Raw genomic sequence first — 54,212 nt, 5'->3', positions numbered from 1 at the left:
GCGGCCTGGGCTCTGGGCCCGCTACCGCATTGTCCGGCGGCGATAAAGAAATAGGTGTACCATGTCCCGTAGTTGCGAATTGACCGGCAAGGGCGTCCAGTCGGGCAACAATGTAAGCCACGCCAACAACAAGACCAAGCGTCGGTTCCTCCCGAACCTGTGCAACGTCACGCTGATTTCCGATGCTCTCGGCCAGCGCTACCGCCTGCGCGTTTCCGCAGCAGCTCTTCGCTCGGTTGAACACCGTGGCGGCCTCGACGCCTTCCTGCTGAAGTCGGACGAGAACGAGCTGAGCATGCGCGCTCGCCTGCTGCGTCGCCAGATCGTCAAGAAGGTTGCTGAAGCCGCCTAATCGGCGCCAGCGTCCTGTCTTTGACACGCGTTTAAAAGGCTTGCGGGTTAATCCGGCAAGCCTTTTTCTCGTGCGCATGTTTATACTCGTCGGCCGGATGCTTGATCCGGCTCTCATCCCTCTAGCTGGTGGCATCTCCCAGGATAAAAAAATGCTGATCAATCGCACGTTCTTCGTCTATGTCGCGCTCATGACCCTCGTGGTCGTGGCCTCGAACTTCCTCGTCCAGTACCCGCTGCCAGGCTCGATCGCCGGCATGCAGCTCGGCGACCTTCTCACCTGGGGCGCCTTCAGCTATCCCTTCGCGTTCCTGGTCACCGACCTTACCAACCGCCAGTTCGGCCCGCGCATTGCGCGCCGCGTGGTGGTCGTCGGCTTCATCGTCGCCATCCTGCTTTCCTTCATCGCCGCCACGCCTCGCATCGCGATTGCCTCGGGCTCGGCGTTCCTGTTTGGCCAGCTGCTGGATATCTCCGTGTTCAACAGGCTGCGCCGTCAGAGCTGGTGGCATGCACCGCTGGCCGGCTCGCTGATCGGCTCGGCGCTCGACACGGCGATGTTCTTCTCCTTCGCCTTTGCACCGTTCTTCGTGTTCTTCGGTCCGAACGACGGTTTTGCGCTGGAAACCGCACCGCTGCTCGGCGTGCTTTCGGCCGAGGCGCCGCGCTGGATCTCCTGGGCCATCGGCGACCTCAGCGTCAAGATCCTCTGCGGTCTCGTCATGCTGCTTCCCTATGGCGCACTGATGAACGTGATCAAGCCGATGCCGCCGGCAGAAGCGAAGCTGCCGGCCTGAGGCGATCTCCGGGTACACCCCGGTTGACGGACCAGACATGGTGGAAACCTGCGGGGAAGGATGGCGACACCCTTCCCCGCAGCCGGCCGCTAGAGCAATTCCAGCAAAAGCGTGCAACGGTTTCCCGTGCGGAATTGCGTGGTATCAAACAGGCAGATCAATTCACTGTTTCGATGAAACGGTGAAATGATCTAGCGGCCTTTCAGAAGCATCTGGGCGTTCTCGAAGGGCAGGCCCTCGTCGTCGCTCGGACGCCGCGACACTTCCTCAAACCCGAGGTTCTCGTAGAAGGCATAGGCCTGCGCGTTGGCGGTGTAGACCTCCAGCCGGAGCTGACCCTTAAGCGCAAGCGCGTGTGCTACCAAGAGGCGCCCGATGCCGGCGCCCTGATGTCGCGGCGACACGAACAACCCGCCGATGAAATCGTCGAGCAAGCTGACAAACCCGGCCGGCACGCCGTTGCGTGTCGCGACCCATGTCTCTGCCTGTGGCAGATAGACGGTTTCGATCAACACACGCTGCTCTCTGAGGCGATCTTCGCCAACGAACGCGTGCGCCGTTATCGAAGCTTCGAACCAGATTTGAGACAGTTCTTCCATATCCGCCGCCTGATAGGCGCGAATGATCACATCCATGTTTTTCATGATTTTCCGTTCAGATAGATATGCGTCAAGAGACAGCGCCGGTCGGGCGCCGTGAACAACCGCAATTGCGGACAGATTTTCAGCCTCTGCGCATAGGTCTCCTTGAACGAACGACCGGCCAATAGGCCCACGCGGGAAAGGTGTCAAGCACAGCGCGGTGCCAGCCGTACCGCATTCCGGGCGCGGCGGCCGGAGAGGCGCAAACCTTGACGTTTTCTCGTTTGAAACTTCGCAATCCCGGACGGAAAACCGCTGCGCACTTTTCTCGCGGCAGCTTTACTGCGTCAGAGCCGTCGTGAGCCGGAACTCGAGCATCAGGTTGCGCTCGAGGATCGAGTGATTGTCGTCCGAGACGACGATGACGCGGACTTCGCCGTCGGGCCGCACGACGACGTCGAGGCCCTCCATGTTGTCGATCTGGTGGCGCATGTCGGCTTCGAAGATCACCTCTCCATCGACCACAGCACCCGGCTTGATCGCATCCCCGGGGATACGGCGGATCTGCATGCCAAGGCCCGAGCCGAACGAGAAGCGCCGCTCCAGGAGCAACAGGTCGCCGTTCGGCAGGAACGCACCATCGGTCGCCGCATAGGGGTCCTTGCGCACGACGGAGAACGCCCCGCGCTTGGGCCCGTCGAGGATACCGGCCAGCAGATTGTCCGCCTTGTCGACGCTGCGCTCGGCAATGGCAATCATCGCGCCGGCGAGCGGGCTGTCCTTCGGCGAGACGGCAATCGTCTCGATACCGGCATTGCTGCGCAGCTCGCCGATCGGGAACGGCAGAGACAGGCTGCCGATCGGCGTCGATGCGGCAAAACCCGGATCCGGATAGATGTCGATGCGATGCGCCTGCTCGTAGCTGACGACCGCCTGCCCTTCTCGCAAGGCAAGCCCTTCCGAATCCACCTTCCATTTCGCCAGCCCGACGTCGCCGTTGCGGTCGGCCATCGGCGTGGCGGTGAGATCAGTAAGGCCCGAAAGCCGCCCCTCCGCGTCGCGGATCACGGCACCTTCGAGCCAATGGCCCGTATCCATCACGGCAACGAAAGAGCTGCCATCAGGACGAAAACGGATCGCCGAGACAGCGCCGAACAGCGGATTCGGCGACGTCACCTCGAGCCCGCCGACGAACTCCAAAGCGCCGAAGCGGGTGGTGCTCATTCCGACTTCGAAGTTGCTGATCTGGCGGCTGCGGATCGGCAGTGTCTCACTGTCGGAAGCGGACCATGCCGAGCTGGCGGAAGCCAGAAGGAAAAGGGCGAGGAGTCCGCGACGGAGCATCGAGAAGCATACCTTTAGGGAGCATTGGATAAGAGATGGTGTGCGGCAGCAAATAGCAGCACCACCCACAGCAGCTTGGTAGACTGTAAAACTATGTCCGTAAATTGACCTTGGGTCACGAACCGCCTTGCAGCCTCGGATGGAGATCGGAGGCGGCATGATTCCGCCCTCCGACACGCGCGTCAGCCTGCGCGGCGCAGCCGTGAGGAGCCGCGGCGCTGGCTTTCATCCTCGAAGAGCGCGGCCAGCTGCTCGGTCATGGCGCCGGCGAGTTCGTCCGCGTCGACAATAGTCACAGCGCGGCGATAGTAGCGCGTCACGTCGTGACCGATACCGATGGCCAGGAGTTCCACCGGCGAGCGCGTTTCTATCTGCTCGATCACCGCGCGCAGGTGGCGCTCCAGATAATTGCCGGGATTGACCGACAAGGTCGAGTCATCGACCGGCGCGCCGTCGGAGATCATCATCAGGATGCGGCGTTGCTCGCGCCGCGCCATCAGCCGCTCATGCGCCCAGATCAGCGCCTCGCCGTCTATGTTTTCCTTGAGCAGGCCCTCGCGCATCATCAGGCCGAGATTGCGGCGCGCTCGGCGCCACGGCGCATCGGCAGACTTGTAGACAATGTGGCGAAGGTCGTTGAGCCGGCCCGGCGCCTGCGGCTTGCCGCCGGCCAGCCACTTTTCACGCGACTGCCCACCCTTCCACGCCTTGGTGGTGAAACCGAGGATCTCGACCTTGACGCCGCAGCGTTCCAGCGTGCGCGCCAGGATGTCGGCGCAGGTGGCAGCCACGGTGATCGGACGGCCGCGCATCGAGCCAGAATTGTCGATCAAGAGCGTCACGACCGTATCGCGGAAATTGGTGTCCTTCTCGCGCTTGAAGGAGAGCGGCTGCATCGGATCGATGATGATGCGCTGAAGCCGCGCCGAGTCGAGATACCCCTCTTCCAGGTCGAACTCCCAGGAGCGGTTCTGCTGTGCCATCAACCGGCGCTGAAGACGGTTGGCCAAGCGCCCGACCGCGCCCTGCAGGTGGGCGAGCTGCTTGTCGAGGAAGGCGCGCAGCCGGTCGAGTTCGGCCTCGTCGCAAAGCTCTTCCGAAGCGATCGTCTCGTCGAACTCGCGGGTGAAGACCGTGTAGTCGACCTTCTCGTTGAAGTCGGCAAAGGGCTGGTTCGGGCGCTTGACTTCGCCGGGCGTCTCGCTGTCTTCGTCACCCTCGTCCTGCAGGTCGTCGTCGGAGATCTCCGCGCCGTCCATCTCGCCTTCTTCCATCTGCTCTTCGGCAGCCTGGTTCTCATCGGCGGGCGCGGCATCGTCGCCGGCTTCCTCGTCGCTGGCGTTCTCGTCCTGCTCCTGGCTGCGCGGCTGGTCCTCGTCGGTCTCGCTTTCCTGCTCGTCCGGCTCGTTGTCGTCGTCGCCGTATTTCTCGGCAACCTCCATCGAGGTCAGCATATCGCGCACGACGCGGGCAAAGGCCTGCTGGTCGTTGATCGCAGACGACAGGTTCTTGATGTCGCCGGACGCCTTGCCCTCGATGAACTCGCGCCAGAGGTCGAGCACCTTGCCGGCAGATGCAGGCGGCTTCTCGCCGGTCAGCTTCTCACGCACGAGAAGCGCCACGGCTTCGCCGAGCGGGGCGTCTGCCTGGCGCTCAATCGTGCCGAAGTTCGCCTTGGCGTATTTTTCCTCGAGCATGACGTTGAGGTTCTTGGCAACGCCGGCCATGCGCAGCGAACCGATCGCCTCGACGCGCGCCTGCTCCACCGCGTCGAAGATCGCGCGGGCGTCGGCCCCTTGCGGCGACATGGTCGCGTGGATGCGGGCGTCGTGACAGGCCTTGCGCAGCGCCATGCTGTCGCCGAGACCACGGGTGACGGAAAGCTCCTGCAGCGTCGGGCGCTTGGAAAGCTCCGGCAGGCGAATGCGCTCGCCGGTCATGCCCGGCCGCTCGTTGGCAAAGGCCACTTCCACTTCGGCATCGCCCGCGATCGATCGGATGCAGCCGGAAAGCGCCCGCTTGAACGGCTCCGCAGCATTCTCGCGCGTTGTCGGCTTTGCCTTCGAGTTCGAGCTCACGACAGTTCCTTCTTCAGCCAGATGCGGTGAAATCCCGGCGGGAAATCATCGAGTTTGCCATAAACGTCATAACCCAGCTTCTGATAGAAGCCGTCGCCCTGGAAGCTGAACGTGTCGACATAGATGTAGCGGGCGCCGCGACTTGCGGCGATCGCCTCGACACGCGCAACGAGCTCTCGCCCGCTGCCCGATCCTCTCAGCACTTCGTCCACCCAGAGCAGTTCGATGAAGCACCAGTTCCACGCGGTGTAGGCGACGATGCCGCCTACGATTTCGTCGCTGTCGTCACGCACCGAAACGGCGAAGCGCTTGTACTTGGCGCTTCCCGCCTTTTCGAGGTTGAAGGCCTTGAGGCCTCTGAAGACCGCATTGGCGGTCTTCGTGACGCTCTTCTCCTCAACGAAGCGAAGCGCCGGTGCGCCCTTCGCCTCCGCCATGGCTCAGGCGGTGGCTTCCAGCACGATGTTGGCAGCGCTTTCCTTCAGCTCGATGCCGAACGCGCGCTGATAATGCTCGGCGACCAGCGCCCGCTCCAGCTCATCGCACTTGTTGAGGAAGGTCACGCGGAAGGCAAAGGCGATGTCGCCGAAGATGTGCGCGTTCTCGGCCCAGGTGATCACCGTACGCGGGCTCATGACGGTCGAAAGATCGCCGTTGATGAAGGCTGCACGGGTGAGATCGGCGACGCGCACCATCTTGGAAACGGTCTCGCGGCCCTTGTCGGCGGTGAAGCCCTTGACCTTGGCGGCGACGATGTCGACTTCCTTGTCGTGCGGCAGGTAGTTCAGCGTGGTGACGATCGACCAGCGGTCCATCTGCGCCTGGTTGATCTGCTGCGTGCCGTGATAGAGGCCGGTGGTGTCGCCGAGGCCAACGGTGTTGGCGGTCGCAAACAGGCGGAAGGCCGGGTGCGGACGGATGACGCGGCTCTGGTCGAGCAGCGTCAGTCGGCCGGAGGATTCGAGAACACGCTGGATGACGAACATCACGTCCGGGCGGCCGGCATCATACTCGTCGAAGACGAGCGCGACATTGTGCTGGTAGGCCCAGGGCAGGATGCCGTCCTTGAACTCGGTGACCTGCATGCCGTCCTTGACGACAATCGCGTCCTTGCCGACGAGGTCGATACGGCTGACATGGCTGTCGAGGTTGACGCGCACGCACGGCCAGTTGAGACGGGCGGCGACCTGCTCGATATGGGTCGACTTGCCGGTGCCGTGATAGCCAGACACCATCACGCGTCGGTTGTGGGCGAAGCCTGCGAGAATGGCGAGCGTGGTTTCGCGGTCAAAGAGATAGTCCGGATCGAGGTCCGGTACGTAGGCGTCGCCCTTCGAGTAGGCAGGAACGCGCAAATCCGTATCAATACCGAAAACCTCCCGGACAGAGATCGTCGTGTCGGGGAGGTTGGAAATGTCGAGGTCAATCTTGCTCATCATGTCTCCAGAGCGGCCACCGGACGGCACCCGCGCATTCGCCTGCAAAAGTGCTTCTGTATTAATCCGCGTTGTTAGCAGAAGCCAGCCTGTTTTAACAATTGGTAGGCTTGAATAACCGCGCGAAAACGCTCTTCCGATCCTCTATCTCCGCCATTGGCATCGGGGTGATGCTTCTTGACGAGATCCTTGTAGGCCGCCTTGATGTCGGCAGTCGTCGCCGAAGCACTCAGACCGAGCGTTTCGAAGGCCTTTGCCTCAAGTGTCTTCAACTTGCGCTGGCGCGGCTCCGGACGGCCGGAACGGGCGCGCGCCTCGCTGACGAAGCCGAAAGGATCGCGCATACGGGCCTGCGCGCCTGCAGAGCCGGAGCGCGTCTGCGACTGGGTCGGGCCGTTCTTGGCATTTTTATTGACGCCAACGGTCCAGGTCGGCCGATGGCCGGTAATCGCTTCCTTCTGGTAGCGCGCGACCTCGCTGTCGGAGAGGCCCGAGAAGAAATTGTAGCCCTTGTTGTACTCCTTCACGTGCTCGAAGCAGAACATGAAGTACTGACCTTCGGCATTGCGACCGACGGGGGCCCGATGCACGCCCTTCTGGTCGCAGCCGTCCCACTGGCAGACGGGTGCCGCCGGCTCAGCCTGCGGCTCAACCTTGCGCCGGGTTCGAATGCGATCGAAGTATTTTGAATCGAGTCTCATGGCGCTCATTATGGGGGTTGGCCGAAGCCACAACAAGAATTGACAAAGCGGAATGTTGCTGGCTTTGTGCGGGCATTTTGCGCCGCCGAGCCCGCAACCGTCGGGTATTGCAGAACTGCAAGGGGGCGACAGGCAAACAGCAAATTGGGACGGAAGAATGTCGCTCACGGACACGATCGAAAAGAAGCTGATTGAGGCCTTCCACCCTGAAAGGCTCGCGGTGATCAACGAGAGCCACATGCATGCCGGCCACCAGCCGGGATTTGATGGCGGCGGTGAATCCCACATGCGGGTGCGCATCGTGTCGAGCGCTTTCACCGGCATGAGCCGTGTCGCCCGTCACCGCGCCATCAACGACCTCCTCAAACCCGAACTCGATGCCGGCCTGCATGCGCTCGCAGTCGAGGTCGCCGCCCCCGGCGAGCCGACCCGCTGGTAGGCAATCATCACTTCGGTCAGGTTGGCGGCGCGCCCTCTTCCGCCGGGCGAATGCGCAGCTTGGTGATCCGGTTCTTCACCCGCTTCATTACGATGAAGCGCTTGCCATGGAAGGTGAAGGCCTGGCGTTCCTCGGGAATGCTCTTGGATTCGTGGATCACGAGACCTGCAACCGTCGTCGCCTCCTCGTCCGGCAGCGACCAGTCGAGCGCGCGATTGAGGTCGCGGATCGGCACCGAACCGTCGACGACGATCGAACCGTCCGCCTCCTGGCGCACGCCCTGGATATCGAGGTCGTGTTCGTCAGCAATGTCACCGACGATCTCTTCCAGAATGTCTTCCAGCGTCACCAGGCCCTGAACCTGGCCATATTCGTCGACGACGATCGCCATATGCAGCTTGCGGCGCAGGAAGGCGTTCAGCTGGTCCTTGAGGTTGGTGGTATCGGGCACGAACCAGGGTTTTTGCGCGATCTTGACGATATCGAGGTTTTCCGGCTCGACATTCGGCTCGGCAAGCGCCCGAAGCAGGTCCTTCGAATGGACGACGCCAATGATGTTGTCGGTCGAGCCGCGCCAGACCGGCAGCCGGGTGAACGGGCTTTCGAGAATATCGCGAACGCAGCTTTCCGGCGGTTCGTCGGCATTGATCGCCCGCATGTTGGTGCGGTGGATCATGATGTCGGAGACTTCGAGCTCGCCGAGATCGAGCACGCCGCCCAGCCGGTCGCGGTCGGCCTTGATCACCGAACCCTCGCGGTGGAGGAAATCCACTGCGCCGCGCAGTTCTTCATGCGCCGAGAGCATCGACATGTCGGCGGCCAGATTGACCCCGAAGAGATTGAGCAGGCGCCGGACGATCCCGTTGACGAGGCTGGAGACCGGCCCAACGATCGCGACGAAGGGGCGGACAAGTGGCGCAACGGCAATGGCGAACCGGTCCGGCGACGCAATCGCCCAGCTCTTCGGCAGCACCTCCGAGAAAATCACCAGCAGCACGGTCATGGCAAGCGTTGCGATGGCGACACCGCTGTCGCCGAAGAGACCGATCAGCAGGCTCGTCGTCAGCGACGAGGCGAGAATGTTGACGAGATTGTTGCCGATCAAGAGCGTGCCGATCAATCGGTCACGGCGCTCGATCAGCCGGTTGACGATGCCGGCGCGCTCCTCGCCGTTGTTTTCCAGTGTGTGCATGCGGGAGCGCGAAGCTGCCGTCAGCGCGGTCTCGGAACCGGAGAAGAATGCCGACAGCAGGAGCAGGCAGAAGACCGAGAGGATCGACAGCCAGTATTCCGCCAGGAAGGCAATGAAGGCTTCGCCGGTCATTGCGGGTGCTTTTCCCTCAGGAAGCTCAGGACTTCGGACGCCGGAACGTCGTCGGCAACAAAGGATTGGCCGATGCCGCGCGTCAGGATGAAGGTAAGCTTGCCGCCCTTGACCTTCTTGTCCTGGGCGATCGCATCCATCAGCCGTTCGGCCGGCGGCAGCGTTCCCGGGATTTCCGACATGCGCGTCGGCAGGCCGACAGCCTTCAGATGCGTCTCGACGCGGGCAGCGTCGTCAGCGCTTGCAAGGTTCATGCGCGTCGAGAACTGATGCGCCAGCACCATCCCGATCGAAACGCCCTCGCCATGCACCAACCGGGCGCTGTCGTACTCGGTCGCCGCTTCCAGCGCATGGCCGAAAGTGTGGCCAAGATTGAGCAGCGCGCGCAAACCGTTCTCGCGTTCGTCGGCTGCCACGACATCGGCCTTGGCCTGGCAGCTGACGGCAATCGCCTCGATGCGAGCCGCACCGCCGGCAAAGACCGCCTGCCAGTTCTTTTCAAGCCATGCGAAGAAGTCCGGCTTGTCGATCAGCCCGTATTTCGCGACTTCGGCATAGCCGGCGCGGAACTCGCGCTCACTCAGCGTGTCGAGCACGTCGGTATCGGCCAGCACCAGATCGGGCTGGTGGAAGACGCCAATCAGGTTCTTGCCGTGCGGCGAATTGATGCCGGTCTTGCCACCGACGGAAGAATCGACCTGGGCCAGCAGCGAGGTCGGGATCTGGATGAAACGCGAGCCACGGCGCACAACGCCGGCAGCAAAGCCCGTGAGGTCGCCGATGACACCCCCGCCAAGCGCGATGACCGCGTCGTTGCGCTCGATCCGGGCGCCGAGCACGGTTTCGCAAACCGGGATCAGGTGTTCGAAGCTCTTGGTCTTTTCACCGGCCGGCAGCACGAGGGACACGGCATCGATATCGCGTTCCTTCAAGCTCGCCATCAGCGGTTCGAGGTAGCGCGGCGCCACGTTCTCGTCGGTGATGACAGCCATTTTCCGCCCCTTGAGGCGGGCTGCGATTTCCTGGCCGGCAGCGGCGATCAGCCCCGGACCAATCAGGATATCGTAGGAACGGTCGCCGAGGTCGACGCGGACCTTGCGTTCGGCGGCGGGCATCGCGTGGCTATTCATGGTGCTTCTTGTCCTGGTGTTCGATGACGGCGGCCAGAACTTCTTCGACCATCGTCTCTTTCCTTACATCGCGCGACAACACCGTCAGATCGGCTTCGGCATAGACCGGGTAGCGCGCATTCATCAGGTTTTCGAGCGTCTGCCTGGGGTTTTCCGTCTTGAGCAACGGCCGCGTGTCGCGCTTGTTGACGCGCTCCCAAAGCACGTCGAGCTCGGCATTGAGCCAGATCGTCAGGCCGCCCTTCTTGATCTGGCGGCGCGAGCGCTCGTTGATATAGGCCCCGCCGCCGGTCGAGACCACGCGCGGCCCGCTTCTGAGCAGGCGCTTCAGCACCCGCGTCTCGAGCGCCCGGAACTCTTCTTCGCCGTAGCGGGCAAAGAGGTCGCTGATCGTCATGCGCGAGACACGCTCGATCTCATGATCGGAATCGACGAAGGGAATGCCAAGTGCCTGGGCCGTCAATCGCCCGATCGCCGACTTGCCGGCGCCCATCAGCCCGATGAACACGAGATTGCGTTTACCGAGTACAAGCTTCGCCCGCTCGGCAAGCGTTGCGGAAACCGGTTCGATCACGTCGTTCATTGGACTTCTTATTCCCCATTCCCTTCCGGTATCGACAAATCGGGGATGAGCGTCAAGTCGTCGCGCACGTTGCCTCACGGTTCTTGAACTCGGCCGAAGTGGCGTTCATATAGGTCTGGCACCCGCCACGGCGCGGCGCCTTCGCATCGACTGCGTACGCGGCCCTGGCAGTTCGAACACCTGCATGGGTATCCCGACGTCCGCTTGCGATCACAGGGTACATGCACAGGAGACTGAAATGCCGACGCTCTTCCGGTTCCTGTTCTTTTGTCTCGTCATCACCGGGCTAGTGTACGGCACGATGGTCTCTCTCGTCACCTTCGTCGAACCGGTGGAACGCGACGTGACCGTGAAGATCCCGTCGGAGCGGGTGAACAAGGCACAATGAGCGATCTTTCCGCCGCCCATGTCGAGGCCTTCCTCGAAATGATGAGCGCCGAGCGGGGTGCGGCCGTCAACACGCTGCAATCCTACGAGCGCGACCTGGAGGATGCCGCCTCGCATCTGCGAACGCGCGGAACTGTGCTGACGGGAGCTACGCCCGACGACCTTCGCGCCTACCTCGCCCACCTCGCCGGCCAAGGCTTTAAGGCCTCGTCGCAGGCGCGGCGGCTGTCGGCGCTCCGGCAATTCTACAAGTTTCTCTACGCCGAAGGGCTCCGCACCGACGACCCGACCGGCATTCTCGATGCCCCGAAGAAGGGGCGCAGCCTGCCGAAGACGCTCAGCGTCGACGACGTTTCGCGATTGATCGGGCAGGCGGAGACCGAAGCGTCCATCTCCGGCCCGGATCGGCTCGCGAAACTGCGCATGCATGCGCTGATCGAACTGCTCTATGCGACCGGCATGCGCGTCAGCGAACTGGTGTCCCTGCCCGCAACCGTGCTGGCGCAGAACGGCCGCTTCCTCGTGATCCGCGGCAAGGGCAACAAGGACCGGCTCGTCCCGCTTTCGCAGGCCGCCATCCGGGCGATGCGGACTTACGGCGAGGCGCTTGCCGAGGAGATGGCCAAGGAGGAAGCGGGCAATCGCGAGAGCCCGTGGCTCTTTCCGTCCTCCGGCAAACAGGGCTTCCTGCCGCGGCAGGTCTTTGCCCGGGATCTGAAGTCACTCGCCGCGCGTGCCGGGATCCGGGTCGCGACAATCTCCCCGCACGTGCTCCGACATGCCTTCGCCAGCCACCTTCTTGCCAACGGCGCCGACCTTCGCGCCGTGCAGGAACTGCTCGGCCACTCGGACATTTCAACGACACAAATCTATACGCATGTGCTGGAAGAACGGCTGCACAACCTTGTGCAAAACCATCACCCTCTTGCCAAACAGGCGAAAAAACAGGATTAGGACCGCGGGGCACGCTGGTTTTGGCCCGCAGGCCCCTGTCGCAAAATGATCGGAAACGCATCTCATGCACAACTATCTCGATTTCGAAAAGCCCATCTCAGACCTCGAAGGCAAGATTCTTGAACTCAAGAAGCTCGCCGGCGAAGACGAGAGCGTGAACACTTCGGATGAGATCGAACGCCTGGAGACGCGCGTCCGCGACGCGATGGCCGAGATCTATTCCAAGCTGACGCCCTGGCAGAAGACCCAGGTCGCCCGTCACCCCTCGCGCCCGCACTTCCTGGATTATGCCGCCGAGCTCTTTACCGAGTTCACGCCGCTTGCGGGCGACCGCAACTTCGCCAACGACGACGCCATCCAGGCCGGCCTTGCGCGTTTCCGCGGCATGCCGGTGGCCGTTCTCGGCCAGGAAAAGGGCAACGACACGAAGTCGCGCATCAAGCACAATTTCGGCAGCCCTCGTCCTGAAGGTTACCGCAAGGCGATCCGCGTCATGGAAATGGCCGATCGCTTCGGCCTGCCGCTGATCACGCTCGTCGATACCGCAGGCGCTTATCCGGGTGTTAACGCCGAAGAGCGCGGCCAGGCGGAGGCGATTGCCCGCTCGACCGAGATGTGCCTCAACGTCCGCGTGCCGATCGTCACGGTCGTCATCGGCGAAGGCGGCTCGGGCGGCGCGATCGCGATCGCCACCGGCAACCGCGTCTACATGCTGGAACATGCGATCTACAGCGTGATTTCGCCGGAAGGTGCCGCCTCGATCCTCTGGCGCGATTCCACCCGCGCCAAGGAAGCGGCCAGCAACATGAAGATCACCTCTGAAGACCTGAAGGCGCTCGGCGTCATCGACGGCATCATTCAGGAACCGGTCGGCGGCGCTCACCGTGATCCGAATGCTGTCATCGGTCGCACCGGCACGGTCATCGCCGACGCGCTGAAGGAGCTTTCCGGGCGCAGCGGCGACCAATTGCGCACGGATCGCCGACAGAAATACCTGAATATCGGCCGCAATCTCTAAGTTCGCGCTGGGAAGCGGGCCGACGCCCGCTGCTCTTTCAGCCGGAGGCCTGCGATTGCGGCAGCGACTTTCGCAACCGCAAAGCGGACTATGGCCAAATCTTGGCCATATTCATGAGGTCATGAACAGCGCATCGGCAGGCGTCCCCTGCAGGGTTAAGAATTCGTGAAGTATAATCGCTTAGTGATTCTCTAAAGGGCCCTCCCCCACGGACGCGGCTCTGCTAGTCGAGTTTGGGTTTGAACGGGCCTCTGCTGATGCGTTTCAGAAACCTTGTAGCCTCCGCCGCCATCGTCACCGCGCTTGCCGGCTGCACCAACGAAGCGCTCGACGCCACGACGTCGGTCGATATCAAGTCCGTCAAGAACAAGACCGAGTATCAGGTCTCTGCTCCGATGGTCAAAAAGATGAGCGAGCTCGGGATGCAGAAGCAGGCCCCGATCGCGCTGCGTATCTTCAAGGAAGAGGGCACGCTCGAGGTCTGGAAGGCCAATACGGCCAACCGCTTCCAGCTTTTGAAGACCTACAAGATCTGCGCCTGGTCGGGCAAGCTCGGCCCCAAGGTGAAGGAAGGCGACCGTCAGGCCCCGGAAGGCTTCTACCCGCTCTTCCCGCGCCAGATGAACCCCAATTCCAATTACTATCTGGCCATCAACACCGGCTACCCAAACGCATATGACAAGGCGAACGGCCGCCAGGGCACGCACTTGATGATCCATGGCGCCTGCTCGTCGTCGGGCTGCTACTCGATGACCGACGAGCAGATGATCGAGATCTTCGCGCTCGCCCGCGACAGCTTCAAGGGCGGCCAGGAGAGCGTGCAGCTCCAGGCCTTCCCCTTCCGCATGACGGCGGAAAACATGGCGCGTCACCGCGACAACCCGAACATCGACTTTTGGAAGATGCTGAAGGTCGGCTACGACCAGTTCGAAGTCACCAAGCGTCCGCCTGAGGTCAATGTCTGCGAGAAGAAGTACGTCTTCAACCAGCAGGCCTCCGGGCCGTTCAACCCGGGCGGCCAGTGCCCGGCCATGTCGACGCCGCCGGCACTGCAGGTGGCGATGGCAAGCTTCGAAAAGAGCTATCAGACCGACTACGACAAGGCCATGAAGAAGTATGACGGCATGGTCTGGTACGAGCCGAGCGAAGCCGAGCGCAAGGCGATCGTCGCCAAGCAGCGCGTTGGCCGCGAACTCGCCTATGCGCCGACCGGCAACTCCCTTGACGCCGGCAAGATGATGAAGGCGAGCGATCTCGAAAAGAAGATCGCCGATCAGAAGGAAGCGGAAGAGACCAAACTGGCCGTCGAGATCCAGAAGAAGGAACTCGAAAAGGCGACCCAAGGCGGCAAGCACGTTCCGGTTCCGGCCGCCAACCCGATCCCGCAGCCGGTGATGCAGGCCGCCGTCGAAGAGCCCAAGAAGTCCTTCTGGAGCCTGTTTTCGAAAAGCGAACCTGAACTGCAGATGCCCGCTCCAGTTGTCATAACGCCGGACCAAGAAGCAAGTGGGCAGCAGGCCGTCGTAGCGCCGCAGGCTCAAGAGCCGGCAAAGGCGATGAAGCAGACGCGGGCTGCAGCGTCTGCGGCTGCAGGACAGCAGACGGCCGCCGTTGCGACGGCACCTGCACCTGACGCTGTGGCGGAAACACCCGTCCTCACCGAAGAGCCGCCGAAGAAGCGCCCCTTCTGGAAAATCTGGGGCAATTGATGCCGGACGAACACAAGATCGTCTACGACCTGAGGGGGCTTAAATGCCCCCTTCCGGTTTTGAAGACACGCAAGCGCATGGCGTCTCTTGCGCCAGGCGCGCTGCTCGAGATCGAGACGACCGATCCGCTGGCCGTGATCGACATCCCACACTTCTGCAACGAAGACGGCCACACGCTCGAAGCGTCCGCGGCCGCTGACGGCGGCCACCGGTTCTTGATCCGCAAGGGTGCCTGAGACGCCGCGGTATCTCAACGCGCGCTTTAAATTGTGATTAGAACCGCATGCCGGGGACGGCGAGCGGGTTATCGGACAGTGCCTGGGCGTCCGGCCGGTCGATGCGCGGCTTGCCGGTGAATGCATCGAAGAGGTCGCGGACAAACTCCTCCGTCAGCCCTTTGGTGATCAGCACCATGCGGGTGCGCCGGTCGTTGGGATCCGGCCAGGCAGCCAGTCTTTCCGGCGTGTGGAAGACATTCTGTACGCCGTGCAGCACCAGCGGTCGCTCCGGCCTGTCAGCAACCGCGACGATCGCCTTCATCCTGAGCAGCTTCTCGCCATGCGCCGAGCGCAGGAGGTCGATGAACATGTCGAGCGCCATCGGCTCGATCGGCCGGTCGTGCACGATGCTGAACGAGCGAATGTCGCCGCCATGCCGCGTCACGTCGTGATGATGGTGGTGGTGGTGCTCGTGCCCATGATGATGAACATGATCATGGTCGTGGTCGCCATGATCATGTTCATGGTGGTGGTCGTGATGCGCTTCGTCCTGCAGCCAGCGGCCGACGTCGGCGATCTTCGAGGACGGGTCATAAAGACCGCAATCAAACATCGTGGCGCGTCCCGCCTCGGCGCTGTCGCCGTCGATCAGCGGCGCACGCGGATTGAGCGCGCGGATCCGGGCCGTCAACGCATCGCGCTGCGAAGCGTCTGCAAGTGCCGTTTTGCTGATGACGATGCGGTCTGCGACGGCGACCTGCTTCAAGGCCTCTTCGTGATTGGCGATCGTCTGCAGGCCGTTGACCGCGTCCACGACGGTGACCACGCCATCCAGGCGAAAATTCTGTGCGATCACAGGATTGCCGATCACCGACTGCAGCACCGGCGCCGGATCGGCAAGCCCTGTCGTCTCGATGACGACGCGCTTCAGCGGCTTGATCTTGCCGGTCTGCATCCGGTCCATGAGATCGGCAAGCGTATCGACCAGCTCGCCGCGCACGGTGCAGCAAAGGCAACCGTCGGAAAGCTCGATCACGCCGTCGCTGGAGGCTTCCACCAGCAGATGGTCGATCGAGACATCACCGAACTCGTTGATGATGACGGCCGTGTCCGAGAGATCGGGGTCCTTCAGCAGCCGGTTGAGCAATGTCGTCTTGCCCGCACCGAGAAAGCCGGTGAGGATCGAGACCGGCACCGCCGGCAAGGGGCTAACCATCATGAACTCCGATCAGAATGTCGGCCGCGGCACGGGGATCGGCACATTGACGGCGTCACCTTGTGCGGTCTCTTCGGCGACGACCTTCGGCGCCTTCTCCCCGCTGCCGGCAATGAGGCCGGCAAAGGCGAGCTTCAGCGGCCGGTTGATTTCGTGGATATAGGGCGACAGCAGTTTCTGCCGTCCGGCCTCGTCGCGGCCTTCGCTGCGCACCTTGGCGGCCGCCTTCGAGCAGATCTGCTTGCTGACGTCGGCCACCATGTCGCGCGTTTCGCCATAAGGTGGAATCTGCACCAGCGACGGTTTTCCGGTGCCAATCGTCGTCAGCGCCATCTGCAAAAGACGTGCGGATTCGTCGGTACGCGCGCCGAGGCTATCTTCGCCGAGCACGACCGATACGACGCTGCGGCCGTCACGGGTGGCTGACGATACCTGGTTGAAGCCGGAGGCGCAGATGAAGCCGGTCTTCATGCCGTCAGCGCCTTCGAAGCGGCCGATCAGCTTGTTGTAGTTCGGATAGTTCTTCTTGCCGGTCGTAAAACCTTCGAGCGAGAAATAGGAGGCGTATTGCGGGAACTCGCGCTTGAGCGTGATCGCCAGCACCGCGAGATCGCGGGCGGTCGTGTACTGGCCGGCGCCGGGCAAGCCGTTGGGATTGATGAAGTTGGACGAGGTCATGCCGATGCGGCGCGCCTCGGCGTTCATGCGCTCGATGAAGGCGGGCTCGGAACCACCGACCGTCTCGGCAATCGCGACGGCGACGTCGTTTGCCGATTTGACCAGCATCATCTTCAGCGCGCTGTCGAGCGTCATCGCCTGGCCGGGCTTGTAGAACATCTTGCTCGGCGGTTCGGCCGCCGCGTTCTTGGTCATGACGACGGGGCTTTCAAGCGTCAGCTGCCCGGACTTGATGGCGCGGAACGTCGTATAGGCCGTCATCAGCTTGGTCAGCGATGCCGGATACCATTTCTGGAAGATATCCTGGTGCTCGTAGACCTTCAGCGAATTGACGTCGACGACCAGCCTTGGATTGGCCGCGGCCGGCAGAGCTGCAAGAAGCGTTGCGCAAGCCAGCGCCGTCACTCCAAGCGCCTTCATCTTGCCACGCGTGAAAAATCCTGCTGTCACCACGATAGAACCTCGAAAATCCGCTGTTGCCTCGTCTCGTCCGGCTATTTAGCCTATATGGCGAGGAGATGGCAAAGCCCATTCACGCGGGCCACTGCCAATCCACGACAGATACTCTAGTGATCGAACAGATCGACAGGACGAACCGATGCCCATACTCAACCGTGCCGCCGAGCTCCAGAACGAAGTCGCCGAATGGCGGCGCCACCTGCACAGGAACCCGGAGCTCCTGTTCGCGGTCGAAAATACGGCATCCTTCGTCGAAAAGAAACTGAAGGAATTCGGCGTTGACGAAGTCGTGACGGGGCTCGGGCGCACCGGCGTCGTCGGCCTGATCCGCGGCAATCTCGGCGCGGGCCGCACCGTCGGCCTTCGCGCCGACATGGATGCGCTGCCGATCACCGAAACCAGCGGCAAGCCCTGGGCGTCGGAAACATCCGGCAAGATGCATGCCTGCGGCCATGACGGCCACACCGCCATGCTGCTCGGCGCCGCCAAGTATCTGGCCGAGACCCGGAATTTCGCCGGCCAGGTCGCCGTTATCTTCCAGCCGGCCGAAGAAGGTGGCGGCGGCGGCAACGAGATGGTCAAGGACGGCATGATGGAGCGCTTCGCGATCGCCGAGGTCTACGGCATGCACAACATGCCGGGCATGCCCGTCGGCCATTTCGGCAGCCGCGTTGGCCCGATCATGGCGTCGACCGACGAGTTCACTATCACCATCAAGGGCCGCGGCGGCCATGCCGCCCAGCCGCACAAGACGATCGACCCGATCGTCGTCGGCACCCAGATCGTCACCGCACTGCAGACGATCGCGTCCCGCACCGTCGACCCGCTTGCCTCCGTCGTCGTTTCCGTCACCAAGTTCCACGCCGGCTTCGCCCACAACGTCATCCCCGAGGATGCGGTTCTTGGCGGCACCGTTCGCACGCTGATGCCTGAAGTGCGCGACATAGGCGAGGCGCGCATCCGCACGATCGCAGAAGGCGTGGCCGGCATCTACGGCGCAACGGTCGAGGTTGCCTACAACCGCAACTACCCGGTGACGGTCAACCATGCCGACGAGACCGGCTATGCGCTGCAGGCAGCGGCCGAGATCGCCGGGACAGGCAACGTCAGGCCGTCGCTCGACCCGATGATGGGCGGCGAGGATTTTTCCTACATGCTGCTCGCACGCCCCGGCGCCTTTGTCTTCATGGGCAACGGCGATACCGCGGGGCTGCACCACCCGGCCTATGATTTCAACGACGAGGCGATCCCGCACGGCATCTCCTACTGGGTAAAGCTCGCGGAAACGCGACTTGCCGCCTGAGGCACCGGTGGGAGGCTCCATGCATCAGATCGACAAGATTGACCGTAGAATTCTCAACATCCTCCAGGCGGATGGCCGCATCACCAATCTGGAGCTTGCCGATCGCATCGGCCTGTCGCCGACGGCGACAAGCGAGCGGCTGCGCCGGCTGTTGAAGGAAGGTTATGTCTCGGGCTTCGGCGCGAGACTGGACCCGCACAAGCTCGGCTTCGGCCTGCTGGTCTTCATCGAGGTCATGCTCGACAAGACCACACCTGATGTCTTCGACCAGTTCGCCGCAGCCGTCAAACAGGCACCGGCCGTGCTCGAATGTCATATGGTGGCGGGCGGTTTCGACTATCTGGTGAAGACGCGCTTCGAGGATATGGCGGCCTACCGCAACTTCCTCGGCCAGGTGCTCTGGACGCTTCCGGGCGTCAAGGAGACCCGCACCTACGCCGTGATGGAAGAGATCAAGAACGACGGGCCGCTGCCCCTCGTTTGAGCCCGCTATGGCGGACAGAAAACGGCCCGGCATTCAATGGACGCCGGGCCGTTTCGTTTCTGCTTAGGCAGCGTCCTGCAGCGACGCCATGTCGATGACGAAGCGGTAGCGCACGTCGCTCTTGACGACGCGCTCATAGGCCGCGTTGACGTCCTGGATGCGGATCGTTTCGATTTCCGAAACGATGTCGTGCTTACCGCAGAAGTCGAGCATTTCCTGGGTTTCCTTGATCGAGCCGATCATGGAGCCGGAAATGCTGCGGCGTGCGGGCACCAGCGAGAAGGCGTGCACCGGCACCGCGTTTTCCGGAATGCCGACCAGCACCAGATCGCCATCGACCTTCAAGAGGTTGAGATAGGCATTCCAGTCGATCTCGGCGGCAACCGTGCAGATGATCAGGTCGAACGTGCCTGCAAGAGCCTTGAAGGTTTCAGGGTCGTTGGTGGCGTAATAGTGATCGGCACCGAGCTTCAGCCCGTCTTCTTTCTTGGAAAGCGTCTGGCTGAGAACGGTGACGTCTGCACCCATCGCATCCGCCAGCTTGACGCCCATATGGCCAAGGCCGCCCATGCCGACGATCGCGACCTTCTTGCCAGGCCCCGCCTTCCAGTGGCGCAGCGGCGAGTAAAGCGTGATGCCGGCGCAAAGAAGCGGTGCGGCCGCATCGAGCGGCAGGTTTTCCGGGATCGAAAGGACGTAGCCTTCCTTGACGACGATATGATCCGAATAGCCACCCTGCGTCGCTGTCTTGCCGTCGGCTTCGACGCCGTTATAGGTCACGATCAGGCCCGGCATGTAGTGTTCCAGGTCGAGGTCGCGGGTGGCGCAGGTGGTGCAGGAATCGACGAAACAACCGACGCCAGCGCGGTCACCCACCTTGAATTTGGTAACCTTCGAACCGACCGCCGTGACGATGCCGACGATCTCGTGGCCGGGCACCATCGGGAAGGCTGAGTTGCCCCATTCGTTGCGGGCCTGGTGGATGTCGGAGTGGCAGACGCCGCAATATTTGATCTCGATCACCACGTCGTCGTCGCGCGGTTCGCGGCGCTCGAAGGTGAAGGGCGTCAGCGGCTTCGACGCATCGGTCGCCGCATATCCTCTTGCAATGGCCATCAGTCTGTCCTCATTTTAGGAAAGGGTGCAGGTCCGGAGGAAGTCCGGCCTGACGCACCTCGGACTATGGGTGCCCGGCCGCAACAAGCGTTAGAGCGATCCTGCAAAGTTTTTGCACAATCCTACAAGATTGACAGTGACGCGCTGGAGATGGCACGTCAGTGTCCTACCTGAGCATTGCCTCACACAATGCTAAGCCGCTGGAAAGACCTGAGATTATGACAGCCACGCGACAGACCGCCCGCTTCGAGATGATTGACGTCATTGCCCGGTTTGCCGAAAGGGACGGCGACCACCGGACAGACATTAACGGTCTGACCCTGCATCGCCATGGCGGCGATGCCCCGGTCAACTGCTCCGCCTACCGGCCAAGTCTCGCGATCATCGTGCAAGGCACAAAACGCGTGGTGCTGGGCGGGGAAACGCTGATCTACGGCGCATCCGACTATCTGCTGACATCGATCGATCTGCCTGTTCTCTCCCAGGTCTGCCAGGCTTCCGCCGACGAGCCCTATCTCAGCATGGCCTTCACGCTCGACCCCGGCAAGATCCAGGCCCTGCTTGCGTCGCTGTCGCAACTGCCGGCGCCGAACACCTCGGCCCGCGGCATGAGTGTCAGCAAGATCATGCCGGATCTCGAAGACGCGGCCCTTCGCCTGCTGCGCCTGCTTGAACGACCTGATGATATCCCCGCGCTCCTGCCGCTGATCGAACAGGAGATCCTTTATCGGCTTCTGACCGGCCCGCACGGTCACCGCCTGCGGCAGATGGCAACGACCGACAGCCAGCCGCACCAGGTCGGCCGCGCCGTTGCCTGGTTGAAGGAGCATTATTCGCGGCCGCTCAAGATCGACGACCTTGCCAACCGTGTTTCCATGAGCGTCTCGTCGCTGCATCATCACTTCAAGGCGATCACGGCGATGAGCCCGCTGCAATACCAGAAGCAGCTGCGGCTGCAGGAGGCGCGCCGGCTGATGCTGGAGGAAAGCCTCGACGCCGGCGATGCCGGCCATCAGGTGGGTTATGAGAGCCAGTCGCAGTTCAGCCGCGAATATGCGCGTCACTTCGGCGAGCCGCCGATGCGCGACATCGGCCGTGTACGCCGCTCGTTGCTCGAAAGGCTCGCTCCGCAAGCGGAGTTGCTGAGCGAGGGCTAGCGCAAGCCCAGAGTATCGGCGCTGGCCGATATCTCGAAGTATCAGCTCCGCTCGATATCTCTCCTGAGCACAATCGACGTCGTCAGGTCTTCGACATTGTCCATCGTCGCCACCTCGTTGCGCAATTCGTTGAGCGCGTTGATCGAGCCGACCTCCACCTCGACAACGAGATCAAGTTGGCCGCTGACCGACGATACCTTGCGCACAGACGAGAAGCCGGCAAGGCGATCAAGCACCCCGATCGAGGGCGTGCGCTTCAAGGTAACGAGCAGGAAGGCCTGGATCGTGCCGTCCTCCAGTTGCCCGATATCAGCGCGATAGCCGCGAATGACGCCGGCTTTTTCAAGCCGGCTGACCCGCTCGGTCGTCGCACTGCGGGAGAGACCGATGCGCCCCGCCAGAGACTTCATCGGGATGCGCGCTTCCTGCGACAGGATACTGAGGATGGTGCGGTCGATCGCGTCAATGTCCTGCATATCCGCTCCTCCTGATCGCGCCGACAAGATGACGGTTATTATAAACATAGTGCCGGTGCAACCGGCATATTGCCGGATGCATCATGTCGCCGCTCATGTAACTCTCGATCACAGATGAGGGTCCCCATGAACGATATGCTGAAGACGACGCCTGACTTTTCGACCGATGCCGCAGCAGAACTGCTGAAGTCGCACTATGGCCTGACCGGCGCGCTTTCGCTCCTTGCCAGTGAGCGCGACCAGAACTTCAAGGTCGAGACCGAGGGTCACGGCACCTACATCCTGAAGATCGTCAACGGTGCCGAACCGGAAGCCGAAAGCGACTTCCAGACGGCGCTGCTCAGCCACGTCGGCACCCATGCCGCCGATCTGCCGGTACCGCATATCCGTCCGACGCTATCGGGTGAGAGTCTCGCTTCGACCACGAGCGCGCGCGGCGTCACCCATCGCCTTCGCCTCGTCAGCTGGGTCGAGGGCCTGCCGCTGGCCGAAACCGGTCGTAGCGACGCCGCCCTCCAGTCGCTCGGGCAGATGCTCGGCCGCTTCGACGCGTCGCTCAGAGGTTTCATGCATCCGGGTGCGCTACGCGATCTCGACTGGGACATCCGTCATGCCGGTCGCTCGGCCGATCGGCTGCATCACGTCACCTCCGCCGAAGACCGGGCGCTGCTCGAACGCTTCCTCGCACGCTTCGAAAAATCCGTCGCGCCGCGGCTTGCGACCCTTCGCGCTCAGGTCATCCACAACGACGCCAACGATTGGAACGTTCTGGTCGCCAAGGCCGACCATGACACCATCTCCGGCCTGATCGATTTCGGCGATGCGTTGTACGCGCCCGTCATCGCCGAAGTGGCGATCGCCGCCGCCTATGCCGGGCTCGACCATCCCGACCCGATCGGCGCTGCCGCCGCGATCGCCCGTGGCTTCCATCAGGAATATCCGCTGACGGAAGAAGAAGTCGACATCCTGTTCGATCTCATCGCCATCCGGCTCGTGACCTCGGTCACCATCTCGGCGTCGCGCCGCGCCCACACCGACGACAACCCCTATCTCGCGATCAGCGAGCGTCCGGCCTGGACCTTGCTGCGCAAGCTCGACCGGATGAACCCGCGCTTCGCCACCGCGATCCTGCGGCATGCCTGCGGTTTCGAGGCGACCGCAGGTGCCCGCAATGTCAACGCCTGGATCAACGCCAACCGCAAGACGCTGAAGCCGCTGCTCGAACGGCCGGCCGCCACCTACCCGGCAGCGCTCGTGCCCTATGGCGACCCCACACACCCGATGACGGTGAAATCCGCGGGCGAACAGCCGGACGAAGCCCAGGCGATCTGGGAGGATTATTGCCGCGAACACGGCATCGCGCTCGGCATTGGCCCCTTCGCCGAGGAGCGCACGGTCTATGCCGGCGAGATGTTCGTCTCGCGCTTTATCGACCACACCCGCCGCACCCATCATCTCGGGCTCGACCTGTTCATGGCGGCCGGCACCAAGCTTTACACCCCGCTTGCAGCAACCGTCGTCAGTGTCGAGATCGAAGAAGATCCGCTCGGCTACGGCTGCCTGATCGCACTTCGCCATCAACCGGAGGGCTGCCCGCCCTTCGTCACGCTCTGGGGCCACATGGCGCATGAGGCGATGCGCCGTATCAAGGCCGGCGACCGGCTGGAGGCTGGCGCGCTCGTCGGCGAAATGGGCGCGCCGAAGGAAAACGGCGGCTGGGCGCCGCATCTGCACCTGCAGCTTTCGACCGACACCAGTCTCTCGGCGACCGAAATCCTAGGCGTCGGAGAACCGCAATTCCTCGACGTCTGGGCGGAACTCTTCCCCGATGCCCGCACCTTCGCCGGCATCGCTGAAGAATTCTACGAGAAGAAGGGCCGCTCGCACGAGGAAATCGTCAAGCGTCGCAAGGAACTGCTGCTCCCCAACCTCTCGATCTCCTATGACAAGCCGATCAAGTTCGTGCGTGGCGAAGGCGTCTGGCTGATCGACGACAGCGGCCGCGCCTATCTCGACTGCTTCAACAATGTCTGCCATATCGGCCACGCCCATCCGGCGGTGGTCGAGGCGATGGCGAAGCAAGCGGCGATCCTCAACACCAACACCCGCTACCTGCACGACAACATCGTCGCCTATGCCGAGCGACTGACGGCGACGCTGCCGAAGGAGCTGACGGTTGCCGGCTTCGTCAACAGCGGCTCGGAGGCCAACAGCCTCGCCTTGCGGCTGATGCGTGCACATACCGGCCGCGAGAATGCGATCACCCTCGACTGGTCCTATCACGGCACGACCCAGGAGCTGATCGATATCAGCCCCTACAAGTTCCGCCGCAAGGGCGGCAAGGGTCCGAAGCCGCATGTGCATGTGGCGACCATTCCCGACAGCTACCATGCACCGGCCGACTGGCCGGTCGAGGAGCACGGCAAGCGCTTTGCCGAAAGCGTCGCCGAACTGATCGCGGCGATGCAGGCCAGGGGCGAAGGTCCGGGCTTCTTCATCGCGGAATCGATCCCGAGCGTCGCCGGCCAGGTGTTCCTTCCGGAAGGCTATCTGAAGGAAGTCTATCGCCTGGTGCGCGAGGCCGGCGGCGTCTGCATCGCCGACGAGGTGCAGGTCGGCTTCGGCCGCGTCGGCAGCCATTGGTGGGCCTTCGAGACGCAAGGCGTCGTGCCCGACATCGTCACCATGGGCAAGCCGATCGGCGACGGCCATCCGCTCGCAGCGGTCGTCACCACCCGTGAGGTCACCGACAGCTTCAACAACGGCATGGAGTATTTCAACACCTTCGGCGGCAATCCGGTCTCCTGCGCCGTCGGCCTTGCCGTGCTCGACGTCATCGAGGGACAGGACCTGCGCGGCAACGCGCTTACGATCGGCAACTACCTGATCGACGCATTCCGCGCCATGCAGGCGCGATACGAGGTGATCGGCGACGTGCGCGGCATGGGCCTCTTCCTCGGCATCGAACTGGTCACAGACCGCAAGACCAAGGCGCCGGCCACCGAGTTCGCCCGCGCTGTCTCCAACGGCGCCCGCCGCCGTGGCGTGCTGATGGGAACGGAAGGCCCGCATGACAATATCCTGAAAATGCGCCCGCCGATGATCTTCTCGAAACGCGATGCCGATCACCTGATTGCCGTGCTCGAAGAGACCTTCGAAGACGTATCGAAAACACTCGGCTAAGGCCGGTGCACTAGCAGGAAAGACAAAGCGAATTGGCCGGGATGCAGGCGCATCCCGGCAGCGAAGACGCATGCCCAAAACATCAAGAAGAGGAGAACAGGACAATGAAATTTGGAGTTCTAGCACTGGCGAGCGCGGCGTTTCTTGCCGGCACCGCCGCCAACGCCGGTATGCTCGACGTCATCAAGGAGCGCGGTGAGCTTCGCTGCGGCGTCAGCCAGGGCGTGCTCGGCTTTTCCGCGCCCAACGACAAGGGCGAGTGGACCGGCTTCGACATCGATTTCTGCCGTGCGGTCGCAGCCGTAGCCCTCGGCAATCCCGACAAGGTGAAATACGTGCCGCTCTCGACCAAGGAGCGTTTCACGGCGCTGCAGTCGGGCGAGGCCGATCTTTTGTCGCGCCAGACCACCTGGACGCTGTCGCGCGACACCGATCTCGGCATGAGCTTCGTCGGCGTCAACTACTATGATGGCCAAGCCTTCATGGTGCGCAACGACCTCGGCGTGAAGAGCGTCAAGGAACTTTCGGGCGCCTCCGTCTGCACCGAGACCGGCACGACGACCGAGCAGAACATGGCGGACTATTTCGGCGCCAACAACATCCAGTACCAGGTGGTTGCCTTCGAAAAGGCCGACCAGACGATCCAGGCCTTCAACACGGCACGCTGCGACGTCTATTCGACCGACGCCTCGGCGCTTTACGCCCAGCGCCTGACGCTCAACGATCCCGATCGTTTCGTGGTGCTGCCCGAAGTGATCTCCAAGGAACCGCTCGGCCCGGCCGTGCGCCAGGGCGACGACCAGTGGTTCAAGATCGTGCGCTGGACGCTGTTTGCGCTGACCGAGGCCGAAGAACTGGGGATCACCAAGGACAATGCCGCCAAGCTCATCGAAAGCGGCACGACCGCGCAGAAGCGTTTCCTTGGTATCGAGAACGAAGCCGGCAAGTCGCTCGGACTTGATCCGAAATGGGCCTACCAGGCGGTTTCCGCCGTCGGCAACTACGGCGAAGTCTTCGAACGCCACCTCGGCAAGGACAGCCCGCTGAAGATCGACCGCGGTCTCAACAAGCTCTGGAGCAATGGCGGCCTGATGTACGCTCCGCCTGCACGCTGATCCCGCGAGCAATTCCGACGGGTCTCCGTTCGGAATTGCTCGATCGAGAGAAAAGCGCCAACGAGACGCCGCGGCCCTCCCCGCGGCGTTTTCGTTTTTGGCGTTAACGAAAAGCGATTGCCTTCAGCCTGACAGGCCGAAGCGCATCTGGCACGCTGGAAGCTGACCCGTGGCCATTGGTGCCACTGCCAATGTCCAATAGCCCGGTTCACTCGCGATGGATTGAGAAATCCTGAGGGGCATCTCGCAATCTCCCTCAGCCCTGTGCTTGTCACAGGGGTCCAGTCAGCCCAAGTCCTTGGGCTGAAAAGAGTCTACGACCCGACGGACGTCGAGTCGCTGGATCCCCGCCACAAGGGCGAGGATGACGGAGTATGAGGTGGGCATTAAGAGAAAATATCTGTCTGTCAGCTGCCTAGTTCAGTAGTAACGCACGGCACCGCGGCGACGGCCGCAACTCCTCAGAGCTTGACGATCGTCTTGCGGGCAAGCAGCCCCTGCGGTGCAAAGAGCAGCACGCCGATCACGAGCAGGATGGTAAAGGCATCGCGGTAGCTGAGCAGGCTTTCCGGCAGATAGGCCTGCAGGAACACCTCGATGAAGCCGAGCAGGAAACCACCGGCTACGGCACCCGACAGGCTGCCGAGCCCGCCGATGATCGCGGCGATGAAGGCTTTGAGCACCGGCAGGAAGCCCATCAGCGGATCGACGCTGCCACGCTGCGCCACCCAGAGGATGCCGGCAACGCCGGCAAGCAGGCCGGAGATGGCAAAGGCCGTCGCAACCACCGCATTGGCACGGATACCCATCAGCCGAACGATGGCGAAATCTTCCGAGGCAGCGCGCATGGCACGGCCAAGCACGGTGGTGCGCAGGAAGAGATTGAGGCCGACGAGCATGATGATCGTCACCAGGATCGAGGTGCCCTGGATCAGCCCGAGATGCAGGCCGCCGATCTCGATCGTGCCGGAAAAGCTTTCAGGCATCGGCACGGGCTTCGGCCGTGCTGAAATGAAGTTCTGGAAAATGACGCGCAGGATGGCGCTGACGGCAAAGCTCGTCAGGAGCAGCGTCGTGCCGCTGGCGCCACGCACGGGCCTGAACGCGATGCGCTCCATCAGCATGGCGAGTGCAATCGCGATCAGGAGCGCACCGCAGACAGCGAGCGGAAACGGCAGGCCGAGGAGAAGCGCGAAGCAGAGACCGTAGCCGGCAGCCGTCATCAGCTCGCCATGGGCGAAGTTGATGAGCCCCATGATCGAGAACACGACCGCAAGGCCAAGGGCTAGAAGCGCATAGGTACCGCCGAGGCTGAGCGCGTTGACGAGCTGCTGCAGGAACATGTCCATGGTTTTGACCTCTACGCCCCGGGCTTCAAGCGCCGAGATAGGCGCCCTGGATTTCAGTTGAATTGCGAAGCTCGGCGGCCGTGCCCGAAAGAACGATGCGGCCATTGGCCATGACGTAGCCGGCATCGGCGATCTCGAGCGACAGCGACACGTTCTGTTCGACGAGCAGGATCGTCAGGCCCTTTTGCCTCAAGCCCGCGATCAGGTCGAAGATCAGGTCGACGATCTGTGGGGCAAGGCCAAGCGAGGGTTCGTCGAGCAGAAGCAGGTCCGGCGACGACATCATCGAGCGGGCGATCGCCAGCATCTGCTGTTCGCCACCCGAGAGCGAGCCAGCCTTTTGGGCGAGACGCTCCTTCAGGATCGGGAAGCGCGACAGCATGTCTTCGCGCACTTCTGATATTGCGCCGCGCGCCTTGTGCATGGCGCCGCCGAGCAAAAGGTGTTCGTCGACAGTCAGGCTCGGAAAGATCCGCCGGCCCTCCGGCGTCAGGGTCATGCCGAGCCGGACGATCTGTTCTGGAGCGAGGCCTGAAATATCCTGACCGTTGAACGAGACGCGCCCCGCCTTCTTTGCCGCTAGCCCGACAAGCGAATTCAAGGTCGAACTCTTGCCGGCACCGTTGGCGCCGAGCAGGGTCACGATCTGCCCTTTGCCGACGGTGAGATCGACGCCCTTCAGCGCCTCGACCGCGCCATAGGCGACCTTGAGGCCGCTCACTTCCAGAAGCGGCTTCGGAACGGGAATTTCACTCATCATCATCGGGGCAAAGTCCTTGCCGTGGATTGCGAAGCAGCGGCGGAAGAAGCGGTCCCCTGTGAAGTCGGGGACCGCCACTCGAGGTCGATCAGGGTGCCGGAATGTCGGCAGCCGCCGGAACGCCCTGGCTGATCAGCTGGCGGTTGCCGCCTTCGATCTGCACCAGCGAAACCGAACGCATCGGCATCCCTTGCGTGCCGGCATAGGTGATCGGGCCGGTAACACCCTTGACGTTTTCGAGCGAGGCGATCGCGTTGCGGATAGCGACAGGATCGATGCTGTTGGCTTCGGTCACCGCCGCATCGATGACCTTGCCGAGGTCGTAGCCGTTGGCGATGTAGACCGTATCCGGCTCCTGGCCGAACTTCTCTTTGTACTTCACGTTGAAGTCGGCAAGCGGGCTGCCTTCGCTGGCAAAGCCGGCCGTGGTGAAGACAACGCCGTCAACCGTGGCGCCGAGGCCGAAGGTGGTCGGGGAATCGATGCCGTCACTGCCAAGGATGGGAATGGTCACGCCGGCACCGCGCAGCTGGCGTATGAAGGCCGGGAAATCCGGCTCATAGGCAGCGGTCATGATCACGTCGGGCGCCGGGTTCATCGCCTTGATCTTGGTGACTTCGGCGCCGAAGTCCTGCTGACCCATGCTGTAGGTGCCTTCGCCGAGAAGTTCGCCGCCCTTGGCCTTGAAGGCCACGCCGAAATATTCCGGCAGCTTCAGTGTATAGGCGCTATCGGGCGACTTCAGGATATAGGCCTTCTTGTAGCCCTTCTCGGTGGCATAGGTCGCAAGCACCGAAGCCTGGACGTTGTCGGCCGGATAGTTGCCGAACATATAGTCGCCGACGGCAAGCGGCATGGTCGGCGTCGTGGCGCAGAAGGAGAAGGCCGGGATCTGGGCGGCTTGCGTCACTTGGCCAGCGGCGATCGACGGGTCGGCGTCGCAGGGGGTAATCACGATCTTGACACCCTCGTCGACCAGTTCCTGCGCCACCAGCGCCGTCTGGGCCGCATCCGAGCGGGTGTCCTTGGCAACGAGCTTGATCGGGAACTTGCCGGCGGCACCACCGGCCGCGTTGATTTCCTCGACCGCCATCTCCAGGCCCTTCAGCGACGGCTGATCGTAAGGCGCGAGACCGCCTGTCTGCGCGGTCGCAAGACCGATGACCAGGTCTTCGGCCAGAGCCGGCAGCGGCGACAGCGCGATGCCAGAAAGGATTGTGGTGAGGCACAGGGCCCTGACGTTCTTTTTCATCCGGAAAGCTCCCTCTTTGATTATGCAGGTTTGTGAACGCCCGGTGCACCGGACGGAAAATCGGACGTCGCGGCGGCTTCGCTCCGCGGCTGGGCCGTCGAGCGACGACGGCCTATATAGGCCTCGATGACATCCGGATTGGCCTGGATCTCCGCCGGCGTGCCAATCGCGATCTGCTGGCCCTTGTTGAGCACCACGACGACGTCGCAGAGCCGCATGATCAGTTTCAGGTCGTGCTCGACGACGAGCAGGCCGAGACGATATTTGACGCGGATGCGGTCGAGGACATGCATCAGCTCCTCGGTCTCGATCGGGTTCATGCCGGCAGCCGGCTCGTCGAGCAGCAGATAGCGCGGCCTCAGCGCCAGCGCCCGGGCGATTTCAAGCCGTCGCTGCGCGCCGTAGGAAAGCGTTCCCGCGAGCCGGTGGGCAAACTCCGCAAGCCCGACTTCCTCCAGAACCGCCAGAGCGCGGGCGGCCGGATCTTCGCCATCCGCCTTCAACGCGCTTGCCGCGACGGTGACGTTTTCGAGAACCGTCAGATTCTTGAACAGGCGAATGTTCTGGAAGGTGCGGGCAAGGCCGGCAACCGGAACCGCATGGACCGGCAGTGAGGCGACATCCTGGCCGTCGATCAGCACACGCCCGGTCGATGGCGGCACGACGCCGGAAACACTGTTGATCAGCGTCGACTTGCCTGCTCCGTTCGGGCCTATCAGGCCGGTGACGAGGCCGGGTTTGATGTCGAAGTTGGCGTTTTCGAGCGCGACGAGACCGGCAAACTTCTTGCCGAGGTTTTCGACCCGAAGCGTGCCTTGACCGGTTACGGAAACTGGTGTTGCCGTCGTCGCGCCGACCGGCGCCTGGCTCTTCGCCGTCGGGCGCTTGAACCAGCCGAAACGCTCGTCGAGTTCACGCACGCCGAAAAGGCCATCCTGCAGGCGGTACATCACGACAAGGATGGCCACGCCGATGCCGATGTCGGTCAAACCGAAAACCGTCGGCAGCTTCAGGAAGCCCAGATCGACGCCGCCTTCGAGTTTACGCAACAGCTCCACGATCAACATGATGACGGCAGCCCCGCCGACGGCACCCGAGACCGTGGTGATGCCGCCGAGGATGAGCATCGCCAGGAGCATGAAGGTGAGGTTGAAGTAGAAGTCCTTGGGCGAAAAGGCGCCGAGGAAATGGGCAAGCAGCGCGCCGGCGGCACCGGCGAGCACGGCGCCGAGAACCCAACCGAAGAAGCGGTGCAGCTTGACATTGACGCCGACGGCGGTGGACGCAATCTCGTCCTCGCGCGAGGCCCGAAGCTTCAGGCCGGCGCTCGAATCCCGGTAAAGGCGCGCGACCGCGATGGCCGCGATGGCAAAGGGCAGCGCCACCCAGAGATTGACCGCGCGCGGAATGCCGAAAAAGGTCTGGCTGCCGCGGGTGAAATCGGTCGAGGCGACGAGCACGACGTGAACGATCACGAGAAAGCCGAGTGTGGCGATCGAGGCCGATGAGCCGCCAAGGCGCGCGACCGGAATGCCGATCAGCACCGCGACCAGGGCGACCACGACAAGCGCAATTGCAAGAGCCGGCAGGAAGGACATGCCCGTGCCCGCCAGCCATTCCGGCAGATGCGGCAACGCCGTCTTCTGGATGATCGGGTTCAGCGTCAAGAGGCCAGACGTATAGGCGCCGATCGCCATGAAGCCGACATGGCCGAAGGAAACGATGCCGGAATTGCCCGCATAGATGCCGATGCCAAGCACGGCGATGACGTTGATCATGTAGAGCGTCACCAGACGCTCGCCGCTGCCCGGAAAGAACAGCGAGGCGACGGCGGCGGCTGCCAGAAGCGGCAGCGACGTCACAAGGATACCAACGACGGTTTCTCGCCTGACGCGAACCATCCGCATTCCCCCAGATTTTCGGCCCGCCTCATCTTTTTGGCTCGGGCCCGTTCCCGAAATGAACGTTAACGCAGATCGATCAAATGTCAATCTTGTTTCAAAAAACATTCTCTGCTAGCAATTATGTAACAAAAATTAGAAAACAGGATTCACGCCATCATTTTTGGGAGGCAGAAATCGTGGCAATCCGGGACCGACTGACAGACGGCGCAATCACCTTCACGCGCTCTGAACTGAAGATCGTCAGGCAGCTTCTGTCGAACTATCCGGCAGCGGGCTTGAACACCGTCGCGCATCTCGCCGCCGCCGCCGGCGTCAGCAATCCGACCGTCGTGCGTTTTGCCAACACGCTGGGCTTCGAGGGCTATCCCGAATTCCAGAAGGCGCTGCTGAGCGAAGTGCAGGAGCGCATGAGTTCGCCGCTCTCCATGCTCGACGAGCGGCGCCCGTCGCTGGAGCAGGAGAACTTCTACCAGTACTTCCTGCGCGCCAGCATCCATGCGTTGGAATCCTCAATGCAGATGCTGCCTTCGGAAGATTTCGAGGCCGCGGTCGATGCGGCCGCCGACATGAGCGCCCGCATCCACTGCCTCGGCGGCCGCTTCAGTGGTTTTCTCGCCGGCCTCCTCTGGTCGCACATGAAGCAGCTGCGCGGCGACACGCGCTGGATCAACGGCAGCCAGGCCGACCAGGTCGACCAGCTCGTCGATCTCGGCAAGCGCGACGTGCTTTTCGTCTACGATTACCGCCGGTACCAGAACGACACGATCCGCTTTGCCCGCCAGGCGGCGACGCAAGGCGCGCGCATCGTGCTTTTCACCGACCGCTGGCTCTCGCCGATCGCCGATTTCGCGACCGTGACACTGACGGCACCGGTCGACACGGTCTCGCCCTACGACACGATGGTACCGGCGATCGCCCAGACGGAAGCGGTGATCGCGGCGCTGACGGCCCGGCTTGCCACCCAGTCGCGTGGCCGCATCGAGCGCATGGAAGAGCTGCGCCGCGGCTATCAGATCACCGAGGACGCCTTCAATCCTTGAGGTCGAGGACGACCGCTAATCCTTTTTGCCGTCATGGCGAACCAGACGAACCGAGGAGAATTCGAATGAGTGCAGTCACTGTTAAAGTCGGAGACGATCTCTTGCGGCGCGACAGCGCCTATGAGGCCGGCCGCACCTCGCTGCTGTTCGTCGACATGCAGCGCATCTGGTGCGAACCCAATCTCGACCCGACCCATCCTCAGGATGCCGACAGCTACTATCACAGGCGCCTGCGCCAGACGGTCATCCCCAACCAGGTGCACATCCTGGATGCGGCGCGCAAGGCCGGCTGCGAGGTGCTGCACACGATCATCGAGAGCCTGACGCTCGACGGCCGCGACCGCTCGCTCGACCACAAGCTCTCCGACATGCACGTGCCGAAGGGTTCGCCCGAGGGCCAGGTCATTCCGGAACTGGCTCCCATCGACAACGAGATCGTGCTGCCGAAGACGTCGTCTGGCGTCTTCAACTCGACCAACATCGATTACGTCCTGCGCAATCTCAACACCCGCTACCTGATTATCGCCGGCGTCATCACCGACCAGTGCGTCGACATGGCCGTGCGGGATGCGGCCGATCGCGGCTACCTGGTCACCGTCGTCAACGATGCCTGCGCCACCTACAGCCAGGAACGCCACGACGCGGCATTGCGCGCCTACTCGGGCTATTGCTGGACGACCGACACCGACACCGTGGTCAGCCGCCTGAACGGCCTGCGCCAGGCCTGAGCCGTCACCAAGAACAAGACTGGAGGGGAACCCTATGACGGAAACCAAAAACGGCAACGCGGCGGCCGACTTGATCGAGCTCGCAACCTTCGTCACCACGGATATCGCCGGCATCACCCGTGGGCGCAGCTTCGCCGCGACCGAGATTGACAGCTACCTGCGCAAGGGCGTCGGCTGGGTGCCGGCCAACCTGGCGCTCACGCCGTTCGACCTGATTGCCGAGAACAACCCCTGGGGCTCGGCCGGCGACCTGCGGCTGATGGCGGATCCAGACAGCAAAGCGCGCGTCACGTGCCTGCCGGACGAAACGCCGCTGCATTTCTACCACGCCGACATCACCGACCTTCAGGGCAATGCCTGGGACTGCTGCGTGCGCAGCTTCCTGAAACAAACGCTGAAGGAATATGAAGAGGCGGGCCTCAAGGTCATCTCGGCGGTCGAGCAGGAATTCCAGCTTCTCGGCGTCGACTGGCCGGACGCGCCCTCCTTCGGCCTGCGCGCCCAGCGCCGCGCCGAGCCCTTCGGCTCGCTCTTGATGACCGCGCTCAAGGAGGCGGGCGCCGAACCGGAAATGTTCCTGCCGGAATACGGCAAGGACCAGTTCGAAATCACCTGCCGCCCGGCCGACGCGCTAACGGCGGCCGACCGTGGCGCCACGATCCGGGCGATCACCAAGGAAGTCGCAGCCCTCTTCGGCTGGAACGCGAGCTTCGCACCGAAAACGGCCGCCAACGGCGTCGGCAACGGCGTGCACCTGCATGTGAGCTTCACCGATCTCGAAGGCAATCCGGTCACTTTCGACGCCGCGCGCCCGGGGCGTCTGTCCAAGGTCGCCGGCTCGTTCGCCGCCGGCGTCATCAGGCATCTGCCGGCACTGACCGCCTTCACAGCTCCCTCTGTGCTGTCCTACATGCGGCTCGTTCCGCATCACTGGAGCGCGGCTTACACCTGCCTCGGCGAAAAGAACCGCGAGGCGACGCTTCGCATCTGCCCGACGCTCGACCTGCCCGGCAGCAATCCGGCCAAACAATTCAACATGGAGTATCGCGCCGCCGACGCCTGCGCGAGCCCGCATCTGTCGATCGCCGTGTTGTTGAAGGCTGGCCTCGAAGGCATCAAGGCCGGGCTCGAACAACCGCCTTTGATCAATTCCGACCCGTCCGATTTCTCCGACGAAGACCAGAGGAAGCTTGGCATCCGTCGTCTGCCCTCAAGCCTGCCGGAAGCGCTCGATACGCTGGCTGCTGACCCCGTTGTCACTGGTTGGTTCTCCAAGGATTTCCTCGACTGCTACATGGCGATGAAGCGCAAGGAGATCGAGATCGTCGACGGGCTCTCGTCGGACGAACTCTGCGCCCGCTATGCGGCAGTCTACTAATTGACGGACGGGCCCCGACCATGACCTCGACACCGGCCATCAAGAGCCCCGAACGCGGTGCGCGACACGATGCAAGCGCGCCGCTGCTGGCGATCGACGAACTGCCGCCTTATGCAGTCTTCAACCCGGACGGCGCCTCGCCGATCCTGCTTCTGTGCGAACATGCGTCCAACCGCATGCCGCGCGCGCTCGGCGACATGGGCCTGCCTGATCACGAGCGGCAACGCCACATCGCCTGGGACATCGGCGCCATGGCGCTTGCCCAACACTTGAGCCTGAGCCTCGACGCGCCGCTGTTCTTCACCAACTATTCGAGGTTGGTGATCGACTGCAACCGGCCGCTTGCCGCCCCCTCGATGATCCCCGAGATCAGCGAGACGACTGAGATCCCAGCCAACAGAAACCTTGGCGATGCCGAGCGGCAGCAGCGGATCGATACGCTGTTTTCCCCTTTCGCCAATGCCGTCAGCCGCCGCCTCGATCGGCTAGAGGGCGAAGGCAAACGCCCCTTCGTCGTCGGCATCCACAGCTTCACGCCCGTCTATTTCGGCAGGCCGCGCCCGTGGCAGGCCGGCATCCTCTATCGCGATGCGGTCGGCTTTGCCGATTCGCTGATCCGCGAACTGGCAAGCGAGACGCATCTGACGATCGGCGACAACGAGCCCTACAACATTCACCCGGACGAGGACTACACCGTGCCCGTCCACGCCGACGCGCGTGGGTTCCCCGGCGTTCTGGTCGAGGTCCGCCACGATCTGATCGACACCGATGCCGGCGTCACCGCCTGGGGCGAGCGGCTGACCCGGTGTCTGAAAGCGAGCATCGGGGAAGGCCCGTGACCGCGCTCTACGAAAGAGACAAGGCGACGATCGCTACCCTGCAGAAGCTGCGCTTCTTCCCGCTCGCCGTTGCCGGCGGTCGCGGCGCGCGGGTGGTCGAAGACGACGGCCGCGAGCTGATCGATCTCTCTGGCGCCTGGGGTGCGGCAAGCCTCGGCTACGGCCACCCCGCATGGGTCGAAGCGATCTCCCGCGCCGCCGCCAGCCCGGCCGGCGCGAGCGTGCTGTCGGCCGCCAACCGTCCGGCAACCGGGCTCGCCGAGAAACTGCTCGCCGCCTTTCCAGGTTCAGGCGACAACAAGGTCTGGTTCGGCCATTCCGGCTCGGACGCCAACGAAGCCGTCTTTCGCGCCGTCACCCGCGCGACCGGGCGCACGGGCGTCATTGCCTTCGTCGGCGCCTACCACGGCTGTACCGTCGGCTCTATGGCCTTTTCCGGCCACAGCGTGCAGGCGGGTGCCACCAAGGCCGAGGGCCTTCTGCTGCTCCCCTACCCTGATCCGTACCGGCCTTACCGCGACGACCCGACGGGCGGCGCGATCCTCGACGAATTGCGTCGGCGTCTCGAAGCGGCACCGGACCATTTCGCGGCCGCCTTCATCGAACCGATCCAGTCCGATGGCGGCCTGATCGTGCCGCCGGCCGGCTTCTTCAGGGCGTTTGCCCAAATCTGCCGGGAATTCGGCGTGCTCGTCGTTTGCGACGAGGTGAAGGTCGGGCTCGGTCGCAGCGGCCGGCTGCACTGCTTCGAGCATGAGGATTTCACACCGGATATTCTCACGATCGGCAAGGGGCTCGGCGGTGGGCTGCCGCTGTCGGCGGCGATCGGACCTTCGCGCATTCTGGATTGCGCCAGCGCCTTTGCCATGCAGACACTGCACGGCAACCCGATCTGCGCCTCTGCAGGCCTTGCCGTTCTCGAAACGATCGAGCGGGAGGAATTGATCCAAGCCGCGGAAAGCAAAGGGCAGCGACTGCGCGACGGCTTGCAGAAGCTGGCTGCGCGCCATTCTCTGATCGGCGACATTCGTGGACGCGGTCTTGCCTGCGGCGTCGAACTCGTCACCGACAGCCAATGCCGATCGCCGGCCTCGCGCGCGACGGCCAAACTGGTCTACCGCGCCTATGAACTTGGCCTCGTCCTCTACTATGTCGGGATGAACTCGAACGTTCTGGAAATGACCCCGCCGCTGACGATCACCGATCAGGACATCGACGCGGCACTCGACATTCTCGACGAGACTTTCGACGACGTGATCACAGGTCGGGTTTCCGATGAGAGTCTGGCGGATTTCACCGGCTGGTAGCCAGTCGCGGGGACAACGCCACCGCCTCTGACTTTACCACCCGTCTTCCAGCACGCGCGCCAGCATGTCGGCAAAAAAGTCGGCGCTTTCCTTGCTCAGGCAGAGCGGCGGCTTGATCTTCAGCACGTTCAGGTGGTCGCCGGTCGGCTGCATGATGACGCCGAGATCGAGCAGCCGGTCGCAGATTGCCGCGGTCTCCTCAGTGGCCGGCGCGAGGGTCTCGATATCGCGCACGAATTCGACGCCGAGATAAAGCCCCATGCCGTGGACCGCGCCGATCAGCGGGAAGCGCTGTCCAAGCGCTTCAAGCCGCGCCTTCAGGTAGCCACCGACCACGCGAGCGTTTTCCGGCAGCCGTTCCTCGGTCAGGATATCGAGCACCGTCTGCCCGACGACCGAACTGACCGGACTGCCGCCGGCCGACGAGAAGAAATAGCCCTCCTTCTCCAGCGCGTCGGCAATCTCGCGACGGGTGATGACCGCGCCGAGCGGATGGCCGTTGCCCATGCCCTTGGCGACCGTGATGATGTCCGGCACGACACCCTGCTCTTCAAAACCCCAGAAATAATCGCCGAGCCGGCCGTAGCCGACCTGCACCTCGTCGGCGATGCACACGCCGCCGCGAGCCCGCACCATGGCGTAGACCGCGTCGAGATAGCCCTTGGGCAGCGGAATGCCGCCGGCATTGCCGTAGACCGGCTCGCAGATGACGCCGGCGAGCTTTTCGCCCGCGGCATCGAGGGCGGCAAGCTTGGTGACGACGGAGCGCACATAGCTGTCGCGCGTATCGTCGCCACGGAACTCGCCGCGATAGGTGTTGGGGGCGGTGACCGGATGGACCCATTCGGGCCGGGTCTGCAGCGCCTGCGGATTGTCGGCGATCGAGGTCGAGACTGCGTCGCTTGCCACCGTCCAGCCGTGATAGGCCTCAAGCAGGCTGACGACATTGCGTGCACCGGAATAGGCCCAGGCAAGCCGAAGTGCGAGATCGTTCGCCTCCGAGCCGCTGTTGACCAGAAACACCGTGTCGAGCCCCTCGGGCGCGAGCGCTGCGAGCCGGGCCGAGAACTCGGCGACCGACGCATAATGAAAGCGTGAATTGGTGTTGAGCAGCGACCATTGCCGCCCGACGGCGGCGGCGAGCCGTGGGTGGCCGTGGCCCAGAATGGTCACGTTGTTGACCATATCGAGGTAGCAGCGCCCCTCAACGTCAAAGAGATGTTCTTTAAAGCCGCGCTCGATCTGCGGCGGCTGCTGGTAATAGTTTTTCTGCGGCCTGGCGAAATGCTGCTCGCGGCGGGCAAGCAATGCATCGCCGTGCGGTTCCGGTGCATCGCATTCAAACCCGAGAATGCCCGCCGGCGATGGACATACGCGCCGCCATGCTTCGGCCTGACGCGGCGTCGAAAAGAGCGGCGGGATGAGACCGTGTTCTCGGCAAAGCTGGACGCGGATCAGGCCGAAGGATCGCTGTTCACCGGAAACGACCCCCAGCACCGCCCCGGCGATGATCGTCTCGACCACGTCGGCGCCAACTTCCACGCCTTCGAGAAACAGGTTCGCCTCTGCGCCTTCGAGCACCAGCAGACCGTCTTGCCGGACAACACGCGCGGCAAAGGGAGCGATGATCTGGCGACCGGCCTCAAGGCAGATGTCGACATGCAATGCGAAGGTGGCGTCGGGCCTGGTGGACCTGAGGGTGGTCTCGGTGATCCGGTACTCGCCGTAGCGCGTGGTCGCCACGCCGATCGCGTGCGCCGCGTGCTGCAGCAACGAGACCGGCAGCCCCTGGTGCTGCCAGCGGTCTTCCGGCAGGAGCGGGCTCAGGATCGACAGATCGATGTGGCGCACATCCGTCGGCCCGAGCCCCGGGATCAGGCTTGTGCCGGTCACGGGCGTCGACGCGGTCGCCAACCCGACGGCTGCAAGAACGGCATGTTCCATCAGCGCCAGCGGAACGGAGGACGCCACCTCGAAGATCTCCCGCTCATGCGCGGCATTGCCCTCGACATAGGCGTTGTCAGGCTCGCGGGAGAGTTGATGTTCGGAGCTGGCGACCAGCACCGAAGCGCGGGCGACGACCAGCGGCCAGAGTGCCTTCAGCTCCACCTCGGTCAAGGGGCATGCCGCATGAAACGCCTTGACCGCCGGCAGGATGAACCAAGGGTCGCCATCGGCATGGTGCAGCAGCGAGGCACAGGTGACGGCGAGTTCGGCCACCAGCCAGCCGTTCAAGAGATCACCGAAATCGATGACGCCATCCGGGATTGGCCGGCCGGCGGCATCCGGCTGGCTGACGACGTTGTCGTCGGTGATGTCGTGATGGATCGCCTGGATCCTGAGATCCGGGATCAAAGGTTGCAGGCGCCGCATGGCCCCGACCACGACTTCGGCGATCCGCTTCTTCTGCTGCTGGTCGACCATTTCGGCAAGCAGATGCAGAATGACAGGGCCGGCGCGGCGCAAATCCCATTGCAGTTCGCGCACAAGGCCGGGATGGTCGAAATCCTGAAGTGCCGAGGCGAGTTGACCGGCGAGCGCACCGAGCGCTGCAACAGCCTCCCGCGACAGGTGCTTGCGCCGGGTCAGTGGTTCGCCGTCGAGGTAGCTGAGCAGCCGGATCCGGTAAGCTTCGCCACGCACCGTCACGCTCTCGATCGCTCCCCCTTTGAGCGAGGGTACGAGCTTGGGAACACGCGCCGAGGCCAACCTTTCTGAAAGGTGCCGCAGAGCGGCGTTCTGCGCTTCGAGCTCAAGCGGCTCGTATTCGGCACGACAGATCTTCAGGACGTAGCGACGTTCTCCGGTATCGATGCGATAGTTGCGATCCTGCTGGCTGCCAAGCTCGCGGATGGGGCCGGAAAATCCGTAATGCTCGATGAGCAGCGTGGCCGCTTCTTCGGCCGTGACATCGGGCCTCGGCAGCTCGCTGCGAAGCTTCAGCGCGTCCTCAACCATGATCTCGTCATCCTCCCATCCGGCGGTCGATCCTCCGAATCGACCGGAATGTTGTCGAGATTAGAGCGGGACGTGGAAAACCGCGTACAGTTTCCGCCCGGGACCCGCCTTGATCTACTGCGACATGCCTTCCAGCCGATAGCGCGTACCGGGATAGAGCAGGCGCGCCGTCGTCACGTTGCCGGCGTCCGACCAGGTGCGGCGGCGGATCATCAGGCACGGCTCGTTGCGGTCGATGCCGAGCAGCTTGCATTCCCAGAGCTGCGGCGAAACGGCCTCGACAATCTGCTCGGTGCGGGTGATCGGCGCCATGGCGGTGAGATAGACGTTCGGCGTCATCGCCTGGAAATCCTGCTCCAGATAGCGCGGGCAGATGGCCGGATTGACGAAACGGTCCTCGATCTGGATCGGCAGGCCGTTTTCCGAATGCACCATGATCGAATGGAAGACGCGCGCGCCGGTGGCAAGCCCCAGCGCATAGCCGATTTCAGGCGTCGCCACTTCTTCCTTGAGCAGCGTCATCAGCGATGTGTGGGCATGGCCGCGTTCGTGGATCTCGTCGGCAATGTTGCGGACTTCGAGAAGTGCTGTACTGCCCTTGTGCGCGGCGACGAAGGACCCGACACCCTGCACCCGGGTGATCGCTCCCTCGGTTGCCAGTTCCCGGAGCGCCCGGTTGGCGGTCATGCGGCTGACGCCGAGATCGGCGACGATCTCGTTTTCCGAAGGGATGCGGTGTTGCGCCGGCCATTCACCGCTCTCGATGCGACTGCGGATGAACTGCTTTACCGCCTCGTAACGCGGCATCGGCCCGTCTTCGAAGACGGCCGTTTCATTCCGTTTTCCAAGTGCCGTCATCAACTCCCGCCCCGCCTTTCCGGAATGCCGAACAAATCATGCGCATTCACTCACGAATCTTTTCGTTCATTTCACGCTTGCGCGCCAGCTTAAAATATCTATAGTTCCATATACAACTACGTACAGGAAAATGCACATGGTTAGTTTTCCCGTCAACCGGATCTTTGCAGAACGGGCGCTCCTGCCCGGCGGCTGGGCCGAAAACGTCGCGGTAAAGCTCGACGCTTCCGGCCACATTGCAGCGATCGAAACCGGCAGTACCGCTGCTGAGGGCGACGCGCGCGCGGCAGGACCGCTCGTGCCGGCAATCGCCAATCTGCACTCCCATGCCTTCCAGCGCGCGATGGCCGGCCTTGCCGAAGTCGCCGGCAGCGGCAATGACAGCTTCTGGACCTGGCGCGAAGAGATGTATCGCACCGTCGGCCTGGTAAACCCTGACGACGTCGAGGCGATTGCCGCCAAGCTCTACATGGAGATGCTGAAGGGCGGTTTCGGCCATGTCGCCGAATTCCACTATCTGCATCACCAGGCAGACGGCAGCCCCTACGCCGATCCGGCCGAGATGTCGCTGCGCATCCTCTCGGCCGCCCGCACAACGGGCATCGGCCTCACCCATCTGCCTGTCTTCTACGCCCATGCCAATTTCGGTGGCGTCGATCCGAACCCCGGCCAACGGCCGTTCCTGCACGATCCCGATCGCTTCCTGGCGCTTCTTGAGCGTCTCGAACCGCTCTGCCGCGAGCAAGGTCACACGCTCGGTTACGCCATCCACTCTTTGCGCGCGGCCACGCCCGAAGAAATGCGCACGATCCTCGAAGCATCACCCGTTGCCGGGCCCATCCACATCCACGTGGCCGAACAGACCAAGGAAGTCGAAGACAGCCTTGCCTGGAGCGGCCGTCGCCCGGTCGAATGGCTGCTTGACGAAATGCCGGTCGATCAGCGCTGGTGCGCGATCCACGCGACGCATCTGACGGAGAACGAACGCCAGCGCCTGGCGCGCTCCGGCGCCGTGGCCGGTCTCTGCCCCGCGACCGAAGCCAATCTCGGCGACGGCATCTTCCCGGCCGTCGACTTCATGACTGAGGGCGGCACCTTCGGCATCGGCACCGACAGCCATGTGGCGACCAGCGTCGCCGAAGAACTGCGACTGCTCGAATACGGCCAGCGCCTGCGCGACCGCCGCCGCAACCGGCTCGCCATCGGCCCCGGCGCTTCGATCGGCCGAACGATTTTCGATGCGGCGCTCAAGGGCGGCGCCCAGGCGGCCGGCCAGAAATCGGCGGGCATTACCGTCGGCGCGCGTGCCGATTTCGTCGTGCTCGACGGCGACAATCCCTACATCGCTGCCGCCAGCGAAAACCAGATCCTCGACCGTTGGCTGTTTGCGCTCGGCGGCGAGAGCGTCCGCGACGTCATGATTGCGGGCGCGTGGAAGATCCAAAACGGACGCCACGACCGGGAGGAAGAGATCAACCGCGCCTTCGCGCGGGTGCTGATGAAACTGAAATAGTCACAGAAGCCAATATCAAAACAGGGAACAGCTTTATGTCGATCAGCAAATTGAAACTCACGCTTGCCGCCACGGGTCTTGTGCTTGCCGCCTCCACCGGCAGCGCCAGCGCGTCCTATTGCGGCGACGGCAAGACCGTCATGTTCGCCGGCATCGACTGGGAGAGCGGCGCCTTTATCACCGAAGTGATGAAGACGATCCTTTCCAAGGGCTACGATTGCCAGGTGGATTCGATCCCCGGCAACTCGGTGACGCTGGAACAGGCCACCGCCAACAACGACGTCCAGATCTTCGCCGAGGAATGGCTCGGCCGCTCCGATATCTGGAACAAGGCCGTCGAGGAAAAGAAGGTCGTCGCCGTCGGCAAGACCTTTGTCGGCGCCAGCGAAGGCTGGTTCGTGCCGGAATACGTCATCAAGGGCGACGCCAGCCGCAACATCGAGGCGAAGGCACCGGACCTGAAGAGCGTCTCGCAGCTTTCCGATGCCAAGATCGTCGAACTCTTCGCCGATCCGGAAGAGCCGACCAAGGGCCGATTCCTCAACTGCCCGTCGGGCTGGACCTGCGAAGGCGTAAGCTCTGCCAAGCTCGAAGCCTACAAGCTCGGCGAAACCTATGTGAACTTCCGCCCGGGCACCGGCACGGCGCTCGATTCGGCGATCACATCGGCCTACCTCCAGGGCGAGCCGATCCTCTTCTACTACTGGTCGCCGACCGCGATCATGGGCAAGTTCAAGCTCGTCCAGCTCGAAGAGCCGGCCTACAGCGAAGCCTGCTGGAAGGAGCTTTCGAGCGCGACCGGCAAGCGGGATCAAGGCTGCGCTTTCCCGTCGGTGGACGTCTCCTATGGCGTCAACAGCACCTTCGCCCAGGAAGCCCCGGAAATCATCGCCATCCTCGAAAAGGCGACCTTCCCGCTCGACGCCGTCAACGGCAGCCTGGCCTACATGGCCGACAACAAGGTCGATGCGACGGCTGCCGCTGCCGAATTCCTGAAGACCAAGGCGGATGTCTGGGGCAAGTGGGTTTCGGATGAAGCCCGCGGCAAGATCGAAGCCAGCCTGAAGTAATTGCGCAATCGCCGGGACCGGGCTCCTCCGCACGTGTGGCGGTGCGCGGCTCGGCCTCTTGCGACCATACCCGAGGCAAGCGCCATTGACGGCCGCAGGAGGCGGCCGCCAATGGTCCGAGCAAGGAACGTGTCCGATGTTTCCGGATTCTCTTAATCTCTCCATTCGCGGGCCTGTGAACGAGTTCATCCAGGCGCTGGTCAGCGGCTATGGATGGGTCTTCAAGGCGATCAGCGCCGTCATTTTGAAAGCCGTTCTGTTCATCGAATGGATCCTGCGCGGCCTGCCCTGGTGGGTCGTCATCCTCATTTTCATGGCGCTCGCCTGGCAGAGCTCCAAGCGATGGACCCTGACTGTCGCCGTCGGCGTTCTCCTGTTCTTCGTCGGCGTGCTCGGCCTCTGGGACCTGACCATGCAGACGCTGGCCCTGATGCTGATGGCAACCATTGTCTCCGTTGTCATCGGCGTGCCCATGGGCATCCTCGTCGCCAAGAGCAGGGTGATGCGCAACATCACGCTCCCGGTGCTCGACGTCATGCAGACGATGCCGAGCTTCGTCTACCTGATCCCGGCGCTCATGCTCTTCGGCCTCGGCAAGGTTCCGGCGATCCTCGCAACGATCATTTATGCCGTGCCGCCCTTGATCCGCTTGACCGACCTCGGCATCCGCCAGGTCGATCATGAAGTGGTGGAAGCGGCGACCGCCTTTGGCGGCAGCCCCAACCAGATCCTCTTCGGCGTTGAATTGCCGCTCGCCACGCCAACGATTATGGCCGGCCTCAACCAGACGATCATGATGGCGCTGTCGATGGTGGTGGTCGCCTCGATGATCGGCGCCCGCGGCCTCGGCGAGCAGGTGCTGAACGGCATCCAGACGCTCGACGTCGGCAAGGGGCTCGAAGCCGGCATCGGCATCGTCATTCTCGCGATCGTACTCGACCGCATCACGCAAGGTTTTGGCAAGAGCCGGACGGAGGATCCCCGCAATGGCTGATATCGAGATCCGCAACGTCTACAAGATCTTCGGCCAGGACGCGAAAGCCGCGCTCGCCATGGCCAAGGACGGGCTCAACAAGAGCGAAATCCTTGCCCGCTCCGGCTGCAGCGTCGGCCTCAACAATGTCAGCCTGACGATCGGCGCCGGCAAGATCTTCGTGATCATGGGGCTTTCCGGCTCCGGCAAGTCGACGCTGGTGCGCCATATCAACCGGCTGATCGAGCCGACGAGCGGCGAAGTGGCGTTCGACGGCAGCAACATCCTGGATCTTGACGCGAAAGCGCTGCGCACCTTCCGTATGCACCGTGTCAGCATGGTGTTCCAGAGCTTTGCCCTGATGCCGCACCGCACCGTGTTGCAGAACGTCGTCTACGGCCAGCGCGTGCGCGGCCTGCCGAAGGCCGAAGCCCGCGACATCGGCATGAAGTGGATCGAGACCGTTGGTCTCGCCGGCTACGACGCGAAGTTCCCGCACCAGCTTTCGGGCGGCATGAAGCAGCGCGTGGGCTTGGCTAGAGCGCTCGCCGCCGATACCGACGTGATCCTGATGGACGAGGCCTTCTCCGCACTCGACCCGTTGATCCGCGCCGACATGCAGGACCAGCTGCTGCAACTGCAGCAGAACCTGTCGAAGACCATCGTCTTCATCACCCACGATCTCGACGAGGCGCTGCGCATCGGTTCGGAAATCGCCATCCTCAAGGACGGCCAGGTGGTGCAGGTCGGCACGCCGGACGATATTCTCGAACGCCCGGCCAACGACTATGTTGCCCGGTTCGTGCAACGCCGCCAGGGACGTCCGGAAGCCCATGACTGAGCTGATGACTGAGACCATCACTCTCGACACGCCGCTGACCTGGCAACAGATTGCGGCGGTCGCCAATGGCGCGCGCCTCACTTTGTCTGACGCCGCCCGGCAGCGCATCGTCCATGCCCGCCGGATCGTCGACGCCCTCGTCGGGCGCGGCATCCGCGGCTACGGCATCAACACCGGTGTCGGCGCGCTTTGCGACGTCGTCATCGACCGCGAAAATCAGCAGTCACTCTCGCGCAACATCATCCTCAGCCACGCCTGCGGCGTCGGCGATCCGCTCGCACGGCCCGAAGCCCGGGCCGTGATGGCAGCCCAGATCGCCAACTTCGCCCACGGCTACTCCGGCGTGCGCATCGAAACGGTCGAGGCGCTGCTCGGTCTGCTCAACGCCAACCTCATCCCCGACATTCCCTCGCGCGGATCGGTCGGCTACCTCACCCATGCGGCCGCGATCGGCCTCGTGCTGATCGGCCACGGAACCACAGACGACGGCAAGGGCAGGATCGGCGGCACCGAAGCCCTCGCCCGCATCGGCTTGAAGCCGCTAACGCTTGAAGCCAAGGAGGGCCTCAGCCTCGTCAACGGCACCCCCTGCGCCACCGGCCTTGCGGCCTTGGCACTCTCGCGTGCGACCCGCCTGTTCGACTGGGCGGATGCGGCCGCCGCCATGACCTATGAAAACCTCGGCAGCCAGGCCAATGCCTTTGCCGCCGTCCCGCTTGCGCTTCGCCGCTCGGACGGATTGGATGCGGTCGGAGCGTCGCTGCGAACTTATCTGGCCGGCAGCCCGATGCTGGCGGAAACCGCCGGCACCCGCACGCAGGACCCCTTGAGCCTGCGCGCCGTGCCGCACGTGCATGGCGCGGCGCGCGACGTGTTGCTCCAGGTGGCCGAAGTCGTCGATCGCGAACTTGCAAGCCTCACCGACAACCCGGCCGTATCCGGCACCCCCGAGGCACCGGAAGTGCATTCGCAGGCGCATGCGGTTGGCGCTGCACTCGGACTTGCCATGGACAGCCTCTCGGTCGCCGTCGCCGAAGTCGCCGCCATCTCCGAGCGGCGCATCGACCGGCTCGTCAATCCGCTGGTGAGCCGCCTGCCCGCCTTCCTTGCCGGCGACAGCGGCGTCTCCTCCGGCTTCATGATCGCGCAGTACACCGCCGCCTCGCTTGCCGCCGAAAACCGGCGTCTGGCGGCCCCCGCGAGCCTCGATGGCGGCATCACCTCGGCGCTGCAGGAAGACATCCTCACCCACGCGACGCCCGCCGCCTGGAAAGCGCTGTCGATCGCCGACAATCTCCAAACGATCCTTTCTATCGAGCTGCTGGCGGCATCCCAGGCCTATGACCTGCAGCCGCGCGGCCGCGCGGAGCGCACCGACGCGCTCTACCGGCGCATCCGCTCCTCTATCCCGACCTACGCCGACGACCGGCCGCTGAACGGCGACTTTGCCAATATGCGTGGGATCATCGAAGAAAGCCGACCATGAAGACCCTTCGCGCCAGCACCTACAAACGCATGCCGTGGAAGAATGGCGGCGGCGAGACCGTAGAGGTCGCGGTCTTCCCGGCGGGCGCCTCGCTCGCCGATTTCGACTGGCGCGTCAGCATGGCGACCGTTGCCAGCGACGGCCCGTTCTCCAGCTTTCCCGGCATCGACCGCACGCTGTCGATCCTCCAGGGCAAGGGCATGCGGCTCATGATCGAAGAGCGCGACCCGGTGGTGATGACAGGAGAATCAGCACCGCTTCCCTTCCCTGCTGACGCCGCGACCTCTGCGACGCTCGTTGATGGACCGATCGTCGATCTCAACGTCATGACCAGGCGTGGCAGGCTAACGCACAGCGTCAAGCGTCTCGCCCTGGATCATCCGCAGACGATGGAATGTACGGCGAAAACGACCCTCGTTCTTTGCCATCGCGGTGCCGTTCGCCTGACCACGGCAGACGCCACAGCGGACCTTGCTGCCGGCGACACGGCCATCCTTGAAGCTGCGGCCGACGTCACGATTGAGCCGGCTGCCTCCGCCGTTCTGTTCCTGATTGCCATCGACAAGGCGGCGGCCTGATCGGGGCGCCACCGCGCGATCATCCCCGACGCAGATGCAACAGCGGATAGGGCCGGCCGGCATCATCGACCGGCGAACGCCCGACCGTCTCAAACCCCATACGCTGATAGAAGCCGGCCGCTGATGCGTTCTGCTCGTTGACGTCGACCGTCAGCGCCGGATGCAGCGACATCGCGTGCTCGACAAGCCGCCGGCCGACACCGGCGCCGCGCGCCTCTGCATGCACGAAGAGGGAATCAATCTGCGCCCCGCTCATGCCCATGAAGCCGAGCGCCACGTCATTTTCATCCGCCGCAATCAAGAATTCGGCTGCGGGCAGATACTGGTCGCGCACCAGCGCCTCGATGGCGGCAAAATCCTCACGCGTCAGAAAATCATGGGTGGCGACAACGGCACTGCGCCAGATCTCGAAGGTGCGCGGAAAATCCGATGGACGGGAGGGACGAATGGAAATGGTCATGACAATCACTTTGAAAGAACCGGCCTCAACGGAACGCAAGGGGCGCTCCTGGAGAGGCTGGCGCACGGAGCGCCGGATGGCGAGATGAGCTTGCCGAACGGACCCGGCACCGGTGGCGCACCTTAGTCAAAGATGCGCCCGCTGCAAGCCGTCAAGCGGGCACGCCGAGGAAGGGCTTCGGTTAAGAAAGCGGCAACCATATTTCATGTTCCCCGGGGAACAGCGAGATCGACGCCACACGATAGTCTCCATGTCACGGTTTTTGACCACACACGTCAACAAATGCAGGGCTCGGAGGACAAGGACATGATCAAAACCGCTTTCGGCGTCAACGTCACCGTACTGGTCTTCTCGATCACCGTGATTGCGATCATGCATTTCGCCCTGTCCCAATATCGCGCGGCCGAGCTCGCCGACATCAACCTGCCCGACTACTCGACGATCACCTCGTCGATCAGCAGGTGACCTTTTGGTTTTCTCAGTTGGGCGTTCGCCAAGTCCCGGCGAACGCAAAGTCTCGCCTATGAACGGTCGTTTCCGACCGGCGTCCTTTACCTTCCGCCGACACAATCCCAGAGCCTTGCAACCGCTGCTGGAGCGCCTTTCAGGTCGACCCTGACTGCGGCCCCACCAACGCGGAGCATGAGTTCGACACTTTGCTCGATCGGCGCCTGGAAGCCGCTTTCTTCACCCCCGCCGCGCACGACCAGTTGCTGCGGCGAAAGAACCTCGACACTGACTGCGGGGTAAGACTTGCCATCGAAAAGCAACTCGGCGCTGGGCGGCGCCTCAGCCTTGAACGACCAGGCTTCGTTGTAGAAACCGAGATCGAATGCCTCGTTGACATTCGCATAGACCATGAAGGTTGTCGGTCCATCGGTGTCTCGCGACATCACGCAGCCATTCGCGCTGTCGCCCTTGAGACGCGAACCACTCCAGACGCCGAAGTTGAAAGCGCGATCCTCGGCGTCGTTGTTCGTCTTCTCGATCCCGTAGTTCAGGAGTTTCGGCGGTGAACCGCCCGACCTGAATTCCAGGATGTAGGCACCTTTCTCGGCATCGGTTCCTTCACATTTGGTCGTCGTCGCTCCTTTGAAAGGGTTTCCGTAGGAACATCCACCGGTCACCTCTTTCGAGCTGATCGGCCCACCATCCGTGCCACGGTTCACGATGACCTTGTCGACACTCTGCAACTGACTGTCGGCGTCCGGCTTCTCGCCTTCGATGCCGCTGAACGTAACAGCCCCTCGGGAACCGATATTCACAGTAAATCCCGTCCGGCCTGTGCGGTAGATCGACTGGATCAACCGACCGCCGCATATCGCCGTCATGTCTTCGCCGGCAACCACCAAGCGCTTACACGTGCCAGTCAATATCGCCACACCGGTGAGATCGCCCAGCCCTTTCGAGGCAGCCGGCATACTGGCAAGGCCGCCCGCCATCACGGTTGCCGCCATCAGACCGAGGCGGGCGCTGGACGCCTCACGCATTGCTCATCTCCACAAATCACGCATAGACCCAAGGTTGCATCAACCTACAAAGACATCGGCCTTCCCGCTAGCGGCGATAGCATCCGCATGAACTGGATTAGACGATGGATTATGATACGGAACGCCGATTGATCGAATCGGCGCTCAAGAGCGGCGCGAAACACGCCATACAGAAAGGCCAGAGATGACGGATCCGCAAGACGAACTGAAGCTCAGCGCGTTCAAGTTCCACGAACAGGCGGTCCGCGCATCCGTCGGCGGAAAACCGTTGACGCTCGATGCGCTCGAACTCGGCGGCGAAATCCTGGTCGTGCTGACATGGCTCGGCAATTCCGAGCGAGGCCTGCGCAAGCCGGAGTATGTGCTGCCCTTGAGCGCGATTACGCATCAGGCGCTCAGCAGCGATCCCGAAGCCAAGTACAAATGGGCGATCGGCGCGCCTCTGCCGCAATCGCTTTTCGACGGAAGCGCTTCGCGGCAGTTCAGGAGACAGTTCGGGGTCAAGAGCGGGCCGGCACTGACATTGCCTCTGAAGCCGACGCACCATTGAGGGAGAGCGGAGTCAGGTCGGGCTCAAGCATGAAACATGCTGGCGTGAGGGCGATAGGCCGGTTGCCGTCGCCTCACAGTCCCAGATCCGGCAAGACACGGCACATCGGATCATCCGCGTCTTGCGGACTTTTGTGATCTATTTTTTCGGACTGAAAGAAAGAAGTGGTAGCGGAGGAGGGATTCGAACCCCCGACACAAGGATTATGATTCCTCTGCTCTAACCTACTGAGCTACTCCGCCGGGTACCGCGTCAGGGCTTCGAAGGGGAAGCCGTCTTGACTGGACGGGCGGCTTATACGGCCCGCTTCCGCCCACTGTCAACCCAAGTCTCCGGGAAAATGTGAAGTTTTCACAACAGCCCGGAAATCAAGGGCTTCACGCGGCCGCTGGTGCCGAAAGCAGCGCCTTCAAGGCTGCTTCCGCGCTCGCTTCGCGCTCCGATTTGCGAATAAATCCGCCGCCATAGACGCGCGCATCCTCGCCGACGCCTGAATAGAGCGCACAGGCCTGGCCGGGGGCGATGCCGGCTTCGCCTTCGGCGAGTTCCACATAGATGCCCTCGTCGTCCATCGCCAGCACGGCGGGCGCCGGCTGGCGGGTGGAGCGCACCTTGGCGAAACAGTCGAAGCCGCGTGCGGCCGCCGTCTCGACGTCCTCGTCGCCCAGCCAGTTGACGTCGCGCAGATAAACGCGGCGGGTTTCGAGCGCCTCCTTGGGGCCGACGATGACCCGGCGCGAGCGCGCGTCGAGGTAAACGACATAGAGCGGCTCGCCGGTGGCAATGCCGATGCCGCGGCGCTGACCGATGGTGAAGTGCAGGATGCCTTCGTGGGTGCCGAGCACGCGTCCGTCGAGATGGACGATTTCGCCGGAAAGTGCCGCATTCGGCTTCAGCTTGGCGACGATGTCGCTGTACTTGCCCTGCGGCACGAAACAGATGTCCTGGCTGTCGGCCTTCTGGGCGACAACGAGGCCCATCTCCTCGGCAAACTTGCGCGTCTCGGCCTTGGAGTAGCCGCCGAGCGGAAAGCGCAGATAATCGATCTGCTCCTGCGTGGTGGCAAACAGGAAGTAGCTCTGGTCGCGCTCGGCGTCGGTCGGACGGTAGAGCGCCCGCTGGCCGGCGTAGCGCGGGTTCGGGCTCGGGCGCGAGCGGATGTAGTGGCCGGTCGCCAGCGCATCGGCGCCAAGCTCCTTGGCTGTCGCAAGCAGGTCGGCAAACTTGACCGTCCGGTTGCAGGCAACGCACGGGATCGGCGTCTCGCCGGCAATATAGCTTTCGGCAAACGGATTGATCACCGTTTCGCGGAAGCGCGCTTCGTAGTCGAGCACGTAATGCGGAATACCGAGTGTTTCGCAGACACGACGGGCATCATCGATGTCCTGACCGGCGCAGCAGGAGCCGGCGCGGTGCACGGCGGCACCATGATCGTAGAGCTGCAGCGTGATACCGAGAACGTCATAGCCCTCGCGTTTGAGCAGGCCGGCGACGACAGAACTGTCGACACCGCCGGACATGGCGACGACGACACGCGTATCTTCGGGCTTGCGGTCAAAATCGAGACTGTTCACGGGATCCATTCCGGCCTTCGGGCGGCAAACCTTGCGCCTGCCCTGTTTCACGCTTCATGCGATGCACTGCCGCAAGGCATCTCGGCCCAGCAGGTTCTCGTGCCGACATATAGAAACTTGTCCGTCCGGCGGCAAGGCCGGCGCCAAAAGCCGGCACACCGGCTGCTTAAGCCGCTAGACGCGGTTCAGATCAGTTTCAGCCGCATGGCGCGAGCAATCGCCTGCATGCGGTTGACGGCGTCGAGCTTGCGGGTCGCGCTCTTGAAGTAGCTGCTGACCGTATAGGTCGAGATGCCCAGGATGATGGCGATCTCGTCACTGCTCTTGCCGGCGGCCGCCCAGCGCAGACACTCGACTTCGCGGCTCGACAGTCTTTCACGCGCCGAATTGCCTGTGTCGAACGTACGCTCCAGGCACTCGAAAAGCTGCACCAGCGTCAGGTAGAGCGTGGCGCATTCAACGCCGGCCGGTGCATCGCGGCGACCGGACAACATGGCAACGAAGGGATCACCGTTGCTCGTGTGCAGGAGCACGGCGAAGTGGCGCGCCATTTCCGGATGGGCAAGCAGGCGATGGACCATGGCCTCGCCGGCCGGCTTGGCCGCAGCATCCAGCAGCTCAGGTCCACCGGTGACCGGCAGCTTGGTGAAGCGCATCTTTTCGACAAGCACGCTCGACTGGAAGGTTTCGCAGGCATCGTACTGCCGCACAAGCTCGGACGGCCAGTTGCTCAAGACCAGCCGCTCGGAGAACCGCTGCTGCTCGGCGAGCGGCATGCGCGCAATCATGAAATGACCGAAGCCATAGCGTGCGATCAACCGCCGCATCAGATGCAGAAGTTCGTACTCGGTGCGGACGGCGGCCGTGTCGATGTCCGAGAACATGTCCGCCGTTTCAGCCTCGCGCAGCAAGGCTGTTTCATGCGATTCCTTCATCTGCGATCCACATCCCCCGGCGCCACCGCGCCCGGTCGAGAGAATAAAAACAACGCCCCGCGTCATCTGGAGCATGAATTTCACCCGGCAGACGAAATAAAACTGCCCTTACCGGCCTGCTCGCGCAAGAAACGCGCCCGGTTGTGAAAACTATGACGATGCACCAAGAATGAATGCGGGAGCGCACATACAACGCTCATCCTGATTTCGACGCTTCGTTACCAAAAATTTTAGTTAAAGTGAAATGTGGTATTTGCATGGCTCCCATGTCAATTCCGGGAGAATCCTGGCTATTCCCAAGAGAATCCACAAGTTCAGCCGGAATACCCTTAAGATTTGACGGGCGCGGCAACGTCCAAAGCGACCTGCGGAAGTGTCTCAAATTATGAGCAAATTGTTACTTGACGCTTAGGCAAATGTTAAATGTGGCAGGCTAAGGTCACGGTCATATGGTCTTGAGTTTGTGTAGAGAGTCCCATGACCGAAATGATGCGACCACGCGTAAAATATGTCATCGGCCCCGATGGCAGCCCTCTGACGATTGCGGATCTGCCGCCGGCCAATACCCGGCGCTGGGTGATCCGCAGGAAAGCAGAGGTTGTTGCCGCCGTGCGCGGTGGCCTATTGAGCCTTGAGGAGGCGTGCGAACGCTATACCCTCACCGTCGAGGAGTTTCTCTCCTGGCAGTCCTCGATCAATGACCACGGTCTCGCCGGCCTGCGCACCACCCGCATCCAGCAATATCGCCACTGATTTGCCCATTGCAGGGCCATAGGTCGAGCGGCGGCTCCGGGATCCCGGGGCCGCCGCCGTCGTTTTGGCTGCTTGAGCGCGGCGTCCTGCCGGGCACGCAGCGGTCGGCGTAGCGCCTTGAATTGCCTGATGTTTGTGCCCTTTTCGCAGCGACGACGCTTTGGTGCAATTTCGCGAACAGTCTGTCCTTCGACGACAGCGCATCAACCGATTCCGATTTGTGGCAACTTGCGCTAGCTTTCGGGCATGGACGCTGCACTTCAAGGAAGGTCGTTATGGAAATCGCACACGAGGAAACTGGATCGCACGGACGCTACTCGGCTGTCGTCGAGGGCCACACCGGGGAAATGACCTATTCGCGGACCTCGCCGCACCTGGTCATCATCGACCATACCCTTGTTCCCGATGCGCTTCGTGGCAAGGGCGTCGGCCAGGCACTCGCCAAGCATGCGGTCGAGGATGCCCGCAAGGGCGGCTGGAAGATCATCCCGCTCTGCCCCTTCATGAAAGCACAGGTCCTGCGGCATCCCGAATGGCAGGACGTCATCCAGGCGTGAGACTGCGCTGAAGCGACACAGCCGATCCGCATCCCAAAACGAGAAGACCCGCCCGATTGCCGAAGCATCGGGCGGGTCTCTTGGTTTTGTCACGATCGTGCCGGATCGGGTCATGCCATGCGCATGATCCGACAAGGACGGAAACATCCGCTCCCAAACGGGCTCTTCGCCTGACCCACGACCAAATCCCTGACGCCGGGAACGACCTCAGGAAAAAGCGTTCGTCAGATCAAGGCGTTACGAACAACCACGCCCCATCGAGGCGCAGGCGCCGTAACCTTATGCCCGCAGGCGGGTCGATGTGTCCCGCTCCTCGAGGGCCGCCGCCTTTGCGTACTCGGCCTGCACTTCTTCGAGCGCGAGTTCGGCAGCATCCTGCTGCATCTTCAGTTCGCGAATGGAGACCTGAAGATTATCGGCTCTTTGACGTGCGGCCTTGGCGAAGGTGGGATAGGCGAAGTGCTGGGGATCGGAGATACCCGACTTCTTCTCCTCGAAAACAATCTGATTTTCCAGATCCTTGGTCATTCGTTCGAACTCAGCCATCATCATCTGAAGCTGGTTCAGCTGACGCTGCTTCTCCCGGACCTGAAATTCCTTCAGGCGGACAAGGCTCTCACGTGCTTTCATACGCAATACTCCCGTGGATAACGAGACCCCGGTTACTGATTTGGCCCGCATGCCGGCCCGAACAGGGCCGGAAACGAAAAATCTTCAGCGATATTAACAAATGCCTACCGCTGGTAACCTTTCGTTTACGGGCATCGTTAATCATAGGCGTGATGATTTAAGGCTCCGTAAATGCTGAGGCACGAAATGTGA

General features: G+C 62.9%; 52 protein-coding genes and 1 tRNA gene. 28 read left to right on the top strand and 25 right to left on the bottom strand.

The genetic code is table 11. From position 1 onward, the window contains the following. Window positions 1–61 precede the first annotated feature (61 nt). Window positions 62–352: a 50S ribosomal protein L28 gene (rpmB, locus tag VGO04_RS11680; protein WP_034806568.1), complete on the top strand. Its 291-nt coding sequence runs from the start codon at window positions 62–64 to the stop codon at window positions 350–352. A 151-nt stretch (window positions 353–503) separates the two neighbouring features. Continuing rightward, window positions 504–1,148, top strand: a complete 645-nt coding sequence (locus tag VGO04_RS11675) for a VUT family protein (RefSeq protein WP_327496119.1) — start codon at window positions 504–506, stop codon at window positions 1,146–1,148. A gap of 191 nt (window positions 1,149–1,339) precedes the next feature. On the opposite strand, the gene VGO04_RS11670 is transcribed toward VGO04_RS11675, so the two are convergent. The 6 genes from VGO04_RS11670 to VGO04_RS11645 all read right to left on the bottom strand — a co-directional run bounded on the left by VGO04_RS11670 (window position 1,340) and on the right by VGO04_RS11645 (window position 7,297). Next, window positions 1,340–1,792: a GNAT family N-acetyltransferase gene (locus VGO04_RS11670; RefSeq protein ID WP_327496118.1), complete on the bottom strand. Its 453-nt coding sequence runs from the start codon at window positions 1,790–1,792 to the stop codon at window positions 1,340–1,342. A 276-nt stretch (window positions 1,793–2,068) separates the two neighbouring features. Continuing rightward, window positions 2,069–3,073: an esterase-like activity of phytase family protein gene (locus VGO04_RS11665; protein WP_327496117.1), complete on the bottom strand. Its 1,005-nt coding sequence runs from the start codon at window positions 3,071–3,073 to the stop codon at window positions 2,069–2,071. Window positions 3,074–3,255: 182 nt separating this feature from the next. Continuing rightward, the gene (cobT, locus tag VGO04_RS11660; RefSeq protein WP_327496116.1) at window positions 3,256–5,151 is read right to left on the bottom strand and encodes a cobaltochelatase subunit CobT; all 1,896 of its coding nucleotides are present in this window, start codon (window positions 5,149–5,151) and stop codon (window positions 3,256–3,258) included. After that, window positions 5,148–5,588: a GNAT family N-acetyltransferase gene (locus VGO04_RS11655; protein ID WP_327496115.1), complete on the bottom strand. Its 441-nt coding sequence runs from the start codon at window positions 5,586–5,588 to the stop codon at window positions 5,148–5,150. The genes cobT and VGO04_RS11655 overlap by 4 nt, the downstream gene beginning before the upstream one ends. Before the next feature lie 3 nt (window positions 5,589–5,591). Then, window positions 5,592–6,587: a cobaltochelatase subunit CobS gene (cobS, locus tag VGO04_RS11650; protein ID WP_043623109.1), complete on the bottom strand. Its 996-nt coding sequence runs from the start codon at window positions 6,585–6,587 to the stop codon at window positions 5,592–5,594. Window positions 6,588–6,661: 74 nt separating this feature from the next. Continuing rightward, the gene (locus VGO04_RS11645) at window positions 6,662–7,297 is read right to left on the bottom strand and encodes a J domain-containing protein (RefSeq protein WP_327496121.1); all 636 of its coding nucleotides are present in this window, start codon (window positions 7,295–7,297) and stop codon (window positions 6,662–6,664) included. 148 nt (window positions 7,298–7,445) lie between these two features. Between VGO04_RS11645 and VGO04_RS11640 the strand changes: the two genes are divergently transcribed. Further along, window positions 7,446–7,727, top strand: a complete 282-nt coding sequence (locus tag VGO04_RS11640) for a BolA family transcriptional regulator (protein ID WP_327496114.1) — start codon at window positions 7,446–7,448, stop codon at window positions 7,725–7,727. A gap of 16 nt (window positions 7,728–7,743) precedes the next feature. On the opposite strand, the gene VGO04_RS11635 is transcribed toward VGO04_RS11640, so the two are convergent. The 3 genes from VGO04_RS11635 to VGO04_RS11625 are packed head-to-tail and all read right to left on the bottom strand — an operon-like array spanning window position 7,744 to window position 10,764. After that, entirely contained in the window at window positions 7,744–9,051 is a 1,308-nt protein-coding gene (locus VGO04_RS11635; RefSeq protein ID WP_327496113.1) for an HlyC/CorC family transporter, read from the bottom strand. Beyond that, window positions 9,048–10,181: a 3-dehydroquinate synthase gene (gene aroB, locus VGO04_RS11630; protein WP_327496112.1), complete on the bottom strand. Its 1,134-nt coding sequence runs from the start codon at window positions 10,179–10,181 to the stop codon at window positions 9,048–9,050. Before aroB ends, VGO04_RS11635 begins: the two co-directional genes overlap by 4 nt. After that, complete coding sequence (locus VGO04_RS11625; RefSeq protein ID WP_327496111.1) at window positions 10,174–10,764, bottom strand: shikimate kinase; 591 nt, start codon at window positions 10,762–10,764, stop codon at window positions 10,174–10,176. Before VGO04_RS11625 ends, aroB begins: the two co-directional genes overlap by 8 nt. A 238-nt stretch (window positions 10,765–11,002) precedes the next feature. Between VGO04_RS11625 and VGO04_RS11620 the strand changes: the two genes are divergently transcribed. The 5 genes from VGO04_RS11620 to VGO04_RS11600 all read left to right on the top strand — a co-directional run bounded on the left by VGO04_RS11620 (window position 11,003) and on the right by VGO04_RS11600 (window position 15,068). After that, window positions 11,003–11,152, top strand: a complete 150-nt coding sequence (locus tag VGO04_RS11620) for a hypothetical protein (RefSeq protein WP_327496110.1) — start codon at window positions 11,003–11,005, stop codon at window positions 11,150–11,152. Continuing rightward, a complete protein-coding gene (gene xerD, locus VGO04_RS11615) occupies window positions 11,149–12,105 on the top strand; it encodes a site-specific tyrosine recombinase XerD (RefSeq protein WP_327496109.1) in 957 nt (318 codons plus the stop codon). The genes VGO04_RS11620 and xerD overlap by 4 nt, the downstream gene beginning before the upstream one ends. A 64-nt stretch (window positions 12,106–12,169) precedes the next feature. Next, window positions 12,170–13,123 carry an acetyl-CoA carboxylase carboxyltransferase subunit alpha gene (locus VGO04_RS11610; RefSeq protein ID WP_327496108.1) on the top strand — a complete coding sequence of 318 codons (954 nt, stop codon included), beginning with the start codon at window positions 12,170–12,172 and terminating at the stop codon, window positions 13,121–13,123. 257 nt (window positions 13,124–13,380) lie between these two features. Continuing rightward, on the top strand, window positions 13,381–14,832 hold the full coding sequence (locus VGO04_RS11605) for a murein L,D-transpeptidase family protein (RefSeq protein ID WP_327496107.1): 1,452 nt from the start codon (window positions 13,381–13,383) through the stop codon (window positions 14,830–14,832). Next, window positions 14,832–15,068: a sulfurtransferase TusA family protein gene (locus VGO04_RS11600; RefSeq protein WP_327496106.1), complete on the top strand. Its 237-nt coding sequence runs from the start codon at window positions 14,832–14,834 to the stop codon at window positions 15,066–15,068. Before VGO04_RS11605 ends, VGO04_RS11600 begins: the two co-directional genes overlap by 1 nt. A gap of 37 nt (window positions 15,069–15,105) precedes the next feature. Here the strand turns inward: VGO04_RS11600 and VGO04_RS11595 are convergent, their stop codons facing one another. Both VGO04_RS11595 and VGO04_RS11590 read right to left on the bottom strand, forming a co-directional pair. Further along, window positions 15,106–16,266, bottom strand: coding sequence for a GTP-binding protein (locus VGO04_RS11595; protein WP_327496105.1), 1,161 nt, complete (start codon window positions 16,264–16,266; stop codon window positions 15,106–15,108). 12 nt (window positions 16,267–16,278) lie between these two features. After that, window positions 16,279–17,349: a D-alanyl-D-alanine carboxypeptidase family protein gene (locus tag VGO04_RS11590; RefSeq protein ID WP_327496120.1), complete on the bottom strand. Its 1,071-nt coding sequence runs from the start codon at window positions 17,347–17,349 to the stop codon at window positions 16,279–16,281. Between the two features lie 193 nt (window positions 17,350–17,542). Between VGO04_RS11590 and VGO04_RS11585 the strand changes: the two genes are divergently transcribed. Continuing rightward, window positions 17,543–18,706 (top strand): M20 aminoacylase family protein, encoded by a 1,164-nt coding sequence (locus VGO04_RS11585; protein ID WP_327496104.1) that lies wholly within the window; start codon window positions 17,543–17,545, stop codon window positions 18,704–18,706. 19 nt (window positions 18,707–18,725) lie between these two features. After that, window positions 18,726–19,190 (top strand): Lrp/AsnC ligand binding domain-containing protein, encoded by a 465-nt coding sequence (locus VGO04_RS11580; protein WP_057254736.1) that lies wholly within the window; start codon window positions 18,726–18,728, stop codon window positions 19,188–19,190. A gap of 63 nt (window positions 19,191–19,253) precedes the next feature. Here the strand turns inward: VGO04_RS11580 and VGO04_RS11575 are convergent, their stop codons facing one another. Beyond that, complete coding sequence (locus tag VGO04_RS11575; RefSeq protein ID WP_327496103.1) at window positions 19,254–20,306, bottom strand: NAD(P)-dependent alcohol dehydrogenase; 1,053 nt, start codon at window positions 20,304–20,306, stop codon at window positions 19,254–19,256. 218 nt (window positions 20,307–20,524) lie between these two features. Here VGO04_RS11575 and VGO04_RS11570 point away from each other — a divergent pair, with 218 nt between their 5' ends. Then, window positions 20,525–21,463, top strand: coding sequence for an AraC family transcriptional regulator (locus tag VGO04_RS11570; protein ID WP_327496102.1), 939 nt, complete (start codon window positions 20,525–20,527; stop codon window positions 21,461–21,463). Between the two features lie 41 nt (window positions 21,464–21,504). Here VGO04_RS11570 and VGO04_RS11565 read toward each other — a convergent pair whose 3' ends face one another. After that, on the bottom strand, window positions 21,505–21,987 hold the full coding sequence (locus tag VGO04_RS11565; RefSeq protein WP_327496101.1) for an Lrp/AsnC family transcriptional regulator: 483 nt from the start codon (window positions 21,985–21,987) through the stop codon (window positions 21,505–21,507). 78 nt (window positions 21,988–22,065) lie between these two features. Here VGO04_RS11565 and VGO04_RS11560 point away from each other — a divergent pair, with 78 nt between their 5' ends. After that, entirely contained in the window at window positions 22,066–25,122 is a 3,057-nt protein-coding gene (locus VGO04_RS11560; protein WP_327496100.1) for an aminotransferase class III-fold pyridoxal phosphate-dependent enzyme, read from the top strand. 104 nt (window positions 25,123–25,226) lie between these two features. Then, complete coding sequence (locus VGO04_RS11555) at window positions 25,227–26,237, top strand: amino acid ABC transporter substrate-binding protein (protein WP_327496099.1); 1,011 nt, start codon at window positions 25,227–25,229, stop codon at window positions 26,235–26,237. A 461-nt stretch (window positions 26,238–26,698) separates the two neighbouring features. On the opposite strand, the gene VGO04_RS11550 is transcribed toward VGO04_RS11555, so the two are convergent. The 4 genes from VGO04_RS11550 to VGO04_RS11535 form a co-directional block, all read right to left on the bottom strand. Continuing rightward, window positions 26,699–27,586 (bottom strand): branched-chain amino acid ABC transporter permease, encoded by an 888-nt coding sequence (locus VGO04_RS11550; protein ID WP_327496098.1) that lies wholly within the window; start codon window positions 27,584–27,586, stop codon window positions 26,699–26,701. Window positions 27,587–27,611: 25 nt separating this feature from the next. Then, window positions 27,612–28,349, bottom strand: coding sequence for an ABC transporter ATP-binding protein (locus VGO04_RS11545; protein ID WP_327496097.1), 738 nt, complete (start codon window positions 28,347–28,349; stop codon window positions 27,612–27,614). An 85-nt stretch (window positions 28,350–28,434) separates the two neighbouring features. Beyond that, window positions 28,435–29,598, bottom strand: a complete 1,164-nt coding sequence (locus VGO04_RS11540) for an ABC transporter substrate-binding protein (RefSeq protein ID WP_327496096.1) — start codon at window positions 29,596–29,598, stop codon at window positions 28,435–28,437. Between the two features lie 20 nt (window positions 29,599–29,618). Further along, a complete protein-coding gene (locus VGO04_RS11535) occupies window positions 29,619–31,499 on the bottom strand; it encodes a branched-chain amino acid ABC transporter ATP-binding protein/permease (protein WP_327496095.1) in 1,881 nt (626 codons plus the stop codon). Between the two features lie 179 nt (window positions 31,500–31,678). On the opposite strand from VGO04_RS11535, the gene VGO04_RS11530 reads away from it, so the two are divergent. From VGO04_RS11530 to VGO04_RS11510, 5 genes are all read left to right on the top strand, one after another. Continuing rightward, complete coding sequence (locus VGO04_RS11530; protein ID WP_327496094.1) at window positions 31,679–32,542, top strand: MurR/RpiR family transcriptional regulator; 864 nt, start codon at window positions 31,679–31,681, stop codon at window positions 32,540–32,542. A 65-nt stretch (window positions 32,543–32,607) separates the two neighbouring features. Then, on the top strand, window positions 32,608–33,270 hold the full coding sequence (locus tag VGO04_RS11525; RefSeq protein ID WP_327496093.1) for an isochorismatase family cysteine hydrolase: 663 nt from the start codon (window positions 32,608–32,610) through the stop codon (window positions 33,268–33,270). A 34-nt stretch (window positions 33,271–33,304) separates the two neighbouring features. After that, window positions 33,305–34,648, top strand: coding sequence for a glutamine synthetase family protein (locus VGO04_RS11520; RefSeq protein ID WP_327496092.1), 1,344 nt, complete (start codon window positions 33,305–33,307; stop codon window positions 34,646–34,648). A 20-nt stretch (window positions 34,649–34,668) separates the two neighbouring features. Next, window positions 34,669–35,487: an N-formylglutamate amidohydrolase gene (locus VGO04_RS11515; RefSeq protein WP_327496091.1), complete on the top strand. Its 819-nt coding sequence runs from the start codon at window positions 34,669–34,671 to the stop codon at window positions 35,485–35,487. Continuing rightward, window positions 35,484–36,794 (top strand): aspartate aminotransferase family protein, encoded by a 1,311-nt coding sequence (locus tag VGO04_RS11510; protein WP_327496090.1) that lies wholly within the window; start codon window positions 35,484–35,486, stop codon window positions 36,792–36,794. Before VGO04_RS11515 ends, VGO04_RS11510 begins: the two co-directional genes overlap by 4 nt. A gap of 33 nt (window positions 36,795–36,827) precedes the next feature. Here the strand turns inward: VGO04_RS11510 and VGO04_RS11505 are convergent, their stop codons facing one another. Further along, complete coding sequence (locus tag VGO04_RS11505; protein WP_327496089.1) at window positions 36,828–39,752, bottom strand: aminotransferase; 2,925 nt, start codon at window positions 39,750–39,752, stop codon at window positions 36,828–36,830. Between the two features lie 114 nt (window positions 39,753–39,866). Next, window positions 39,867–40,610 (bottom strand): histidine utilization repressor, encoded by a 744-nt coding sequence (gene hutC, locus VGO04_RS11500; protein WP_327496088.1) that lies wholly within the window; start codon window positions 40,608–40,610, stop codon window positions 39,867–39,869. A gap of 136 nt (window positions 40,611–40,746) precedes the next feature. Between hutC and hutF the strand changes: the two genes are divergently transcribed. From hutF to VGO04_RS11470, 6 genes are all read left to right on the top strand, one after another. Further along, complete coding sequence (gene hutF / locus VGO04_RS11495) at window positions 40,747–42,123, top strand: formimidoylglutamate deiminase (RefSeq protein ID WP_327496087.1); 1,377 nt, start codon at window positions 40,747–40,749, stop codon at window positions 42,121–42,123. Between the two features lie 35 nt (window positions 42,124–42,158). Beyond that, window positions 42,159–43,193, top strand: coding sequence for an ABC transporter substrate-binding protein (locus VGO04_RS11490; protein ID WP_327496086.1), 1,035 nt, complete (start codon window positions 42,159–42,161; stop codon window positions 43,191–43,193). Window positions 43,194–43,329: 136 nt separating this feature from the next. Further along, window positions 43,330–44,187: an ABC transporter permease gene (locus VGO04_RS11485; protein WP_043611926.1), complete on the top strand. Its 858-nt coding sequence runs from the start codon at window positions 43,330–43,332 to the stop codon at window positions 44,185–44,187. Continuing rightward, window positions 44,180–45,007, top strand: a complete 828-nt coding sequence (locus VGO04_RS11480; protein WP_327496085.1) for a betaine/proline/choline family ABC transporter ATP-binding protein — start codon at window positions 44,180–44,182, stop codon at window positions 45,005–45,007. The genes VGO04_RS11485 and VGO04_RS11480 overlap by 8 nt, the downstream gene beginning before the upstream one ends. 4 nt (window positions 45,008–45,011) lie before the next feature. Beyond that, window positions 45,012–46,493, top strand: coding sequence for a histidine ammonia-lyase (locus tag VGO04_RS11475; RefSeq protein WP_327496084.1), 1,482 nt, complete (start codon window positions 45,012–45,014; stop codon window positions 46,491–46,493). Further along, on the top strand, window positions 46,490–47,071 hold the full coding sequence (locus VGO04_RS11470) for a HutD family protein (protein WP_327496083.1): 582 nt from the start codon (window positions 46,490–46,492) through the stop codon (window positions 47,069–47,071). Before VGO04_RS11475 ends, VGO04_RS11470 begins: the two co-directional genes overlap by 4 nt. 19 nt (window positions 47,072–47,090) lie before the next feature. Here the strand turns inward: VGO04_RS11470 and VGO04_RS11465 are convergent, their stop codons facing one another. Further along, window positions 47,091–47,531 (bottom strand): acetyltransferase, encoded by a 441-nt coding sequence (locus VGO04_RS11465; RefSeq protein ID WP_327496082.1) that lies wholly within the window; start codon window positions 47,529–47,531, stop codon window positions 47,091–47,093. 306 nt (window positions 47,532–47,837) lie between these two features. Between VGO04_RS11465 and VGO04_RS11460 the strand changes: the two genes are divergently transcribed. Next, window positions 47,838–47,996 (top strand): hypothetical protein, encoded by a 159-nt coding sequence (locus VGO04_RS11460; protein WP_327496081.1) that lies wholly within the window; start codon window positions 47,838–47,840, stop codon window positions 47,994–47,996. 86 nt (window positions 47,997–48,082) lie between these two features. Here the strand turns inward: VGO04_RS11460 and VGO04_RS11455 are convergent, their stop codons facing one another. Beyond that, on the bottom strand, window positions 48,083–49,021 hold the full coding sequence (locus VGO04_RS11455) for a hypothetical protein (protein ID WP_327496080.1): 939 nt from the start codon (window positions 49,019–49,021) through the stop codon (window positions 48,083–48,085). Window positions 49,022–49,205: 184 nt separating this feature from the next. Between VGO04_RS11455 and VGO04_RS11450 the strand changes: the two genes are divergently transcribed. Next, entirely contained in the window at window positions 49,206–49,571 is a 366-nt protein-coding gene (locus tag VGO04_RS11450; RefSeq protein ID WP_327496079.1) for a hypothetical protein, read from the top strand. Window positions 49,572–49,736: 165 nt separating this feature from the next. On the opposite strand, the gene VGO04_RS11445 is transcribed toward VGO04_RS11450, so the two are convergent. The 3 genes from VGO04_RS11445 to VGO04_RS11435 all read right to left on the bottom strand — a co-directional run bounded on the left by VGO04_RS11445 (window position 49,737) and on the right by VGO04_RS11435 (window position 52,080). Continuing rightward, window positions 49,737–49,813 (bottom strand) — tRNA-Met (locus VGO04_RS11445). 135 nt (window positions 49,814–49,948) lie between these two features. Continuing rightward, on the bottom strand, window positions 49,949–51,154 hold the full coding sequence (gene mnmA, locus VGO04_RS11440; protein WP_327496078.1) for a tRNA 2-thiouridine(34) synthase MnmA: 1,206 nt from the start codon (window positions 51,152–51,154) through the stop codon (window positions 49,949–49,951). Window positions 51,155–51,330: 176 nt separating this feature from the next. After that, window positions 51,331–52,080 carry a LuxR C-terminal-related transcriptional regulator gene (locus tag VGO04_RS11435; RefSeq protein WP_327496077.1) on the bottom strand — a complete coding sequence of 250 codons (750 nt, stop codon included), beginning with the start codon at window positions 52,078–52,080 and terminating at the stop codon, window positions 51,331–51,333. A 477-nt stretch (window positions 52,081–52,557) separates the two neighbouring features. Between VGO04_RS11435 and VGO04_RS11430 the strand changes: the two genes are divergently transcribed. Further along, window positions 52,558–52,833 (top strand): DUF1153 domain-containing protein, encoded by a 276-nt coding sequence (locus VGO04_RS11430; protein WP_003527546.1) that lies wholly within the window; start codon window positions 52,558–52,560, stop codon window positions 52,831–52,833. A 275-nt stretch (window positions 52,834–53,108) separates the two neighbouring features. Then, the gene (locus tag VGO04_RS11425; RefSeq protein ID WP_327496076.1) at window positions 53,109–53,390 is read left to right on the top strand and encodes a GNAT family N-acetyltransferase; all 282 of its coding nucleotides are present in this window, start codon (window positions 53,109–53,111) and stop codon (window positions 53,388–53,390) included. A 279-nt stretch (window positions 53,391–53,669) separates the two neighbouring features. Here VGO04_RS11425 and VGO04_RS11420 read toward each other — a convergent pair whose 3' ends face one another. Beyond that, window positions 53,670–54,020, bottom strand: a complete 351-nt coding sequence (locus tag VGO04_RS11420) for a flagellar export protein FliJ (protein ID WP_327496075.1) — start codon at window positions 54,018–54,020, stop codon at window positions 53,670–53,672. Window positions 54,021–54,212: the final 192 nt, after the last annotated feature.

The sequence above is a fragment of the Ensifer sp. genome, assembly GCF_035999185.1.
In the GTDB taxonomy this organism is placed as follows: domain Bacteria; phylum Pseudomonadota; class Alphaproteobacteria; order Rhizobiales; family Rhizobiaceae; genus Ensifer.
The sequence above is the reverse complement of the archived record's forward strand: the minus strand, read 5'-3'. Positions and strand labels throughout refer to the sequence as shown.

Coding starts and splice junctions, on each gene's coding strand:
- VGO04_RS11560 (WP_327496100.1), top strand. CDS start 22,066: ATGAACGATATGCTGAAGACGACGCCTGACTTTTCGACCGATGCCGCA.
- VGO04_RS11520 (WP_327496092.1), top strand. CDS start 33,305: ATGACGGAAACCAAAAACGGCAACGCGGCGGCCGACTTGATCGAGCTC.
- hutC (WP_327496088.1), bottom strand. CDS start 40,610: ATGACGGCACTTGGAAAACGGAATGAAACGGCCGTCTTCGAAGACGGG.
- VGO04_RS11610 (WP_327496108.1), top strand. CDS start 12,170: ATGCACAACTATCTCGATTTCGAAAAGCCCATCTCAGACCTCGAAGGC.
- VGO04_RS11620 (WP_327496110.1), top strand. CDS start 11,003: ATGCCGACGCTCTTCCGGTTCCTGTTCTTTTGTCTCGTCATCACCGGG.
- VGO04_RS11465 (WP_327496082.1), bottom strand. CDS start 47,531: ATGACCATTTCCATTCGTCCCTCCCGTCCATCGGATTTTCCGCGCACC.
- VGO04_RS11505 (WP_327496089.1), bottom strand. CDS start 39,752: ATGGTTGAGGACGCGCTGAAGCTTCGCAGCGAGCTGCCGAGGCCCGAT.
- VGO04_RS11545 (WP_327496097.1), bottom strand. CDS start 28,349: ATGATGATGAGTGAAATTCCCGTTCCGAAGCCGCTTCTGGAAGTGAGC.
- VGO04_RS11565 (WP_327496101.1), bottom strand. CDS start 21,987: ATGTTTATAATAACCGTCATCTTGTCGGCGCGATCAGGAGGAGCGGAT.
- VGO04_RS11470 (WP_327496083.1), top strand. CDS start 46,490: ATGAAGACCCTTCGCGCCAGCACCTACAAACGCATGCCGTGGAAGAAT.
- aroB (WP_327496112.1), bottom strand. CDS start 10,181: ATGAATAGCCACGCGATGCCCGCCGCCGAACGCAAGGTCCGCGTCGAC.
- rpmB (WP_034806568.1), top strand. CDS start 62: ATGTCCCGTAGTTGCGAATTGACCGGCAAGGGCGTCCAGTCGGGCAAC.
- VGO04_RS11480 (WP_327496085.1), top strand. CDS start 44,180: ATGGCTGATATCGAGATCCGCAACGTCTACAAGATCTTCGGCCAGGAC.
- VGO04_RS11570 (WP_327496102.1), top strand. CDS start 20,525: ATGACAGCCACGCGACAGACCGCCCGCTTCGAGATGATTGACGTCATT.
- VGO04_RS11670 (WP_327496118.1), bottom strand. CDS start 1,792: ATGAAAAACATGGATGTGATCATTCGCGCCTATCAGGCGGCGGATATG.
- VGO04_RS11540 (WP_327496096.1), bottom strand. CDS start 29,598: ATGAAAAAGAACGTCAGGGCCCTGTGCCTCACCACAATCCTTTCTGGC.
- VGO04_RS11640 (WP_327496114.1), top strand. CDS start 7,446: ATGTCGCTCACGGACACGATCGAAAAGAAGCTGATTGAGGCCTTCCAC.
- VGO04_RS11665 (WP_327496117.1), bottom strand. CDS start 3,073: ATGCTCCGTCGCGGACTCCTCGCCCTTTTCCTTCTGGCTTCCGCCAGC.
- VGO04_RS11490 (WP_327496086.1), top strand. CDS start 42,159: ATGTCGATCAGCAAATTGAAACTCACGCTTGCCGCCACGGGTCTTGTG.
- VGO04_RS11450 (WP_327496079.1), top strand. CDS start 49,206: ATGACGGATCCGCAAGACGAACTGAAGCTCAGCGCGTTCAAGTTCCAC.
- VGO04_RS11475 (WP_327496084.1), top strand. CDS start 45,012: ATGACTGAGACCATCACTCTCGACACGCCGCTGACCTGGCAACAGATT.
- VGO04_RS11600 (WP_327496106.1), top strand. CDS start 14,832: ATGCCGGACGAACACAAGATCGTCTACGACCTGAGGGGGCTTAAATGC.
- VGO04_RS11585 (WP_327496104.1), top strand. CDS start 17,543: ATGCCCATACTCAACCGTGCCGCCGAGCTCCAGAACGAAGTCGCCGAA.
- VGO04_RS11645 (WP_327496121.1), bottom strand. CDS start 7,297: ATGAGCGCCATGAGACTCGATTCAAAATACTTCGATCGCATTCGAACC.
- VGO04_RS11430 (WP_003527546.1), top strand. CDS start 52,558: ATGACCGAAATGATGCGACCACGCGTAAAATATGTCATCGGCCCCGAT.
- cobS (WP_043623109.1), bottom strand. CDS start 6,587: ATGAGCAAGATTGACCTCGACATTTCCAACCTCCCCGACACGACGATC.
- VGO04_RS11515 (WP_327496091.1), top strand. CDS start 34,669: ATGACCTCGACACCGGCCATCAAGAGCCCCGAACGCGGTGCGCGACAC.
- VGO04_RS11460 (WP_327496081.1), top strand. CDS start 47,838: ATGATCAAAACCGCTTTCGGCGTCAACGTCACCGTACTGGTCTTCTCG.
- VGO04_RS11550 (WP_327496098.1), bottom strand. CDS start 27,586: ATGGACATGTTCCTGCAGCAGCTCGTCAACGCGCTCAGCCTCGGCGGT.
- VGO04_RS11675 (WP_327496119.1), top strand. CDS start 504: ATGCTGATCAATCGCACGTTCTTCGTCTATGTCGCGCTCATGACCCTC.
- hutF (WP_327496087.1), top strand. CDS start 40,747: ATGGTTAGTTTTCCCGTCAACCGGATCTTTGCAGAACGGGCGCTCCTG.
- mnmA (WP_327496078.1), bottom strand. CDS start 51,154: ATGGATCCCGTGAACAGTCTCGATTTTGACCGCAAGCCCGAAGATACG.
- VGO04_RS11485 (WP_043611926.1), top strand. CDS start 43,330: ATGTTTCCGGATTCTCTTAATCTCTCCATTCGCGGGCCTGTGAACGAG.
- VGO04_RS11535 (WP_327496095.1), bottom strand. CDS start 31,499: ATGGTTCGCGTCAGGCGAGAAACCGTCGTTGGTATCCTTGTGACGTCG.
- VGO04_RS11525 (WP_327496093.1), top strand. CDS start 32,608: ATGAGTGCAGTCACTGTTAAAGTCGGAGACGATCTCTTGCGGCGCGAC.
- VGO04_RS11420 (WP_327496075.1), bottom strand. CDS start 54,020: ATGAAAGCACGTGAGAGCCTTGTCCGCCTGAAGGAATTTCAGGTCCGG.
- VGO04_RS11605 (WP_327496107.1), top strand. CDS start 13,381: ATGCGTTTCAGAAACCTTGTAGCCTCCGCCGCCATCGTCACCGCGCTT.
- xerD (WP_327496109.1), top strand. CDS start 11,149: ATGAGCGATCTTTCCGCCGCCCATGTCGAGGCCTTCCTCGAAATGATG.
- VGO04_RS11655 (WP_327496115.1), bottom strand. CDS start 5,588: ATGGCGGAGGCGAAGGGCGCACCGGCGCTTCGCTTCGTTGAGGAGAAG.
- VGO04_RS11555 (WP_327496099.1), top strand. CDS start 25,227: ATGAAATTTGGAGTTCTAGCACTGGCGAGCGCGGCGTTTCTTGCCGGC.
- VGO04_RS11425 (WP_327496076.1), top strand. CDS start 53,109: ATGGAAATCGCACACGAGGAAACTGGATCGCACGGACGCTACTCGGCT.
- VGO04_RS11435 (WP_327496077.1), bottom strand. CDS start 52,080: ATGAAGGAATCGCATGAAACAGCCTTGCTGCGCGAGGCTGAAACGGCG.
- VGO04_RS11455 (WP_327496080.1), bottom strand. CDS start 49,021: ATGCGTGAGGCGTCCAGCGCCCGCCTCGGTCTGATGGCGGCAACCGTG.
- VGO04_RS11635 (WP_327496113.1), bottom strand. CDS start 9,051: ATGACCGGCGAAGCCTTCATTGCCTTCCTGGCGGAATACTGGCTGTCG.
- VGO04_RS11580 (WP_057254736.1), top strand. CDS start 18,726: ATGCATCAGATCGACAAGATTGACCGTAGAATTCTCAACATCCTCCAG.
- VGO04_RS11625 (WP_327496111.1), bottom strand. CDS start 10,764: ATGAACGACGTGATCGAACCGGTTTCCGCAACGCTTGCCGAGCGGGCG.
- VGO04_RS11575 (WP_327496103.1), bottom strand. CDS start 20,306: ATGGCCATTGCAAGAGGATATGCGGCGACCGATGCGTCGAAGCCGCTG.
- VGO04_RS11595 (WP_327496105.1), bottom strand. CDS start 16,266: ATGGTTAGCCCCTTGCCGGCGGTGCCGGTCTCGATCCTCACCGGCTTT.